Genomic DNA, 57,671 nt, shown 5'->3' on the forward strand with positions numbered 1-57,671 from the left:
GCCGCCGATCGCCCCGACCACGATCCCGGCGACCCCGGCAATCACCGCCGCCAGCGACCAGGACAACGAAAACACGCGCGGCACATTGATGCCCATCGAGTACGCGGCACCCTGGTCGGAGGCGGTCGCGCGCAACGCGACACCGCCGCGCCAGAAGCGGAACACCAGCAACACGATCACGATCAGCACCACCGCAACCCAGAAGCCGTAAAAAGTTTTCGGGGCGAGGAACGCTTCGCCGATCTGGATCGGCTTGGTCGGCATGAAGTCGGGCAAGCGGCGCTGGTCGGCTGTCCAGATCAGTTCGACCAGGCCGACCAGGATCGACGACAGGCCCACCGTCACCATGAACGAAGAGATCGGTGATTCGCCCAGCATCGGCCGGATGATGGTGCGCTCGACCAGTGCGCCGATCGCGCCCATCGACAGCAAGGCCGCCGGGATCGCGATCCATAGCGGCAAGCCCATGCCCGCAGAGAAAGCGAAGAACAGGTAGGCGCCTATCATCAGCATGTCGCCGATGGCCAGATTCACCACGCGGGTGGCTTTGTAAATGATCACGAAGGCCAGGCCAGTCAGTGCATACAGGCCGCCGGTACCGAGGCCGGCAAGCGAAATTTCGAAAAAGAACAACCAGTCGACATTCATGCAGCGCTCCTGGCCCGCAAGATCGCGGCATCCTTGTAGCGCGCCCGCAGCGCCATCACGTCGCCCGAACCGAGGTACGCCTTGATGACTTCGGGATTGGCCTGTACCTCGGCTGGTTTGCCGTCGGCAATCACCTGGCCAAAATTGAGGACGATGACGTGGTCCGACAGGTCCATTACCATGCCCATGTCATGCTCGACCATCAGGATGGTGACACCCCACTCGCGTCGGACTTCGAGAATGAAGCGCGCCATGTCTTCGGTTTCTTCGCGGTTCATGCCGGCGACCGGTTCGTCGAGTAACAGGATCTTCGGTTTCATGGCCAGTGCCCGGGCCAGCTCGACGCGCTTTTGCAAGCCATACGATAGCGATGCGACGGGAGCGTTACGGATGTGATCGATCTCGAGGAAGTCGATGATGCGTTCTTCGATTTCCTGGCGCAGCGCTTCTTCTTCGCGGCGCGCAGCGCGGGTGTAGAACAGTGCGGCTAACGGACCGGTATTGAGATGGCAATGACGACCGAGCTTGATATTGTCGAGCACGCTCATGCCGCGAAACAGCGCGATATTCTGGAAGCTGCGCGCCATGCCCAATGCGGCACGCCGGGGTGGCGCGACGCCAGCCAGACTGAAATCGTTAAAACGGATATCGCCGGAAGCCGGCTTGTAGAAGCCCGAGATGGTGTTGAAAACGGAAGTTTTTCCGGCCCCGTTGGGACCGATGATGGAAGTAATCGAGCCTTCCTGAACGGAAAAACTCACATCGTTCAACGCCTTCACGCCGCCAAACGCGAGCGTGACTGCGCTAACGTCCAGAATGGATCGCCCCATAGCCGCCACTACCGTCTCCTTCATTTTTGTAGGCAGCGCATCGAGGCGCTGTCCCTGGCGCTCACTATTTATCGTGCAGTGATACTTTCCAGTAACATCGAAAATAATTTCATTCCGACAAATATGCAAGCACTTTATTCGTGTCTTCACGACTCGACGACAATCGCGCCGGTGACAGCAGCGATTATCCGAATTAAATGTTACCAGCGGGTAGGTGGCTATTTTCAGCGCAGATGACAAGCGGGTAGTCGATTGCCAGCGTCATGCGCAGACACGACGAATCATCATTGATGAACTTCAGGAAGGGAAATGGAAGCAGTATCTGACTGGTCTGCCCTACTGGAATCGAACCAGTAACCTATGCCTTAGAAGGGCATTGCTCTATCCAGTTGAGCTAAGGGCAGAAGGTAAAAGCGGATGGGTGCGTGATGCAAGTGTTTGTCGCCAGACCGTGACCTGCTACCTGGCGGTCGCTGCACTGACTATGACTTGCTTGCGAGAATGAGCTTAACGTAAACGAAAAAAAGCGGGTTGTCGTTAAACAACCCGCTTTAAATTTCTGGTCGGAGTACAAGGATTCGAACCTTGGACCCCCTGGTCCCAAACCAGGTGCGCTACCGGGCTGCGCTACACTCCGATAGACAGAATCATAGCGGGCGAGCCTCTTTTGGTCAATGGCTGGAGGGCTTAAATTTGCATGCAGCGTTATCGCCCGTCCCTGCCAAAACAATTCAATCCGGTTTGGCGTCCATCAGGTAGCCGATACTGCGCACCGTCTTGATGTAACCAGCGGCCACCCCGAGCGATTTTCGCAAGCGCATGATGTGGACATCGACGGTACGTTCTTCGAGAAACGCCTCATCGCCCCATACCTTGTCGAGCAACTGGGAACGTGAAAATACCCGCGCCGGATGGGCAACAAGAAATTTGAGCAAACGAAATTCGGATTGATCGAGTTTGACAGGCACGTCGGCAACCGTGACCAGATGACGCTCGGTATCGATCGTGATCGTGCCGTAGATATTTCCGGGCCTGGAGGCATCAGCGCGATTGCGACGTAACAGCGAGTGAATACGAGCCACCAGCTCACGTGGAGAAAACGGTTTGGTAATGTAGTCATCGGCACCGGCATTGAGGCCGAGCACCTTGTCTTCGTCCATGCCGTTTGCCGTGAGCATAATCACCGGCAATACCGACGTTACCGCCGTATTGCGCCACTCCCTGAGCAAGGTCAGACCTGAGCCATCCGGCAACATCCAGTCCAGCAATACGATATCCGGCAGTTGTTCGGCAATAGCAAGGCGCGCCTCCTGCATGGTCATCGCATTGTGCGAAGAAAAACCGGCATCCGCGAGTGTGAACTGCAACAGCTCGGCGATACCGGGTTCGTCTTCAACGAGCAGGATTTGATAACGTGGATTTTCCATTCTTGCCTGCGTTGCACGGCCTTAGCCGAAGGGGTATCAGTGTAGTCCAGGATCGTCGACGACAATCCTGGAGAGAATCAGCCGCAGCAAAAAAGACCCGCCTTGCTTGGCGGGATCATCGTGAGCAACTTACCACGAGCCATTCAGGCCGGAACTACTTTGTCGGCAATCCGGCGTGCCATCGCATCCGCCAGGCCGGCGGTCTTTGCTTCCACCATCACGCGAATCAGCGGCTCGGTACCCGAGGCACGGATCAGCACACGGCCTGCATCACCAAGTTCAAGCTCGACAGCCTCCTTTTCGGCAACCATCGCAGCATTGTTGAGCCAGTTGAATCCTGCCGCGACACGGACGTTGATGAGAGCCTGCGGGTACATCACGATATCCTCGGTGCACTGGGCCAGTGTCTTGTTGCTGCGCTTGAGCGCCGACAGTACCTGCAATGCGGACACGATGCCGTCACCCGTAGTGTGCTTGTCAAGAAACAGCAAATGTCCCGATCCTTCGCCACCCAATGTCCAGCCGCGTTCCTGCAAGACTTCAAGCACATAGCGATCGCCCACCTTGGCACGGGCAAATCCGACGCCAAGCTCCCGGAATGCGACTTCAAGCGCCATGTTGGTCATCAAGGTACCGACCACGCCGGGCACGACCTGCGTCAGCATCCGGTCTTTGGCCATGATGTAGAGCAGCTCGTCGCCGTTATAAATCCGTCCGCTGCCATCGACCATGACCAGGCGGTCGGCATCGCCATCCAGTGCAATCCCGAGGTCCGCACGGTTGGCACGTACTGCGCGCGACAAGGCATCGGGCGCAGTTGCGCCGACCTGATCGTTAATGTTGATACCGTTGGGCTGATTGCCGATCGCGATGACCTCTGCACCGAGCTCATGCAGGACATGCGGCGCAATATGATAAGCCGCTCCGTGGGCGCAATCGACGACGATACGCATGCCGCGCAGATCGAGTGCGTTTGGAAACGTGCTTTTGCAGAATTCAATGTATCGACCCTGGGCATCATCGAGACGTTGCGCCTTGCCGAGCTTGTCGGATGACACGCAGCCGAGCGGCTCTTCCAGTTGCGCCTCGATGGCCTCCTCGACCGAATCAGGCAGCTTGTTGCCCTGTGAGGAAAAAAACTTGATGCCGTTGTCATCGTAAGGATTGTGCGATGCCGAGATCACGACACCCGCCGATAGACGCAAAGCGCGCGTCAGATAAGCCACCGCCGGCGTCGGCATCGGTCCGGCCAGCATCACGTCGACACCGGCAGCGGCAAACCCGGCTTCGAGTGCTGCCTCCAGCATGTAGCCGGAAATCCGTGTGTCCTTACCAATTAACACCGTCGGTTTGCCGCTATCGGATGCGGTCAGTACTTTGCCGGCGGCATAACCAAGTCGCATCACAAAATCAGGAGTAATCGGTGCGATGCCAACTTTGCCGCGCACTCCGTCAGTACCAAAATATTTACGTGCCATCGTTATCCTAATTGTTCATTTTTATTATGTCGCTGCCCGCCATACCTTCAAGGCATCGATAGTTTCAGCCACATCGTGCACCCGTAAAATTGCTGCGCCGTTGACCGCTGCAACTATGGCAGCAGCAAGGCTGCCGGCCAGCCGTTGCTGGACTGGCTGGCCGGTCAGATTGCCTATCATCGATTTACGGGACATCCCTGCGAGCAACGGCAGATCCAAACTGGTCGCAATGTAACGAATATGTTTCAACAGCGCCAGATTATGCTCCAGTGTTTTCCCAAAACCAAAACCGGGATCAATACTCAAGCGCTCGCGCGCAATGCCGCAGGCTTCCATTTGCCGGACGCGCTCGCTCAAGAAATCACTGACCTGCTGCACCACATCCTGATAGACCGGATCCCGCTGCATGTGTTGAGGGTCACTCGCCATGTGCATGATACAAAGTCCGCAATCGCTTTCCTTGACTGCAGTCAACGCTGCCATATCCCGAAAACCACTAATGTCATTGATCATGTCCGCGCCTGCCGCCAGCACCTCAACCATCACCGCCGGTTTGTAAGTATCGATGGACAAGGGCTTGCCGCAATCACGCAAGGCAAAGACGACCGGCAAAATGCGGCGCAGTTCTTCATCAATTGGCAGTGGTGTCGCGCCGGGGCGACTTGACTCGCCGCCGATATCAATGATGTCGACACCCTCATCGATCATTTGCTCGGCACGCGACACAACGGTGTCGAGAGACTGAAATTGACCGCCATCAGAAAACGAATCGGGCGTCACATTCAGGACGCCCATGATCAGCGGCATCGCCCCTTCCCTCAGCGGGAAGCGATAGCGCCCGCAGTGCAGCATCGATGTATTCATCATTCCAGACAAAATAAAAGGGTGAGGATTACTCCTCACCCTTGTTGACTAACAGCGAATGAATCAGGCTGGCGCGGTGGCCGTCGGTGTCACACCACCGGGACCATTCGGGCCATCAGAAGTCTGACGCCTCGGTGGCACACCTGCTTTTGGCAAGCGTGGCTCGCGGCCTTCCATGATGTCGTTGATCTGGTCTGCATCGATGGTTTCCCACTCGAGCAGCGTCTTGGCCATCAGTTCGACTTTTTCGCGGTTCTCTTCCAGCAAGCGACGCGACAAAGCGTACTGGCCATCGAGGATGCTGCGAATTTCAAGATCGACTTTTTGCTGCGTGGCTTCCGATACGGTCTTGGCTGACATCCGGCCGAAGTAAGCATCCTGCTCGGTATCTTCGTAGACCATCGTGCCCAGGCTTTCGGACATACCATAACGCGTCACCATTGCGCGCGCCAGTTTCGTGGCCCGCTCAAAGTCATTCGACGCGCCTGTCGACATCTGATGCATGAAAATTTCTTCGGCAATACGACCGCCAAACAGAATCGCGATTTCTTCGAGCATCTTGTCTTTGTACAAGTTGACGCGATCGTGTTCCGGTAACTGCCATGTCAAGCCAAGTGCAAACCCACGCGGCATGATGGTGACCTTGTGGACTGGATCAGCCTTAGGCAGCAGCTTCGCGACCACGGCGTGTCCCGATTCATGGAACGCGGTATTGCGGCGTTCTTCTTCGCGCATGACTGCCGACTTGCGCTCCGGCCCCATAACAATTTTGTCCTTGGCATCTTCGAAGTCCTGCATTTCCACCAGTCGCTTGTTGCGACGTGCCGCAAACAATGCTGCTTCGTTGACGAGGTTAGCCAGGTCAGCGCCCGAAAAACCAGGTGTACCACGAGCAAGGATGTCAGCTTTGACATCGGTTCCAATCGGAACCTTGCGCATGTGAACGTACAAGATCTGTTCGCGACCACGGATGTCCGGCAAACCGACGACAACCTGGCGGTCGAAGCGACCCGGCCGCAATAGCGCCTTATCAAGAACGTCGGCACGGTTGGTTGCTGCGATTACGATCACACCAGCGTTCGCCTCGAAACCATCCATCTCGACCAGCAACTGGTTAAGCGTCTGCTCACGTTCGTCATTACCACCGCCCATGCCGGCACCGCGATGGCGACCGACCGCATCAATTTCATCAATGAAGATGATGCAAGGAGATTGCTTTTTCGCGTTTTCGAACATGTCGCGAACACGGGATGCACCGACACCGACGAACATTTCAACAAAGTCGGAACCCGAAATGGTGAAGAAAGGTACCTTGGCTTCACCGGCGATCGCCCGTGCCAGCAAAGTCTTACCCGTACCCGGAGGACCAACCATCAGGACACCGCGGGGAATCCGGCCGCCCAGTTTTTGAAACTTGGTCGGATCGCGCAGAAAGTCGACCAACTCCTGAACTTCCTCTTTGGCCTCGTCGCAACCGGCGACATCAGCAAACGTAACGGCATTGGTGGTTTCATCCAGCATGCGCGCTTTCGATTTACCGAAAGAGAATGCGCCGCCTTTGCCGCCGCCCTGCATCTGCCGCATGAAGAATACCCAGACACCGATCAGCAGCAACATCGGGAACCACGAGATGAAGATCTGCGAAAGGAATGACTGCTCTTCAGGTTGCTTGACATCGAACTTGACGCCGTTATTGACTAGATCGCCGATCAACCCACGATCGAGATAAGTAATCGCCGTTCTGATTTTTTTGCCGTCCGTTGTCGTCGCGGTGAGTGTGCGATCTTCAATGGTGGCATCTTTGATGCGCTTGGATTTGACCTCATCCAGAAAGTCGGAGTAAGGAACAACTGTTGCACCGCTCGATGCCGTACGGCTATCGAACTGTTTGAACACCATGAAAAGTACCATGGCGATAACCACCCAAATGGCGGCCTTGGAAAACATATTATTCACTAGAACTCCTTGGACGCGCGTAGCGCCATATGCCTGAGATGCGATCTTACCCGTAATAAAGAGTGCCCGCTACGCACGACATTGGGATAAAGCCCTTCAAAATCAAGGGTCCAATGGCAACTTTTGTAATGAAACCGGATTTTTTACGCCTTTACCAAGTAAAAATATCTCTGAAGATTTATCTTTGCTCGCTTTAGGCTTCTTGGGTGAGACAGTTTTGAATTCACTGCGGAATTTTTCAACAATCTGACTATACCCTGATCCATTAAAACATTTGACGAGCAAGGCGCCCGAAGGTTTCAGGTGCGCTTGCGAGAATTCGATCGCCAAATCAATGATGTGCTCCATCCGCGCTGCATCGGCACTCGCGATGCCGGACAAATTCGGCGCCATGTCAGACAACACCACATCGACTTTGCGACCGGCCAGAATGACTTCGAGCTGGCGCAAGACCTTGTGATCGCGGAAGTCACCCAGAATGAAATGGACATCAGCAATCGGATCCATCGGCAGCATGTCGAGTCCGATGATGATGCCGTCGATACCACCCCCCGCCTTTCCGGACAATTTGTTGCGCACGTACTGCGACCAGCTGCCGGGGGTACACCCGAGGTCGACAATGATCTGACCAGCCTTGATCAGCTTGTCACCCTCATCGATCTCCTTGAGCTTGTAGACCGCCCGCGCCCGATAGCCTTCTTTCTGCGCCAGCTTGACATAGGGATCATTGATGTGATCATGCAGCCAGTTTTTGTTTAATTTGTTCTTTGCCATTCGCGTAGAATACTGTTTTTAAGGGATTTTTTTATGTTGAAACTCACACCATCGGAGCGTAGTGCGCTTCGTGCCGAAGCGCATGCGCTGAACCCGATTGTCATCATCGGTGAGGCGGGACTAACTGAACCGGTACTCAAGGAAATTGACAACGGCCTTGATGCGCATGGTCTGATCAAGGTCCGCGTTTTTGGCGATGATCGCGAAGCGCGCATCGGCATGTATGAGACGATTTGCGACAAACTCGGTGCCGCGCCCGTACAGCATATCGGGAAACTCCTGGTGGTGTATCGCGCTAAAAAAGATGCCGTCAAAGAATTACGCAATGACAGTAAAAAAGGTCGTGGCATGCGTGAAGTCACCATCGTCAAACCGAGTCCTAGTGGTACGAAACGTCCGTCAGTCACCAAGGTCATGGTCAAAGGCAATGAACGAGTCACGCAAGGCGGTTCTATCAAACGTGCCAAGCCCCGTCAGACCAGCGCCAAGAAATCATCTCTCGGCCAGTAATCATCATAGCGGACGGGATGGCCTGAAAAGTAGCCTCCCGTCGTCTGCATTACGCTCTTATCCCCACCTGGTCATTTTTCAGGATCAGGACAATTCCCAGCACGCTCTGAATCAAATACAACCCGCTTGCCACGCCATGCAGTATGCCGAACTGCATGCGTGCGTCAGGTGAAAACACGCCACCTGATGCCGCTTCGCGCAATGCCGCCATCATCGGCTGCAAGCCAAAATACCCAATCAAGGTACAAGCCAGCATCATGCCCGTCAGCCTAAGCATCCACGTGCGCGCACGTGATGTCGTAACGCTCCAGGCAATCAACCCAAACGTCAGCAACGACATCACCACAGACAACCAGGCTTCGACCCGGAACAACTTGCCGGCAATGGTGCCCGCCAGGACCCGGTCTGCCAGCGTCATGAACAGCGTCGGTGCAACGAGATAGCCAATAGTCCACAGACTACCGACCCACAGGGCAATGACCAGCAAGCGCAAGCGCGTGGCAATGATCATCGTTAGATGTAACGTACTTCCAGCACTTCGTATTCGCGCACGCCGGCCGGCGCTTGCACACCCACCACATCACCGGCAATCTTGCCGATCAGTGCGCGGGCGATCGGGGAAGTCACCGACACTTTCAATTGCTTGAGGTCAGCTTCATCGGTACCAACGATCTGGTAGGTGACCTTGTCGCCGGTCTCAAGATCTTCGAGGTAGACCGTTGAGCCGAATACAATCCGACCATCGGCTTCCAGCATTAGCGGGTCGATGATCTGCGAGGAACCGAGCTTGCCTTCGAGGTCAGAGATGCGGCCTTCGATGAAGCTCTGTCGCTCCTTGGCGGCGTCGTACTCGGCATTTTCGGACAAGTCGCCCTGGGCACGCGCTTCAGAAATCGCGTTGATGATGGAAGGACGTTCTTTCGTTTTCAGGCGATGCAATTCTTCTTTCAAAAGCTGCGCGCCAAATTTTGTGATGGGTACGGTACTCATAAGTCTCTTTATTAATCAGTTAAAAACTACAGAGGCCACAAATGGAGCCGGAAGATCCGGGCACCTTCTGTGACCTCTGCAATAGTGTTCAGGTCGGTCGTGCTTCGGCCTCAGTGTAAGGTCTTATGCAGTCCCTGTAAATCATAGACATGCAACTGATCCAGATGGGCCATGCCGGCGACGGCTGCTTCGGCACCTGCGATGGTCGTGTAAGTCGTCACCCGTGCAGCTAATGCCGACGTCCGGATGGCGCGCGAATCGGTGATCGCATTGCGCTTTTCTTCGACCGTATTGATGACCAGCGCAATCTCGTTATTCTTGATCATGTCAACCACGTGCGGGCGGCCTTCGACCACCTTGTTGACGGTCGTCACGACAATACCGGCTTCGCGGATTGCCGCTGCCGTACCCTTGGTGGCCACCACCGAAAATCCGATGTTGACCAGTGCAGCGGCGATCTTCACCGCGCGGGGCTTGTCACTACCCTTGACGCTCAGGAAAACCTGTCCCGACGAGGGCAGCTTGACACCGGCACCAAGCTGCGATTTGACGAACGCCTCACCAAAGGTCTTGCCGACACCCATGACTTCACCGGTCGACTTCATTTCGGGCCCGAGGATGGTATCGACGCCAGGGAATTTAACGAACGGGAACACGGCTTCCTTGACGCTGAAATAACCGGGCACGACTTCATCATAAATACCCTGGCTATCAAGCGACTGTCCGACCATGCAGCGCGCGGCAATCTTGGCCAGTTGCAGACCGGTTGCTTTTGAGACGAACGGCACCGTACGCGAAGCGCGCGGATTGACTTCGAGCACGAACACGACGTCTTGCGAAAGGCCATCGATAACTTGCTGCTGAATCGCGAACTGCACATTCATCAGACCAACCACATTGAGCCCCTTGGCCATCAGCGAGGTCTGGCGCTTGATCTCGTCGATCGTCGGTTGCGACAGCGAATACGGCGGCAGCGAACAGGCTGAATCGCCCGAATGCACGCCAGCCTGCTCGATGTGCTCCATCACGCCACCGATGAAGGTACGCGTTCCGTCGGAGAGGCAATCGACATCGACTTCGATCGCGTCATTAAGGAAGCGATCCAGCAGCACCGGCGAATCATGTGAGACTTTGACCGCTTCGCGCATGTAGCGCTCGAGATCGCGTTGCTCGTGAACGATTTCCATCGCGCGTCCGCCAAGTACATACGAGGGGCGCACGACCAGCGGATAACCGATTTCCTGTGCCAGTTGCAAAGCATCCGCTTCGGTGCGGGCGGTCCGGTTAGGCGGCTGGCGCAAGCCAAGGTCCTTCAGCAATTGCGAGAACCGCTCGCGGTCTTCGGCCGCATCGATCATGTCCGGCGAGGTGCCGACAATAGGCACGCCATTGGCTTCGAGGTCCAGTGCCAGCTTCAACGGGGTCTGTCCGCCGTACTGGACGATAACGCCGTAAGGCTTTTCCTTGTCGACGATTTCGAGCACGTCTTCCAGCGTCAGCGGCTCGAAATACAGCCGGTCGGACGTGTCGTAATCGGTCGATACGGTTTCGGGATTGCAGTTGACCATGATGGTTTCATAGCCGTCTTCGCGCATCGCCAGTGCCGCATGCACGCAGCAATAATCGAATTCGATACCCTGACCGATACGGTTCGGACCGCCACCCAGCACCATGATTTTTTTCTTGTTGGTCGGGGCCGATTCGCACTCTTCCTCGTACGTCGAATACATGTAGGCCGTGTCGGTCGAGAACTCGCCGGCGCAGGTATCGACGCGCTTGTAGACCGGGCGGATATTCAACGCATGACGCTTTTCACGCACGACCTTGTCGGTAGTCTTGAGCAGCTTGGCCAAACGGCGATCGGCAAAACCCTTTTGCTTGAGCTTGAACAGCGTGGCCTTGTCGAGGTCATCAAGCGACTTCGTTTCAAGCCACAGTTCGAGGTCGACGATCTCCTTAATCTGGATCAGGAACCACGGATCGATGTGCGTCAGCTGATGCACTTCTTCCATCGTGAAACCCTGTGCGAACGCATCGCCGACATACCAGATCCGGTCCGGACCCGGCTCGCCGAGTTCTTCTTCGATGGTTTCGCGATCGGTGGTTTTTTCATTCATGCCATCGACGCCGACCTCAAGTCCGCGCAAGGCTTTCTGGAACGATTCCTGAAAAGTGCGGCCGATAGCCATCACTTCGCCGACCGATTTCATCTGAGTCGTCAGGTGATTGTCGGCGGTCGGGAATTTCTCGAACGTGAAGCGCGGGATCTTGGTCACGACGTAATCGATGCTTGGCTCGAACGAGGCCGGGGTCGCGCCGCCGGTGATGTCGTTGCGCAGTTCGTCGAGCGTAAAACCGACTGCCAGCTTGGCTGCGATCTTGGCGATCGGGAAGCCGGTTGCTTTCGAGGCCAGTGCGGACGAACGCGAAACGCGCGGATTCATTTCGATGACGATCATGCGACCGTCGACCGGATTGATCGAGAACTGCACGTTCGAACCACCGGTATCGACACCGATTTCACGCAGCACCGCGAGCGACGCATTACGCATGATCTGGTATTCCTTGTCGGTCAGCGTTTGCGCCGGCGCGACCGTAATCGAGTCACCGGTATGCACGCCCATCGGGTCGAGATTTTCAATGGAGCAGACGATGATGCAGTTATCCATCTTGTCGCGCACGACTTCCATCTCGAACTCTTTCCAGCCGAGCAGCGATTCTTCGATCAGCAGTTCGGTGGTCGGCGAAGCTTCGAGGCCGCGCTTGCAGATGGTTTCGAATTCTTCGGAGTTGTAGGCGATGCCGCCGCCGCTGCCGCCCATCGTGAACGAGGGCCGGATAACGATCGGGAAGCCGAGCGTCTTTTGCACGGTCCACGCTTCATCGAGCGTGTGGGCAATGCCGGAACGGGCCGAACCAAGGCCGATGCGGGTCATTGCTTCCTTGAACTTGGAGCGGTCTTCGGCCATGTCGATGGCTTCCGGCGACGCACCGATCAGCTCGCAGTTGTACTTGGTCAGCACGCCGTTGTGATGCAGGTCGAGCGCGCAATTGAGCGCGGTCTGTCCGCCCATCGTCGGCAGGATCGCGTCAGGACGTTCCTTGGCGATGATGCTCTCGACGACTTGCCAGGTGATCGGTTCGATGTAGGTCACATCGGCCATCTCGGGGTCGGTCATGATGGTGGCCGGATTGCTGTTGACCAGGATCACGCGATAGCCTTCTTCGCGCAATGCCTTGCAGGCTTGCGCGCCGGAGTAATCGAATTCACAGGCCTGGCCGATGATGATCGGACCAGCACCGATGATCAGGATGCTTTTGATGTCAGTACGCTTTGCCATTATTGTTTTTCCATTCTTGCGGTAGCCCGGGCGCTTTTCATCAGGTCGACGAAGCGATCAAACAGGGGCGCAATGTCATGCGGGCCGGGTGATGCTTCAGGGTGACCCTGAAAGCAAAAAGCCGGTTTGTCGGTACGGGCGAATCCTTGCAGCGAACCATCGAACAGCGACACGTGTGTGACACGGCAATTGGCCGGCAGCGAATCCGGATCAACCGCAAAGCCGTGATTCTGGGACGTGATCAGCACTTGCCTGGTATCGAGATCCTGCACGGGATGGTTGGCACCGTGATGGCCGAACTTCATCTTCAGGGTCGTAGCGCCGGAGGCCAGCGCCATGATCTGGTGACCGAGGCAGATGCCGAAGGTCGGAATACCGAGTTCGATCAGTTCGCGCGAAGCCGCGATCGCGTAATCGCAAGGCTGCGGATCGCCGGGACCATTCGACAGGAAGATGCCATCCGGCTTAAGCGCCAGTGCATCGGCTGCAGTCGCCTGTGCCGGCAGCACGGTGACCTTGCAACCACGCTGCGCCAGCATCCGCAGGATGTTGAACTTGACGCCATAGTCAAACGCAACCACGTGGAATTTCGGCGTCTGTTGCTGGCCGTAGCCGACACCCAGCTGCCATTCGGTCTCAGTCCATTCGTAGGCGGCCTTGGTCGATACGACCTTGGCCAGATCCATGCCATTAATGCCGGCAAACGACTTCGCCAGCGCCAGCGCCTGCTCGACGGTCGCATCGGTACCGGCGACGATGGCGCCGCTCTGGGCACCTTTTTCGCGCAGGATACGGGTCAGTTTGCGGGTATCGATGCCGGCAATGGCGACGATGTTTTCCGCTTGCAGATAATCGGTCAGGCTTTGCGTGGAACGGAAGTTCGACGCCATCAGTGGCAAGTCCCGAATGACGAGACCGGCCGCATGGACCCGCGACGATTCGACATCTTCGGCATTGATCCCGGTGTTACCGATGTGCGGATAAGTGAGCGTGACGATTTGACGGCTATAGCTCGGGTCGGTCAGGATTTCCTGGTATCCGGTCATTGCGGTGTTGAAGACGACCTCACCGATCGTGTGGCCGGCAGCACCTATGGAAAAACCCTGGAAGATCGACCCGTCTGCAAGTGCGAGGATGGCTGGAACGGCGGGGCCAGAAAAGAATGGCGGCAAGGGGTAACTCCTGATGTGGTTACCGCCGCGCTGCATCGTGCCGGAGTGTCCGCGCGCGTCTTTCCGCGGCAGGGCGCGCGGAAAATTGGCGTGAATATTCAGGGGCGTAAAAGAGGTGTGCGCTACGGCGGAATAAAATGGGCTAAACCGCCGGAGTATAGCCTACAAGGAGGCCAGGGCAAACCGGAAAAACGCCGGCGGTAAAGATTTTCCCGCCGGGCCGGTCATGATGACCGGACAATCCCTACCGTATCAGCCCAGCAGTGCAGCAATACCTGCCTTGGCAACTTGCGCATCTTCCGACGACTTGACGCCGGAGACACCCACTGCACCGAGGCACTGGCCGTCGATCATAATCGGGACGCCGCCTTCGAGCATGCCTTCAAGCTTCGGTGCGGTGATGAACGACATGCGGCCATTGTTGATCATGTCTTCGTAGATCTTCGACTCACGACGACCGAGTGCGGCAGTGCGCGCCTTGGCAGGAGCGATGTCAGCCGAAATCGGCGCGGTGCCATCAAGACGCTGGAACGACAGCAAGTGACCGCCGTCATCGACGATCGCAATGGCCACAGCCCAGTTATTGGCGAGCGCTTCAGCTTCAGCAGCCGCAGCAATTTTTTTAACATCAACGAGGGACAATATTTGCTTGGATTGCATCACAACTCCGGAAGGAAAAAAAGAATCCCGATTGTACGATAGGCAGCTCGAGCGAATCAGATCGAAGCCGAATAACTTTTGACAGGTTTTGATGATTCGGTTACCTTGGACCTTCGCAAAAAAACCGCCTCCTATTTTGACGATAAGCCGCCCTCCCCGCCGAGTCTTCCGCCATATTGTCGCCAGTATTGTGCTGGTCGCCACGTGCGCCACGTCCGCGACCGGCTTCGCCGCCGACATTTCCGAACCGCCAAAAAATATCGCACTGGCCCGACTGCAAACCCTGAGCAACCGAGCTTCGGAGCTGGCGCTCAGTGCGCTCGGCCTGATCGGTATCCGGTACCGGATGGGTGGAAACACCGCAGAGAGCGGACTCGATTGCAGCGGCTTGGTACGCCTGGTATTTCAGGAAGCATGGGGCGAGACCCTGCCACGCACGTCCGAAGAAATCAGCCGGGTTGGCGAGAAAGTCGATAGCCATGACATGCAACCCGGCGACCTCGTGTTCTACAACACGCTGCGTCGCGGCTTCTCGCATGTCGGCATCTACCTCGGCGATAACAAGTTTATTCACTCGCCATCTTCGGGCGGGCAGGTCCGTGTCGAGAGCATGGATCTTGGTTACTGGAAAAGCCGCTTCAATGGCGCACGTCGCATCAGCGACCCCGAACATCCTTAAATCATCGCCACAATCATGATCAAGCCGCCCCGGTATCCGGGCGGCTTTTTTATTGCTCGCGCCTGGCCCGCAGCTTATCGCGCAGCTCCGGCAGCATCAAAGTCATCGCTTGCTCACCGGCCAGAATGGCCAGATTGCGCCCTGCAAAATCATTGCCTTTCATGGTGCCGAGTTTGGGGGCAATGACCAGATCGGCATCCTTGAGCTCAACCCGGTTGATGCTCTGCCCCATGATCGCAAACGTCTGCAGCACCACATCGACCGAACTCAGCGCAGCCTGCACATCCGGCTGGGTAGAAATATTGACCGCGATGACAAAGTCAGCCCCCATGTCGCGCGCGAAGCGCACCGGCACCGGCGACACCAGACCACCGTCGACATACGAGTGATCACCGATGCGTACCGGCTGGAACACGCCCGGCACGGCGGACGAAGCACGCACCGCCAGTCCGGCATTGCCTCTGCGGAACAGGATAGGTAAACCGCTATTGAGGTCGGCCGCGACCGCACCGAACGGCAGCTTGAATTTTTCGATCGGCAGGTTCCCGACCGACTTGTTGACATAGTTCTGCAGCGCCTCGCCCTTGAAGACGCCACTGGCCTTGGCAAAAAGCGGCACGCTCCAGTCGGAGATGGCGGCTTCGTCCATATCAAGCGCCATTTTTTGCAGTGCATACCCATTATTGCCGGCTGCGTAGAGCGCACCGACCAGGCTGCCGGCACTGGTGCCGACGACGATATCGGGAAAAATGCCTTGCGCTTCCAGCACCTTGATGACGCCGATATGCGCGAAGCCACGTGCCGCGCCACCGCCAAGCGCCAGCCCGATGCGCAGCGGACGCGGCGGTTTCGGCTGGGCCACCGGCGGTACGGGAGCCGAAGACATAAACGGAACGGACATGCATCCACCGAGTAGAAGGGTGGCAAGCAGGGCAAGGCGGATCGACGGAACACAAGACATGAAATGGGCGGAGGCGATGGATGGGCAGGCGCGGATCATACTGCGAAAGCAGTCCGCTTATTTCGGTGCGCAAACAATGTCACAATCTGCCTCCTCTTCATCCACCCGGAACTCCGACCATGGCACGCCTTCCCTACGCAGACCCGACCCATCCTGATCACGCAGTCCAAGCCGCACAAATTGCTGCCGAGCGCGGCGGCAAGGTCATCAACTTGTACAAGATGCTGCTGCAAAGCCCGCCGGTGGCCGACGGCTGGCGCCAGTTGCTGACTGCGATCCGCCATCAATGCCTGTTGTCGGCGCGCTATCGTGAACTGGCCATCATGCGCATCGCGGTACTCAATGAAGCCGATTACGAATTCGCCCAGCACCTGCCGTTTGCCTTGCAAGAGGGCTACACCGAAGCCCAGCTTGCCGCACTGAAAACCGCCGGCTACCGTGATCACTTCACTGGACTGGACTTGCAAGTGATCGATTACACCGATGCGATGACGACATCGATCCGCGTGCCGCAAGCGGTCTTCGATGCCGTCAAGGCCCACTTCAGCGATCGTGAAATGGTCGAACTGACGGCGACAATTGGCGCGTACAACATGGTGTCGCGCTTCCTGGAAGCGCTGCAACTCGACCACGACCAGGACGCTGCTACAACCACACCGCCGTCGCCGGGAACTTGACCTTGAACAGACTGCCCTGCCCCGGCGCTGATTCGATGGCCAGCACGGCGGCATGGCGCAGCAGCACATGCTTGACAATCGCCAGGCCCAATCCTGTGCCCTTGGTCTCGCGCGAGCGGCTCTTGTCGACCCGATAGAAGCGCTCGGTCAGGCGCGAAATATGTTCCGGCTGAATACCGATACCGCTGTCCTGCACGGCAAATACCGGACCTGCGATGCCGACACGCCAGCCGATGGCAATGGTGCCGCCGGCAGGCGTGTAGCGCACCGCATTCGACGCCAGGTTGCTGAAGGCACTACGCAATTCATCGGTACTGCCACGGATGTCCGGCCCGTCAATGTCGAGCGTAATCACATGCTTGCCTGCCGATAGTGCTTCGACTTCCTGGCGAATCTGTTCCAGCAAAGTAGGGATGTTGACGCGCTCGGGTCGCATCGGAAAATCGATCGATTCGAGTCGGGTCAGCGTCAGCATGTCCTCGACCAGATTTTGCATGCGCTGACCCTGTTCGGTCATCAGCGTCAGATGCGAACTACGGGTACGGGCATCGAGGTTGGGCTGCATCAGCGCGATTTCAAGAAAGCCGTTGATCACCGTCAGCGGCGTGCGCAGCTCATGCGAGGCATTGGCAATGAAATCGCGCCGCATCATTTCGATCCGCTCCGATTCGGTGGCATCGTGCGTCACCAGAATCTGGCGGCGGTTCTCGAACGGGATGATCTGCATGATCAGCTTGCGGTCCTTCAGCGCCAGCGTCAGCGGCTGCTCGTAGCGACCGAGGATGATGTAATCCATGAAGTCCGGATTGCGGATCAGGTTGGTCACGCGCATGCCCTTGTCGCGCTCGTTCTGCAAGCCGAGGTGGCGTTCGGCAGCCGGATTGCACCATTCGAGGAACAGCACGTCGTCCATGATCACGACGCCATCCGGCAGCAGCGTCATGGCCTGCCGGAACCGCGCCAGCCACTCGGTCAGTTCGACCTGGTGCTTTTCATCGCTGCGCCGCAGCCGGTACAAGCGCGAAAACACATCAGTCCACGCACCCCAGCCATCCGGCAGCTTGGCACTGTCGGGATGATCCAGCCAGGCATTGAGATGCTGCAGATAGCCGAGTTGGATGGTCAGGATCACGCACAAGGCGAAGATGCTGGTGACCAGTCCGGCAATGGCACCGAAAAAATAACCCAGCACCGCAGACACCAGAAACACGCCGGCGATACGCAGCAATGCCGGCACCCAGAACAACAGCTGAGGATTCATGGGGGGCTTTATTTTTCGGAAAGCATGTAGCCTACACTTCGCACGGTCCGGATCAGATGCTCGGCTTCCTTGAGCGCCTTGCGCAGCCGAAGCACATGCACATCCACGGTACGTTCCTCGATGACAGCATGGTCACCCCAGACCTTGTCGAGCAACTGGGTGCGGCTAAAGACCCGGTCCGGATGCGCCAGAAAAAATTTCAGCAGCTTGAATTCGGCATGACCGATCTCGATTTTCTGGTCCGACAAACTCACGCTGCAGCTGATCGGATCGAGGGTTACCACCCCTGCCCGCATCATGCTTTGCGCATGCTCGGGACTCTTGCGCCGCAATAGCGCCTTGATCCGTGCAGTCAGTTCGCGCGGTGAAAACGGCTTGGTCACGTAATCGTCGGCCCCGTTGTCGAGGCCGGCGATCTTGTCTTCTTCCATGGTCTTGGCCGTCAGCATGATCACCGGGATAGCTTGCAATTGACGGTCAGCGCGGATGCGCGACAACAGCCGCAATCCGCTCTGGTCCGGCAGCATCCAGTCGAGCAGGATCAGGTGCGGCGTGCGGCGCTGGATGAATTCCCAGGCCTCCGCTGTCGTGTTGACCGCCATCGTGTTCCAGCCGGCTTCGCGCAATGTGTAGCTGACCAGTTCGACGATGGAGGGTTCATCTTCGACGATCAGGATGGTGGTTTTATCGACAGCCATGGGGTTTGCTTAGTCGTCCAGTTTGACCGAAGCCACGTAATCCGTATGTCGGATGTCCTTGCCTTCGACAATGTAGATCACGTACTCGGCAATGTTCTTTGCATGGTCACCGATGCGTTCGATCGCCTTGGCTACCCACAATGTATCGAGTGCCGATGAGATCGTGCGCGGGTCTTCCATCATGAAGGTGATCAGGCTACGCATGATCGAACGGAATTCATGATCGATTACCGCATCCTGCGCGATCAGGCGCACGGCCTGCTTGGCATCAAGGCGGGCAAACGCGTCGAGGGCATCGTGCAGCATGTCGGCTGCGCTGGTGGCAATCACCCGCACGGTTTCGAAATGATTGATCGACATCGTGCCGCGCTCGTGCAAATTGGCCGCGGTACGCGCGATTTTGGTGGCTTCGTCGCCAATGCGTTCGAGGTCGGTAATGACCTTGACGGTGGCCATCACGGTACGCAAGTCGTTAGCGGTGGGCTGACGACGCACGATCAGGTGGCTGCAGGTTTCGTCGAGCTGGACTTCAAGCTTGTTGACGCTTTCATCGGACTTGATCACGGCAAAAGACAGTTCAATATTGCCAGTGCGGAAAGACACCATCGCATCGCGCAACTGGCTTTCCACCAGTCCGCCCATCAGCAGCACTTTCGAACGAATCGATTCGAGATCGAGATCGTATTGTTTGGACGAATGTTCGCCGGTCATCGGTATTCTCCTGGTCTGTTTCGCTAGGTTGTTAGTAGAGGATCAGTGCAGTGCCAGCGCACTGCACACGCATCAGCCGAAACGGCCGGTGATGTAATCCTGGGTTTCTTTTTTGGCCGGATTCATGAAAATCTGGTCCGTCTCGCCATACTCGACCAACTCGCCCAGGTACATGTAGGCGGTGAAGTCCGAGCAGCGCGCGGCTTGCTGCATGTTGTGCGTGACAATGGTAATCGTGTAATCGAGTTTGAGTTCGCTGATCAGTTCTTCGATCTTTGCAGTCGAGATCGGGTCCAGCGCCGACGTCGGTTCATCGAGCAGCAATACGTCAGGCTTGACCGCAACGCCGCGCGCAATGCACAGGCGCTGCTGCTGTCCGCCGGACAGGCTCAGGCCGCTCTTGTTGAGTTTATCTTTGACTTCGGTCCACAGCGCCGCTTTGTTCAACGCCCATTCAACCCGCTCATCCATCTCGCCCTTCGGCAGGTTTTCATAGAGACGCACACCGAAAGCGATGTTGTCGTAGATCGACATCGGGAACGGTGTCGGCTTCTGGAACACCATGCCGACCTTGGCACGCAAGGCATTGACGTCCTGGTCCGTGTCAAGGATGTTTTTGCCGCGATAAATGATCTGGCCTTCGGCACGCTGGCCGGGATACAGGTCGTACATCCGGTTGAGCGTGCGCAGCAGCGTCGATTTGCCGCAGCCGGACGGGCCGATAAAAGCCGTGACTTTTTTCTCGTGGATATTGAGGTTGATGTTTTTCAGGCCCTGAAAAGTGCCATAAAAAAAGTTCAGGTCGGAGATCGCGATGATCGGCTTCTTTTCCGCAGCGTTGATAGTGGTCATGGAAGTCAGCTCTTGATTTTTTGATTGAAGATAGTGCGCGACAGGATGTTCAGGCCAAGCACGGTGAAGGTCACCAGCAATGCCCCGCCCCATGCCAGCGAGCGCCAATTGTCATACGGGCTCATCGCAAACTGATAAATCACCACCGGCAAATTGGCCATCGGTGCATTCATGTTCGCGCTGAAAAACTGATTGTTGAGCGCGGTGAACAGCAACGGCGCGGTTTCGCCGGAGATGCGCGCCAGTGCCAGCAAGGCACCCGTCATCACGCCGGCTCTGACCGCACGCAGACGCACAAACGTGGCGACTTTCCAGCGCGGCGCGCCGAGCGCGAAGGCAGCTTCGAGCAGACTGCTCGGCACCAGCTTGAGCATGTTGTCGGTGGTCCGCACGACCACCGGTATCGCAATCAGCGAGATGGCGAATGTCCCTGCCCAACCGGAGAAATGGCGCACGTTGGCGACGTAGATTGCGTAAATGAACAGGCCGATCACGATCGATGGTGCCGACAGCATGATGTCGGTAACGAAGCGCGTGACCTGCGCAAACCAGCTGCGATCCCCGTATTCCGACAGATAGATACCGGCCAGTATGCCAATTGGCGTGCTGATCAGCGTGGCAATACCCACCATCATCAGGCTGCCGACAATCGGATTCATCAAGCCGCCACCTTCGCTGCCTGGTGCCGGCGTGGTCTGCGTAAACATCGACAAGCTCAGGGCACCGAAACCCTTGATGATCAGCGTGAACAGAATCCACATCAGGAAAAACAGACCCACCGCCATGGCCAGGAAAGACAGCGTGATGCCGATACGGTGCACCCACAGGCGCTTGCGGTAAATCGGGTTCATTGGGCTATTCATTATTTGACACCTTCCTTGCGTTCCATACTGGCCAGCATGATCTTGGCTGCACCGAGCACGAAGAACGTGATCGCAAACAGGATCAGGCCGAGCGCGTACAGCGACGACACATGCAGCGTCGATTCGGCTTCGGCGAATTCGTTGGCCAGTGTCGAGGCGATACTATTGCCTGCAGCGAACAAGGACCACGACAACTTGTGTGCATTGCCGATCACGAACGTGACCGCCATGGTTTCGCCGAGGGCGCGTCCCAGGCCCAGCATCACGCCGCCGACCACACCGGCTTTGGTGTACGGCAGCACCACCTTGCGGACGACTTCCCACTTGGTGCAACCGAGGGCATACGCCGATTCCTTCAGCACTTCCGGCACGACTTCAAACACATCGCGCATCACCGAAGCGATGAACGGAATGATCATCACCGCCAGAATAAGACCGGCGGTAAGGATACCGATACCCATTTGCGGGCCCTGGAACAACTCACCGATCACCGGCACGTTGCCAAGCGTGGCGGCGAGTGCCGGTTGCACGTAGTCAGCAAACAGCGGGGCAAAAATGAACAGGCCCCACATGCCATAAATGATGCTGGGTACACCGGCCAGCAGTTCGACTGCAGAACCGAGCGGACCGCGCAACCACGCCGGGCAGATTTCAGTGAGGAACAGCGCTATCCCGAAACTGATCGGAAAAGCGATCAGCAGTGCAATGAACGACGTCGACAGCGTGCCGACGATGGCAATCAGTGCGCCATATTTGTCATTGACCGGATCCCACTCGACAGTGGTGATAAAGCCGAGACCAAACTCGTGAAACGCCGGCCAGGCACCAATGGCCAGCGACGCGATGATACCGACCAGCACCAGCAGAACGCTGAATGCAAAGCCGAAGGTAATTTTGTGAAACAAGAAGTCTTGCAGACGTTGCATGCGCATCGTCGACGCCATTTTTTTGGCATCCAGCGCTGCTTGTGCGCTGTCCTGATCCGCCTCGGAAACCGGCAAGGACAGGGAGGGAGTGTGTACGCTCATAGGTGCAGTAGTGAATGTGCACTGCTCCCGGGAGGCAATATGCCAGCCGGGAGCAGCGCTTGTTACGCCAAAGTCAGTTGGCGGTTACCAGATTGCCTTGCCTGCGGTGTCTTTCAATTGCACTTTCCACGCATCTTCAACCAGCTTTACAACCGATGCAGGCATCGCGACGTAGTCCAGTTCAGCAGCCATTTCGCCACCGTTTTTGTAGGCCCAGTCAAAGAATTTGAGGACTTCGGCACCCTTGGCGGCGTCAGCCTGAGCCTTGTGCATCAGGATGAATGATGCACCCGTGATTGGCCAGCTGGCTTTGCCGGCCTGGTTGGTCAGCACCACGCCAAAGCCTGGTGTCTTGGCCCACTCGGCACCGGCTGCGGCGGCCTTGAAGTTGTCATCATCCGGCTGGACGAACTGGCCATCCTTGTTCTTGAGCTGGGTATGAGACATCTTGTTTTTCTTGGCATACGCGTACTCGACATAACCGATCGAGTTCTTGATGCGCTGGACGTTGGCAGCAACGCCTTCGTTACCTTTGCCGCCCACACCGACCGGCCACTTGACCGCGGTACCGGCACCGACGGTGGTCTTCCAGTCAGCATTGACTTTGGACAGGAAATCGGTGAACAGGAACGAGGTGCCCGAACCATCAGCACGATGCACGACGGTGATCTCGGCATCAGGCAACTTCACACCCGGGTTCAGTGCGACGATTTCAGCTGCGTTCCACTTGGTGATCTTACCGAGGTAAATGCCGGCGACGACATCACCGGTCATTTTCATTTGACCAGGAGTGACGCCTTCGAGGTTGACGATAGGAACCACGCCGCCCATGATTGCCGGGAACTGGACCAGTCCGGCTGCCTCGAGCTCGGCCGCATCAAGCGGCATGTCCGATGCACCGAAGTCGACGGTCTTGGCCTTGATCTGCTTGATACCACCGCCGGAACCGATGGACTGATAGTTCAATCCATTGCCTGTCGTCTTTTTGTAAGACTCGGCCCATTTCGAATAGATCGGATATGGAAACGTTGCACCGGCACCAGTCATATCGACGGCCACGGCGCTCGACATGGCCATCGCCGAACCAGCGGCAAGTAACAGCGATTTAATGATTTTATTCAATTGCATGGATCACTCCTTGGATTGGCATTGGTTGACCAGCCGAACTGTAACTACCAAATATGACAGGTTTATGACGGCACCAAAAATCATGTCATAAGAAAATTGACAGGCCATGGGCGTGTCATTAACTTGTCATGTAGCACCCCTATACTCGCGACCACTAGAAAAGCCTACCGACAAGTAACCATGACCACGCTACCCAAGCCAGAAAACAAGACGAGCACTCCGAAGTCCGCAGCCGTCGTCCCGCCGGTCGTCGTGACCGGTCCGCTCCTGCTGAACCGCGAATTATCCCAGCTGGCTTTTAACCGTCGCGTCCTGGCCCAGGCCGAAGACAAGAGCGTGCCGCTACTCGAACGGCTGCGCTATCTGTGCATCGCCAGCAGCAACCTCGATGAGTTTTTTGAAGTGCGCATTGCCAGCCTGCTGGCCAAGAGCCGGCTCGATGGCGATATCAAGGAGCCCGCCGCGCTAAGCGCCGCGCTGGCACTGACCAGCACCGAATGCCACGCCATCGTCGAGCGCCAGTACCACGTCCTCAATAACCAAGTCCTGCCTGAGCTGTCAGCGCAGGGCATCCATTTGCTGCGCGATCAGGACCGCAACGAAGCACAGCGAGCGTGGGTCAAGGCGTATTTCGACCGTGAAGTGCGGCCGCTGCTAACCCCGATCGGACTCGATCCGGCCCATCCGTTTCCGCAAGTCGTCAACAAGAGCCTCAATTTCATTGTCGAGCTATCCGGCAAGGATGCGTTTGGCCGCGGCACCGCGATCGCGATCCTGCGGGCGCCGCGCGTACTGCCGCGCGTGATCCGCCTGCCCGATGAATTGTCGACCAACGGCGGCGTGTCATTTTGCCTGCTGTCATCGGTGATCCATGCACACATCACCGACCTGTTCACCGGCCGTCAGGTGATCGCGTACTCACAGTTTCGCGTGACGCGCGACAGCGATCTGTGGGTCGATGAAGACGAAGTCAAGAACCTGCGCCAGGCCTTGCAGGGCGAATTGCAGGTGCGCCAGTTCGGTGTTGCGGTGCGGCTGGAAGTGGCGAAGAACTGTCCGGATCATCTGGCACAGCTACTACTTGACCAGTTCATGATTTCGCGCAACCGGCTGTATGCGGTCGAAGGCCCGGTCAACATGGTGCGCCTGTCGGAACTGATCAACCTGGTCGAGCGGCCCGAACTGCGCTTCCCGTCGTTCACGCCGCAATACCCGCCGCACCTGGTCAATGGCGACATCTTCGCGATCCTGAAAAAACAGGACGTGCTGCTGCATCATCCGTTCCAGTCATTCCAGCCGGTCGTCGACTTTGTTCGCAGCGCCGCGCTCGATCCGAACGTGCTGGCGATCAAGCAGACCATTTACCGGACCGGCATGAATTCCGACCTGATGGAGTCGCTGATCCTGGCAGCCCTGCGCGGCAAGGAAGTCACCGTCATTGTCGAACTGATGGCGCGCTTCGACGAAGAAGCCAATATCAACTGGGCCGACAAGCTCGAGCGCGCCGGCGCGCAAGTGGTGTATGGCATTGTCGGGCTGAAGACCCACGCCAAGCTGGCGCTGGTGCTGCGCCGTGAAGAAGGCCAGCTGCGCTATTACGCCCACCTTGGCACCGGCAACTACCATCCGACCACGACCAAGATCTATACCGATTTCGGCCTGCTGACGGCCAACACGGCGCTGGCCACCGAGGTCAATGAAATCTTCATCCACCTGACCAGCCTGACCAAACCGAAAAAACTGACGCACCTGTGGCTCGCACCGTTCGCCTTGCAAAAAGAATTCATCCGCGCGATCCGCAATGAAGCCGCGATCGCCCGCGCCGGCCGGCCCGGTCGCATCATCGCCAAGATGAATGCCCTGCTCGATGAATCCGTCATCAAGGCCCTGTATGCCGCCTCGGCCGATGGCGTGAAAATCGACCTGCTGATACGCGGAGCCTGTGCGCTGCGTCCCGGTGTCGCGGGCCTGTCCGAGAATATCCGGGTGCGCTCCATCATCGGTCGCTTCCTGGAGCACAGCCGGATCTATTATTTCCGCAACGATCTGGCCCACGACGTGTTCCTGTCGAGTGCCGACTGGATGAACCGCAACCTGTTCCGGCGCATCGAAGTAGCCTTCCCCATCCTCGACCGCGCCATGAAAAAGCGCGTCATCGCCGAAGGTCTCAATCCCTACCTGAAGGACAACACGCATAGCTGGGAACTCGATGGCGATGGCGTCTATCACAAGCGCAAGCAACGCGCGAAGCAGGCCAGGTTCGGGGCGCAGGCTTACCTGATGAATCTGGTCGCCAAACCGGAAAGCGAGTAAGCACGATGGACCTGATCCTGTGGCGCCATGCAGAAGCCGAGATCGGCGAACCGGATGATGACCGCCGGCTGACCAGCAAGGGTCACAAGCAGGCGGCGAGGATGGCCGACTGGCTCGATCACGTCTTGCCCAGCGGCTGCAAGATACTCGTCAGCCCCTCAATGCGGACGCGTCAGACTGCGCAAGCACTGGATCGCAAATTCAAGATTCATCCGGGTCTGGCGCAGGACGCGACCACCGCCAGTTTGCTGGCAGCGGCGAACTGGCCCGATAGCCGCGAACCCGTGGTGCTGGTCGGGCATCAGCCGGCGCTCGGGCAACTGGCGGCGCTGCTGGTATCCGGGACTGAACAGGACTGGACTATTCGCAAAGGCAATGTCTGGTGGATCGCTCAGCGGGAACGCGACGACATCACTACGCCTTTTTTGCGGGCGGTGATGACGCCGGATTTGCTGGTTAAATAATTGGTGCTTGAAGCGAGCATTCAGCGAAGCAAGTGCACTAGTAAACCGTTCGTCCTTAGCCTGTCGAAGGAAGCTTGTCGTAGGAACGCAAAACCTCGCGACTCCCGTTCGGCCTGAGCCTGTCGAAGGCGCGCTTGACGGTGCGCCTTCGACAAGCTTGCTTCGATAGGTTTCCTTCGACAGGCTTCCTTCGACAGGCTCAGGACGAACGGTTTTTAGTTTGTGGTGCGCCTTTGTCGAGGTCAGACCAAACAGCTGTTAATGTGGCGCGCCCTAGACAAACTCAGGCCAAACAGTTTTTTCAGTCAACAGTGTGGCCAAGGCCATTTGCACCCACCCTCCCCCATCACCGCGTACCAAAAATCCGGTCACCAGCATCGCCCAGCCCAGGCAAGATATACGCATGCTCATCAAGCCGGTCATCAAGCGAAGCGACATACAATTTCACATCCGGATGCGCCGCCTGAAACACCGCCACACCCTCGGGCGCAGCCACCAGCGCCAGAAAAATAATCTGCGCATCCGACACCCCGCGCCGCTTCAGCACATCCACGGCATGCACCGCCGAATTCCCGGTCGCCACCATCGGATCACACAGGATGAAAGTACGCTCGGCCAGATCCGGCAGGCGCACCAGATACTCGACGGGCAGGTGCGTTGCAGGGTCACGATAGACGCCGATATGCCCGACCCGCGCCGATGGAATCAGATCAAGCAAGCCATCGCTCATGCCGATGCCGGCGCGCAGTACCGGCACCACCGCCAGCTTGCGCCCGGCGATCACCGGCGCATCCATCGTCTGCATCGGCGTCTCGATGGTGCGCGTGGTCAGCGGCAGGTCGCGGGTGATTTCATAGCCCATCAGCAGCGTGATTTCGCGCAGCAGTTCGCGGAAGGTGCGGGTCGAGGTGTCCTTTTCGCGCATGTGGCTCAGCTTGTGCTGGATCAGCGGATGGGTCAGTACGAACAGGTTCGGAAAACGCGGGTCCTGGATATGCATGGTCATGCTCCGTTCAACGTACAGGTGTCATGGTGACGACAGGCGGGCTCATGCGCATCAGCACGAAATACACCACCGCAGAAATTCCCAGGCCGACAAACCAGGCATAGGTGTAGAGCGTCTCGAAGAGCGGTGCGATACCGGTAATGAAACCGGCAGCGCCCAGAAATCCCGGCAAATTCGGCAGCACGCCGACCACCAACGCGACCACTGCGCGCCAGTTCCAGCCACTCCGGTAGCTGTAGATACCCTTGGCATCGAACAGCGCATCATGGTCCAGTTCGGTCTTGCGGATCACGAAATAATCGACCAGCATGATGCCGGCCACCGGCCCCAGCAGCGCGCCATAGCCGATCAGCCAGGTGAAAATATAGCCCTTGGTGGTCTCGAGTATCTTCCACGGGAACATCGCCAGTCCGATCGCCGCCGTGATGTAGCCGCCCATCTTGAACGAGATCTTGCTCGGTGCCAGATTGGAAAAGTCATACGCCGGCGACACCACGTTGGCCGCCAGGTTGGTCGTGATGGTCGCAATGATCAGCGCGATCAGCGCCAGCACAACCGAGATGCCGCCCATCTTGCCGGTCAGGACTACCGGGTCCCAGATCGCCTCGCCATAAATCACCACGGTGGCCGATGTCACCAGCACCGCCACCAGCGCCAGCAAACCCATCGGGACCGGCAGGCCGATCGCCTGCCCGAGCGCCTGATCGCGCTGGCTGCGCGCGAAGCGCGTGAAGTCCGGAATGTTCAGCGCCAGCGTGGCCCAGTAGCCGACCATCGCCGTCAGCGACGGCCAGAACACCAGCCAGAACTGGCCGGCGCGCTTGCCGCCGTCGGCAAACTGCGACGGCGCCGACAGCATCGGCCCGAAACCGCCGGCCTTGGCATAAGCCCACCAGACCAGCGCAATACCGGACAGTAGCAGCAAGGGCGCGGCGGCGGTTTCCATCCAGCGGATCGAGTCGGTGCCCTTGGTAATGAAGTAGATATGCAGCGCCCAGAACAGCAGAAAGCAAAACAGCTGGCCGCCGCTAATGCCCAGCAGTGGCAGCGCACTGCCCTGCAAGGCATTGCCGGTGATGACATTGAGGATCGTATAAATCGCCTGCCCGCCCAGCCAGGTCTGGATCCCGAACCAGCCGCAGGCGACGATGGCCCGCAATATTGCCGGCAACTGCGCGCCGCGCACGCCGAACGCCGAGCGCGCCAGCACCGGATACGGAATCCCGTGCTTGGCACCGGCATGACCGACCAGCACCATCGGCACCAGCACGATCAGGTTACCCAGGAATACCGTCAGCACCGCCTGCCACCAGTTCATGCCCTCGCTCATCAGACCGGAAGCCAGCATGTAGGCCGGCACGGAGACCGCCATCGAGACCCACAGTGCGGCGTAATGGGTGGCCGTCCAGGTCCGCTGTGCGGTCGTGGTCGGTTCGAGATCGGCGTTCCAGAGGGGATTGGAGGTGTTGCGGTTAGACATGGAGGTAGCCGGTGAAGAGGACGGCGCTCATGGTAAGTGATAGACGCGCTTCCGTGCGGCCGGATTGCAACCCGATTACAGTCCGATCACAGCCCGATCACAGCATCAGCGCCACCGAATGCAAAATCAGCCCGACCAGCCCGCCGACCACCGTGCCATTGATGCGGATGAATTGCAGGTCCCGGCCGACGTATTGCTCGAACTTGCGCGAGACGGTCTCGCCATCCCATTGCCGGATCACGCGCTCGACCAGGCTGGCAATCGCGCCGCGGCGCTTGACCAGTGCATCGGTCGCGAACGTACGCAGCCAGCCGTTGAGCTTGTCGCGCACCGCCTGGTCGGCCACCAGCGCCGTGCTGACTGACTGCAGCGCTTGCGCCAGCCCGGCCGTAATCCGCGAATCCGATGCAGCGACGTCATCCAGCAAACGCTGCCGCAAGTCCTGCCAGACCTGATCGACATAGTCGCGAAACACCGGATGCTGCAAGCCGCTGCGCACCAGCGCCGCAATCCGCAGCTCGTACTCACCGGAGCTGCGCAGCTGCGCGACCAGGTCTTCGACCGATTCCTGGAAGCGCGCGCGCCACTGGCTGTCGGGCTGCTTCATTTCTTCGAGCACCTGTTGCAAGCCGTCGAGCAAGCGCTCGAAAAACTTGTCGTCGAAGGTGCGCGGCATCCAGCGCGGGCTGTTGTCGTGAATTTTCTGACGGATGAAATCCTGGTTCTTTTCGAGCGCGCCCGCCACCATCACCAGCAGGTGATCGAACAATTCCTGATGCCGCCGGTCCGCCACCAGTATCGTCAGCATGTCGGCCAGCAAGGGCGCAAAGCGGACGTGCTCGACCATGCGGTCAATCCGGCCATGCAGGAAGCGGCGGATATCGTCATCCTCGACCAGTCGCAACACAGTCGGCAAACCACCCGCCAATTGCCGCGCCACGACCTCGCTATTGGCCGGCACCGCCAGCCAGCGAGACGCGGCTCCGGCAAAATCGATACGGCCGAACTCCGCGCTGATGACCGCCTGCGTCATGAAATTGTTTTCAAGGAAAGCCGCAATGCTGGCCCCGATCCGGTCCTTGTTCTTCTGGATGATCGCGGTGTGCGGGATCGGCAAACCGAGCGGATGGCGGAACAGTGCCGACACCGCAAACCAGTCGGCCAGCGCGCCCACCAATGCTGCTTCGGCAAAAGCCCGCACAAAACCCAGCACCGGATGCAGTGCCTCGAACTTGCGCGCCAGCACGAACACCACCGCCATTAGCAGCAGCAAGCCGGTGGCGATACGACGGATTTTGTTGAGGGGGGCGAGTGGATCGGTTTCTGGCATGGATGGGGAACCTTGATGACGGGATAGCGGCTGACAACGCGCGCAAACCAACACGATACAACGACTGCGCCTGCATGGAACTACGTTGACGGATTCGCTACTCATCCTCCATTCGAGCTTCAGGTGGCGCAGGACTGCGTTTCTTGAAGTTTATTTCAAAACAAATTTGCAGGAGTTGACTATGCCGTTTTCTAATTTTAAAAATCCATTTCCGCCTTCTCTTTTTGATCGCTTCAAGAAGTTCACTCCTGACCTTTTAACGACACCGCTGATTGACAAGAACAGCACGGACGCCCAAAAAAAGAATTACGAAGAAAATATCAAGAACCAAAAATCATCGAGAAGTGTAGCAATAAAATATTATAAAAGTAAGAAACAGGAACTGGCAGATCACAAGAAAGCAGAATATAGAAAAAACAAGCTGACACCAGCAGCTGAAAAAAACATTTTGTACGCCATGGTTGGGGTATCGCCAACATTCGTACTTATAACCTGATTCAAAAGTCGGAAATTACCGGAAAATGGAAATTTTTTTATTTTAATTACCGCACAATCAATCAAAAAATTGGGGCAGCTGCCTCAAAAGGTAGGAATAAACTTAACTTGACAGGTGAACGAGATAACCATTCAAGGGCATTGCCAGGAAAGGATTTCAAGCAGGAACATATAAGTAGAAAGCTAGCCGACTTGCCACCATCTGTGGCAGGCAAGATCGATAAACTAAACAATAATAACGGCACAACATATCGAATAAACATACAAAAGGAATCACAGCACTATATAAGCCTCTCTACCACTTCTGGTAATGACTCCGAATTTACAAATACAATGTCTGGCATCAGTGAACAGCTGAACATAAAATTGAAAGAAATAGCCGTAACTGATGTCACTCAAAATAAAATTTCGCCCGATGTAATAGATAAACGTCCCACTTCAGATAATTACATGCTGATGTTATCCTATGCGATCCAAGGTGCCTGCCGAGATACTTTTTCTATTACGAAAAGAAATAAAAGTGACGAAATTACCGAAACGATTATTGTTGAGGCCCTGAAAAAGTTGATAACACTACCACTACTCGGATCGGTCATAGACCCGACACTGGTGGTTAATACTGGCGATGATGCAACGAATTTAGCATGGCGTATTGCCTATAAAATGGCTGAGACATCAACGGGCTTTGATCTCCTGAAAAAAATTAACACTCACGATAAAAACTCGGATTACACCAACCCGCCTGTCTTGAATAACCCCGCTACTGCCGCCGAAAAAGCCGCAGCGGCAGCCCTCAAACGCCGCAATCTCCGTCGCGATGAGCATGTGCGCTTGTTTATGCAAGGAGCAGAAAAGCTGCTAAAAGAAGAAGCGCCCGGAGTCAGGCTAAAAACCGATCCGAGGTCTCTGCTGGCCTATTGCACCGACGATGCACGAACGCAAGAAAATCGGAATAATACGCTTCTGGTGAACGCGCTTCCGGCATTGGAAGCTGCATTACTTAAAAATGAAATAGGTTCAATACCCCAGCATGTGGCCAATCGAAAAATGTGGGCTGCCAATGCACTGCGCAATGGTTTTTTTAGTAATGCACCGGGTAGCCAATTTCAAAAAGCCAATGCGCGACTAGAAAAGGTATCGCTACAAGTTACCCGTGGACTGAGAAACAGGAACATCATTGAATCCCAGGATCTCAAGAATCATGACGGATTAAGACGCGTCGCAGAAACCAGTTCACTCTGGTGGCACAAACTTAAACGCAACGGCGGAAAGACGCCTTTCAATGGCAATTTTCCCATTCAGATGTCGACAAATGGCTCGTTATTACAACGAGAAAAAATGACGATGGTATTACGCTTACTCGATAAAGCATTTCGTACAAGTCTACCAGAGGAGTATTTAGATAAGGCATCTAATGCACCAGTTTTTACAGGAGGAAGATTTTTAGACGGAGAGCTTGAAGATATCACGCCTAACCTGAAAAAAATCGCCACAATCATGTATGTCCGTGCTTGGGCATCAGTCTCTCAGGCAGAAGTACTGGATGGCAGACCACTTGCGGATGACATCATTAAAAAACTGACGGAACCTGATTATCTGCATAAGTTATTGGGATTAGAGTTTGGTAATGCTGGCGTACCAAAAAAAATTACAGACTGTCTGGAGGTAATTAAATTAAAGTTTAGTGCACTCGCAGCAGCACCATTAACTCCAGGCGTGCTTGAGGGTTTATTTAAGAAAGTAGAAGTAAATAATCCTGAACAAACCCCTCCTCCTGAAATTGCGTTCAAACAAATTCCGACCAAGGCTGATATTGACCGGATGCAACCAGATCAATATCAAGAGGTATTTGAAAAGGCAATGAATCTTCTCCAAAATGGAGAAGAGGAAGAAGCGGACCGGGTAACACTAGACCCCAACGTCAGTCGGCAAGGGATTGGTAATTATCTTGACCAGCAGGCGCAGCGGATGCGCTTGGGCTCTTCGATCAAATTCAGCGATGGCGACAGCATCGGTTTCGGGGTGCAAAACACCGTTGCCATTCTCGGCCGTACTATTTTTGGCTTCGTGGCGGGTATTCGCTTCAATTTAAGTCATCGACGCTCGCGCGTTGCGACGGCAGAATTTGGCGTGAACGCCGCCGGTGGATTCGCCCGGTTTGGCACTGAAACCAACCGCACCAATCGCATCGGCTTCGGTCGCTCGCTGGGGTGGTCGTTGGCAAAAAACAAAACCCTGTCGGCGGGTATCAGTGTCAATGCCGACAGCAAATTGTTCTACGATCCGGATAAATTTACCGGCGTCACGCTACGCATGGATCGCCTGGGCCAGGATGTTACCGGACGAGACGGCCAGATTGCCGGGGTGGCCGGCGACGCGGACATGACCGAGCGACTGGGAAAAGCGATCAACAAAGTTATCAACGGTCCGGATGGGGGGCCACAGGAAAGCGACCTGCTCTCTCAGTTACTTGAAGAACTCCCTGAACTCTCCGTCTCCTGGCTGGATGAAGGCGCCAGTACCAAGCGAGACATGGGACATATCGAGCAAGTCGGTGCCGTACTTGGTGCTTATGCGGGCAATATTGGTCTCGGCGTCAGCGCATCGCTAGCGTGGACCAAAAAATACCAGAAACAGCGCTATCAAGAAGAAACCGGGGCACTACAGTCACGCGTCATCGGCAGCGCCACACGATCGACGGTGAATGGACAGCTGGGCGCAGCCGTACTGGGAACGCTGCCATTGAGCGCCGGGCAACCTACCGCTGTCTCGGAAAATGCCGGCATTGCCGATGTCATGGGCGCTGACGCAGAAATTTATCGCAACGGCACCAGGGAAGAAATACGCACGATAGAACTTCATGGCGAATTGCAGCCGCGCACCTATAAGCTCATCATCCATGCGAACGCCGAAGCATTCGCCGGCAAGGTAGAAGGAAATATCCAGGAATGGGGACAGCGCTTCGCTGAAATCAAGGACCCTGACAACTATTTCCACCAGGATGTGGATGACACCACAAAGCTAGAAAGGAGAATGAACGCCACGATCGAACAGGCCGGAGTAGTGCGAGACTTGATTCTCAACGTGCACGAAAATGCCCATTCGAACACGGAATATATCGAGTATCTCGAACTCGCAGAAGCGACCACGGTCGAAATTAACCGCTATCGACACCTGGCGAAAATGGCTGAACTGTCGGGTCCTACCGGTAAGGAAGAACAAGAATTTTTGATAGAAGCCGCCGAAAGCTTGCTACGGAATCCGGACAGCTACGTGCCGCGCTTCCTGTTCACCATCGAGACCAAGGTGGCCGATGAGGGACACGCGATCACTCTGGTCGGCAGCTATTCGACCACCGAGAAGGTCCACGAAACCGTGATGCTAAACGGCTACGCCGGGTAATCCGGGATCTGCTGAAAAACCTGCAAACCAACAGATACCCGCGCCTTTCCGCATTGTACTTTGCCGACCGACAACCATAAGTTAATCTAACGAAACCATCTATCGTAATAGCTGACCGGGAAGTTTGATCGCGATTGTTCTTCCTGGTTGACAGCAATTACGGAATTGTTTTCGAGAGACTCCTTCATGGCGCTTTTTCATCCTTCCTTGTTGCTATGCATCGCCCCCGCCCCGCTGCGGGAACGCGTATTGCGCGCAGCCGAAATGATGTCGATACGGCTAAAACAGATCCCGATCAGTGAGATCGCACAGGAGATCGCGTTGCACCCGGGAGCCCGGATTCTGGTCTGCCAGGACGATCGGCACTTCGATAAAGTTATCGAGCAATGCCACCGGATTGGTGCATCCACGCAGGAAAGGCTGGTGCGCTTCGTCGATGGCAGCGATTACGCCACCTGTGTCGCAACTGCCTGTGTCTGCAAGGCCATCAATATTCCGGAGCTCGATAGCCGCTTACAGGAAATCCTGCAGCAATTGCTGGAGCACAAAGTCCACCCGGACGACGACAACACCGACGACCATCCCGGTCCGGAGGCAATCACTCCCGGCACACCGCTGCAGAGCAATGCCAGCCTGCCTGTCCCATCCGCAGGCGCATCCGGTGCCCCCGTCATCGCCGATGTGAACCATGAAATCTATGCCGTCGCGCGCCGCATCGCGGCCACCGATGTCGATATCGTGCTGGTCGGCGAAACCGGCACCGGCAAGGATTGGCTGGCCCATTACATTCATGACTACTCCGGTGTGCGTGGACCGTTCGTGGCGGTCAATTGTCCGGCGATTCCCGAAACCCTGGCCGAAGCGGAACTGTTCGGCGTCGACGCCGGTGCCTACACGGGTGCCACCAAGAGTCGCGCGGGACGCATCGAATCGGCCAACGGCGGCACGCTGTATCTCGATGAAATCGATAGCATGGCGCTGACCTTGCAAGCCAAATTGCTGCGGGTACTGCAGGATCGCGGCGTCGAGCGGGTCGGCTCGACGGTCTTCAGGCAGCTCAGTTTCCGGGTCATCGTATCGACCAAGGTGCCGCTGGCAAAACTGGTCGAGGAAGGCAAATTCCGCACCGACCTGTACTACCGGCTAAGCGTGGTCGAACTGGCCTTGCCGGTGCTGCGCTCCCAGCCGGCGCGCGCATTGGACTTGTTCTGGCGCTATGTCGACCACGCAGCACGGCAGTTCAAGTTGCCTCCCGGAGCCGATGTTAATCCGTTTGTCGAGGCCCAGATTCTGTCGCATGGCTGGGAAGGCAATATCCGCGAATTGCGCGCCGCCGCGCAGCGCTATGCGCTGGGATTCCCCGCCATCGGCAGTGATGCCAGCAGGCAGCACAGTGGCTCGCTCAAGGACTTGCTGCATCAGTTCGAGCGCACTTTGCTGATCGCCACGCTGGACCGCTGCAAGCGCAATGTCTCGCGCGCCGCCAAGGAGCTCGGCGTCGAACCCCATGTCCTGTACTACAAGCTGAAAACCCTCGGCATTCATAATGTCGGTCGCAACGACAGCGATAGCAGCGATGAGGTGCCCAGACAGGGCTTGCTGGCAATCGATACAGATACGGCAACGGCGACGGCAAAAGGCAAGCGCCGCGCACGCTGATCACGCACCGGTAGCGTTCATCCTTAGCGGATCGTCCACAGATCCGGTACCAGCTCTTTTTCGGGCATTCGAAAGCATCCCCGTCACGGCATCGCCAGCGCCGTATAATTTGGCGTTCCGGCTGTTGCCCGGCCGTCTCTTCCCAACACCGTTCCCATGTCCAACGACCGTGCTGCCACCGCACTGCCCCTGACTGCCTGCCGCGAATGCGATTTGCTGCAGCACGAGATCGCGCTGCCGCCGCATGCCGAAGCCTTGTGCCTGCGCTGCGGTGCGCAGCTCTACCGGCAAACGCTGCATGGCCCGGATACGACGCTGGCCTTCACGCTGGCCAGCGTGCTGCTGTTCCTGCTGGCGAATTTTTTCCCGCTGGTGCGACTGGAACTGCAAGGTAATCAAACCTCGTCGACGCTGTTCGGTGCAGTCACGACGCTGGCCTCGCAAGACCTGCTATCGGTGGCGCTGCTGGTCTTTGGCACCACGATTCTGGTGCCGGCCATCGAGATGGCGGCGATGCTGTACCTGCTACTGCCTCGACGCCTCGGCGTCACGGTCCCGGGCAGGGCCCGAACATTCCGGCTCATCGAGTGGCTGCGACCCTGGGGCATGATCGAAGTGTTCATGCTGGGCGTGCTGGTGTCGGTAGTAAAAATGGCGACCTTTGCCAGCGTGGTGCCGGGCGTTGCGCTGTGGTCGTTCGGCGCACTGATGCTGACGCTGGCAGCGGCGGCGCATTTTTTCAATCCGCGTGACCTGTGGCAAGGGCTGCCTCTCCATGAGTGAGCCACGCCCGCTCTCGCCCGTCACGGCCGCAGCACGCGGGCTGCTGCGCTGTCATGCCTGCGACCTGCTCTGCCAACCCCTCGCCGGTGCCGGTGCTGACAGCGGCGCCGGCAATTGCCCGCGCTGCGCCGCGCCGCTGCACCAGCGCATCCCGCACAGCATCCGCAAGACCTGGGCTTTCCTGCTGGCGGCGATGATCCTGTACATTCCCGCTAACTTGCTGCCGATCATGCGCAGCAGCTCGTTTTTTTCGGTCCGGGACGACACCATCCTGAGCGGCGTCGTGTACCTGTGGATTGGCGGTTCGCGCATGCTGGCGCTACTGGTCTTTGTGGCCAGCATCGTGATCCCGCTGTTCAAGTTGCTGGCGCTGGTCCTGCTGACGCTATCGGTGCAGTTGCGCGCGACCTGGCAACCGCGCCAGCGGACCCGGATGTACCGGCTGGTCGAGGCGATCGGCCGCTGGTCGATGCTCGATATTTACGTCGTCGCCTTGCTGGTGGCGCTGGTGCAAGTGCAGTCCTTCGCGCGCATCGAGGCCGGCCAGGGCGCGGCTGCTTTCGGGGCAGTGGTCGTGCTGACACTGCTGGCGGCCAATAGTTTTGATCCGCGCCTGATCTGGGATTACGCGGAAAGGCAGGATATGAACAACAAGCACACGGAGACCAATCTTGACTGACGCCACTAACAACACCGATTTGCCACAGGCCGTGCGCGCCCCGCGCTGGCACTGGGCACCGTGGCTGATCTGGCTGATCCCTATCATTGCCGCGCTGGTCGGCGGCACCATCCTGATCCAGACGCTGATGTCGCGCGGCCCGACCATCACGATCAACTTCAAAAGCGCCGAAGGACTGGAAGCCGGCAAGACACGCATCAAATACAAGGAAGTCGAAATCGGCACCGTCGATCGCATCACGCTGTCGCCGGACCGGCAACAAGTCATCGTCACGGCGCAACTGGTCAAGAGTGCCGACAGTTTTCTGCGCGACGACACGCGCTTCTGGGTGGTGCGGCCGCGCGTCGGTGCCGGCGGCATTTCGGGATTGGGTACCTTGCTGTCGGGCTCGTACATCGGCGTCGATGCCGGCAAGTCCGAAGAAAGCCGCGATGACTTCGTCGGCCTGGACACGCCGCCGTTCGTGCTGACCGGCCTGGCCGGACGCCAGTTCGTGCTGCATGCCGAACAGATCGGTTCGCTCGACATCGGCGCGCCGGTCTTTTTTCGGCATATCCAGGCCGGCCAGATCGCCGCCTACGAACTCGATCAAAACGGCACCGGCGTCATCCTGCATGTGTTCGTCAATGCGCCCTACGACAAGTACGTCACGACCAGTTCGCGCTTCTGGCAAGCCAGCGGCGTCGAGCTGAGCCTCGATGCCTCGGGCATCAAGGTCGCCACCGAATCGCTGGCCTCTATCCTGTCCGGCGGTATCAGTTTCGGTGCCCCCGACGATGCGGCGGTGGCACCCGAAGCCGCGATCAATAGCGTCTTTACGCTATATGGCAATCGCGACAACGCCATGAAGCACGCCGACACCGTGGTGCGCAAAGCCTTGCTGTACTTCGATGAATCGACACGCGGACTGGCACCCGGTGCACCGGTCGATTTCAGGGGCATCGTGATCGGCGAAGTGACCGCCATCAGCCTGGAAGTCGACCGCAAGAGCAAGGTCTTCCGCTTCCCGGTCGAGGTCAACATTTATCCGCAACGGCTGCAATCGCACTATCGGAGCGGCAGCCCGGTGGCCGACGATTCACGTGAGGTCATCGATGCGCTGGTCGCGCGCGGCATGCGGGCGCAACTGAAAACCGGCAACCTGCTGACCGGCCAGTTGTTCGTCGCGCTGGATTTTTTTCCGGAGGCTGCCAAGGCGCAGATCGACTGGAAGAAGGAACCGATCACGCTGGCCACCGTCCCCGGCACGCTCGAAGAACTGCAGGCCATCCTGAGCCGCATTGCGCGCCGGCTCGACAAAGTGCCGCTGGAGCAGATCGGTGCCGACGTCCGCGTCGCACTGAAATCACTCGACAGTACGCTCAAAAGTACCGATGCACTGGTGCGACGGGTCAATACCGAACTGGCACCGCAAGCCAGCGCGACACTGGAACAGGTGCGCAAGACCGTCGCCAGCGCCGATGCGGTCCTGGCCAGCGATGCGCCGTTGCAGCAAGACCTGCGCACCACGCTCAGCGATATCAGCCGGGCTGCGCAAGCGTTGCGCTCGCTGACCGATTATCTCGACCGCCATCCGGAAGCTCTGCTGCGCGGCAAAAAGGACGCTCCATGACATCGCCTGCCCGCCGCTCCCCCGCCACCTTCACCGCCCTGCTCGCGATGACACTGCTGTTGAGTGCCTGCGCCACCAGCCCGACGACGTATTTCTATACCCTTGAACCGCTCGCCGCTGCCGGCCTGACCACCGGTGGCGGCACCGTGCGCGTCGGTCAGGTCACCGTGCCCGAACTGGTCGACCGGCCGCAAATGGTGCTGCGCTCCGGTGCCAACCAGGTCAGCCTGGCCGAACAGCGGCGCTGGGCCGAGTCGCTGCGCAGCGCGATTGCCCGCGTCGTCGCTGCCAACCTGGCCACAGCGGACAGCGCCACGTCCGCATCCACGGTGGATATCGACGTCGTGCGTTTTGATTCGCAGCTTGGCGTGGCGGTCGATCTGGCGGCCAGCTGGCGTCTGCGCTCCGCCACCGGCATCGTCCGCAGCGGCAGCATGAGCACGCATGAACCGGCACCAGGCAAGGATTATGCCGATCTGGCTGCGGCGCATAGCAGGGCACTGGCCGAGCTGAGTCGCAACATTGCCACTGCCATAGTCGCCAAACCGTGATAACCATCAATCACATCAAGTACGACCTTGATACATCACAGCGAACGCTCGCCGGATTCCCTGCACGATGGCCGGACACCCCACAAGGAGTCGTGTGAATCCCTCCCTTTCCGACCTGAGCGGTATCGATGACAGCCTGACGCGCGAACTGAACCAGATGCAATCCGATCCGGCTACCCCGCTGGCCCTGCGGTGCCGCCGGATTGCGCTCGGCATCGCGCTGGCGGTCGCCCTCACGGGTGCCGGTGTGCTGCTGCTGTGGCGCTTGCCGCTGCCCCACCTGATGCCTGCCAATGTGGCGCTGGGTCTGCTGCTGGCGGGCATGACACTCGCGCTGCAAAGCCTGCCCCTGATCCGGCGACTGCCGGTACGCTTGCTGGCACTGGGCATCGCGGCGCTGGTTGCGGCGCTCGGGCTGGTCACGGTGGCGCATGGCTTGTCCCTGGGTGGGACGGAGCTCGATGCGTTCCTGGCCGGCCTGACGCTGCCGCTCACCGGCAGTCCGGCCATGCCGATCCATCCCGTGAGTGCGTTCGCCCTGGCACTGAGTGGCATCGCTCTGCTGCTGCAGGACATGCGCACGCGCGCGCGCCATGCGCCTACCGAATTCATGGCGCTGAGTCTGGTAGCACTGAATCTGGTACCGCTGGCGGGACTGGCTTACCAGGTCCCGGCGCTGGCGGATCTGGGCAATCCGATGCCGGTACCGGCGACGGCGGCGCTGGCTTTTTTCAGCCTGGGTGCCGGCATGCTGCTCTCGCAACCAAGCCGCAGCCTGATGGCAATCATCACCGATAACGTGCCGGGTGGCCAGATGCTGCGCCGGTCGCTGCCGCAAACCCTGCTGGTGCTGGTGCTGCTGAACTGGATCATCAGCCGGGGTGCACTGCTGGAGCTGTATGGCCAGGCGCTGGTGTCGCCGATACTGACACTGCTCAACAGCAGCGTGATCCTGGTGATTTTCTGGCGTACCGCCGCGACCGTCAACGACGCATACCGGGCGCGTCTGCAAAGCGCCAGCGACCTCGCCCAGGCCAGCTCGCTGCTCATTGCGGTGAGCGACAACACGGACGATCCGATCTTCGTCAAGAACCGCGACGGCAAGCTGATTTTTGCCAATCCGGCGATGTTGCGCAGCATCGGGAAAAGCCGCGAGGAAGCCTTATATCGCAGCAGCAGCGAGCTGCTTCCCGATCCGGACGAAGCCGCCCAGGTCGACCGCGATGACCAGCACATCATGCAAGGCAGCGTCTCGGTCACGCTGGAACAAACGCTGCATCTGCCACAGGGCGAGCGGACTTACTCCTCGACCAAGGCGCCGTGGTTCGATCCCGACGGCCAGTTGCTGGGCCTGATCGGCATCAGCACCGACATCAGCACACGCAAGGAAATGGAACGTCAGCTCAAGCAGCGCGAAGCCGAACTCGAAGCCACCGTCAGCCAGCGCACTGCTGTGCTGCGCAAGCTCGGTGATCATCTGGAATCGGTGCGCGAAGAAGAAAAACGCAGCATCGCGCGCGAACTGCACGACGACATGGGTGCCTCGCTGACCTCGCTGAACATGCACCTCGACAGCATCTACAAGGCGCTGCCCGACGAGCCGGCATGGAGCGATAAAGCAACGCGTGTCCGCGCGCTGGTTGCGTCGCTGGTAGCCACGACGCGGCGCATCCAGATCGGCTTGCGCCCGATCATGCTCGACCTGTTCGGCCTGAAAGCCGGCATCATCGAGCAACTCGAAGAATTCGAACAACGTACCGGTATCACTTGCAAGACCAGCCTGCCCGACGATGAGGTCGCGCTACCGCACAAGCTGGAAATCACGCTGTACCGGATGCTGCAGGAGGCACTCAACAATGTCGCCAAACATGCGCAGGCCACCAGGGTCGACGTCATCCTCGACGTCGACGAAGACCAGGCGGTCCTGACCGTGCGCGACGACGGCATCGGCATTCCGCCGGAGCGGATCAACAACCAGTCCACCTACGGCATCCGCGGCCTTAGCGAACGCGCGTCATTTCTCGGCGGCACGGCCAGCGTATTTGCCAATCCGGTGCGCGGAACGACAGTACGGATTGTGTTACCGGCGCAGTTGTAGGTCGGGCACAGCCCCACCGTGCCCCCGCGAGTGCCCCCGACGATGCCCGCCAATTACACCAATCGCAGCTAACCGAGCGCCCCCGCCTGTGCTTCCAGCTCGATCTTGAGCCCGTCCGGCAACCGCAACTGCCGCGCCAATTCATCCAGATACGCGCGCTCCATGAAACTGCTTTCATCGACCACCAGCACACTGGCCAGGTACATTTCGCTGGCCATCTCCGGCGTAGTCGCCGCCAGGGCCACTTCAGCCGGATCCAGCGGGCGGCTTAGCTGGTCTTCAAACCAGCGGCGCATGACCGGATCGGCATCCAGTCGCGCCAGTTCGGCCTCGACCACGCCGCGCTCGCGCTCATCCAGATGGCCATCCGACTTGGCTGCCGCGATCATCGCCAGCAGCATCGCCCGGCTATGCAGCTCGACCTCCGGTGCCGGCAAACGATCGACGGTGCGGACCTGCTCCAGCGCCGCCGGAAAACCGGCCTGCTGCGGCGACTGCGATGGTGCCGCAGCGCCCTGTTTCTGCTGCCAGACGCTGTAGGCCTTGAACGCCATCACACCGAGTGCTGCCACGCTACCGTATTGCAGCGCCTTGCCGCCAAAACTGCGGCCGCGCTTGCTACCCAGCAGTAGCCCGAGCGCTCCGCCGGTGGCGGCACCGCCACCAAACTGTCCCCAGTTCATCGACGACTTGACCGCACTCGCAGCACCGGCCGCGCCTCCGATTCCCTTGCCATCCAGCAGGGACATTCCCGATTTGAATAATTGTTCCAGCATTGATTGCGCACTCATGGTGGTTTCCTTTCCAGTCTTGTAGTGAAGTCAAATGGTGTGATGCGTTGTGAAGGCATTAGTGCCGTGCGAGCGGCCGGTAATTGACAGCTATCGTCCCCATCCGTGATCGGGCCAGCCGGATCAGTACCGTCGATCCAAGGCCGAGCGCCACCAGCAACACCGCGCCCACCGCCCAGACCAGCCAGATTGCCGGTACTAGCAAACCCGACAATGCCGGTGCAAATGCCAGCATCGATTCAAACAGCGGATTGAAGGATGTCAGTACGGCGCTCCAGGACTCCTGCGCGCCCGGCGGCAGCCACGGTGATAACCAGTCCGGTGCCGGCAGCGAACCCAACTGCGCCGGCAGACCGGACATGCCACCGGCTTGCGCGCCGGACCACTGCGCCAGCGTATGCAGCAGCCAGGCTGCAGCGGACCACAGGGCCAGCAGCAGCGCCATCAGCAACCAGATCATTGTGTAGAACATGTTCACTCCTCGTAGATTCATCGCGGGAGCAATGATCGGCGATGACTGACTTCTGAACAACCTGCGTTAAAGTGAATTTAACTTCTTTTTTTCAATGCGTTTCTCTGGTGTTGCAGTGCCGTATCCAGCCTGGTGACGGGATCCCGGTGGTTACGCACTTATCGCAGGTCCGATTATTGAAAGCCTGCCAATATCTTGATAAGCGTTGTTTCTTTTTAGAAATTTTCATCTTATTTTTTGTAACCATGAGTTGTTTGATATATTTCATTTTGGTAACTCCCGGCTTACCTTCAAGCCTCCTCCGAGAGAAAGAAAAATCAACATGACCATTGCTCAACGCATGTACTTGCTCATTGGCTGTGCCGCACTGGCCCTGACGGGTCTGGCTGGCATCAACGTCAGTCTGTCAAACACGGTTTATGAAAAAGTCAATTTTGCCAATGTCAGCACCATACCAAGCCTGAATAAACTCGACGCCATTCAGACGGCCGTCATCCAACTGCGCATTCATACCTACCAGACTGTTCTGGAAAAAAACGCTCTCAAACGTGCCGACCTGGAGAGGCAAACCAGGGCGGATATCGAGAGGATCATGGCAGCCTTCAATAACTATGAAAAAACCGGTCTCGTTACCGATAAGGACAAGAGCTTGCTGGCGGCGGACAAGGAAGCATTCGCCGACTACGAGCGTGTGCGCGCAAAAATACCTCTGCTAAAAAATCAGGGTAAGGACGATGAAGCCATTGAGGCCTTGTATGCAGGGGCTGGTGTAGCGGCAAAGCTTTGGGACGCGCTGGACAATCATGCCAAATATAATTCCAGCGTGGCCGCAAAAGGTGCCGAAGAAGGTGCGGCTGCGCACGACTTGGCCCGGACGCTATCCCTCATCGTTGCCTTGCTAGCGGTGACCGGTATCACCATCATGGGTTGGCTGCTGGCGAAAAAAATCCTCCGCGCCATCAACGAATGCATCCGCATCGCCAAAACAGTTGCCAGGGGTGATTTGACCACGCGCATCGAGGTCACCTCCAATGACGAAACCGGAATATTGATGCAGTCAATGAAAGAAATGAACGACAGTCTGGCAAGCATCGTCGGCCAGGTGCGTGCCGGAACGAACACCATCGCCACCGCCTCGGCACAGATCGCCTCGGGCAACCTGGATTTATCGTCGCGCACCGAACAGCAAGCCAGCGCGCTGGAACAAACCGCCTCCTCGCTCGAAGAACTGACCAGCACGGTCAAGCAAAACGCCGACAGTGCGCACCAGGCCAACGAACTTGCGACGTCCGCTTCGGATGTCGCGCAAAAAGGTGGCAAGGTCGTCTCGCAAGTCGTTGAGACGATGGGTTCGATTAACGAGTCGGCACGCAAGATTGTCGACATCATCAGCGTCATTGATGGCATCGCCTTCCAAACCAACATCCTGGCATTAAACGCGGCAGTCGAAGCCGCCCGCGCCGGCGAACAGGGCCGCGGTTTTGCCGTCGTCGCCAGCGAGGTACGCAATCTGGCACAGCGTTCGGCAGCTGCCGCCAAGGAAATCAAAGTATTGATCGGCGACTCGGTCGACAAAGTCGATATCGGCAGCAAGCTCGTCAACGAAGCCGGTGCGACGATGGAGCAAGTCGTTAGCAGCGTGCGCCGCGTGTCCGAGGTGATCAGTGAAATCACTGCTGCCAGTCAGGCGCAAACATCGGGCATCGCGCAGATCAGCCAGGCCGTTGGACAGATGGATGAAGCAACCCAGCAAAACGCCGCACTGGTCGAAGAAGCAGCGGCGGCGGCGCAGTCGCTACAAGATCAAACGGCAAGCCTCAGCGAGTCGGTCAGCCGCTTCCGTGTTGACGCATCCGGGGACCGCATTGTGTCGGCAATGACCACGTCCGCGCCAACGCCGGTAAAAATCCCCGTTATGGCGCCCCCGAACAGCCGGCCTGCCACCGCCCGGGTGAAGCCGGCACCCCGGATTGCCGCCGCAACAACCGGTGCCGGCGGTGACTGGGAAGAGTTCTAAAGCGCCTGTCTGAATCGTCCTTCGCGCCGGCACAAAAGCACCGGACTTGCAGGGTGGGCACAGCCCCACCCTGCCCACGCGAGCGCCCCATCCATACCCGCTTTGATCGGAACTCCCGGCCCGTTTATCCTGCACCCGCTGCCAATGTCGTGATCTGCCGGAACAGCGCATCCGGCACGACGACACCGTCGCGCGTGGCCGCCGCCAGCAACGCGCGCCTTCGCTCGCCGGGCAGGCGCACTGCCTCATCCTGCAGCATCATCGCGATCAGTGTTTCGATGCGCGAAAAATACCTGTCGGACCCCGCCAGCGCGCCGGGATCGATGACCAGGAACAGCTGACCAAGACGCGGCTGGTTGCCGGCATCGGCGAAGAACGAATCAGCTTCGAAACCGAACGCCGCGCCGGTCAGCGCGACGGCCAGCAGCTCGACCATCAGCGCCAGCATCGCGCCCTTGACGCCGCCCACCGGCAGCATGGAGCCGGCCAGTGCCGCTTTTGCATCGGTGGTTGGCTGGCCGTCCTTATCGACCGCCCAGCCCGGCGGAATCGGCCGGCCCTCTTTGGCGGCGAGCATGATCTTGCCACGCGCCGCTTCGCTCAGCGCCAGGTCGATCAGCAAGGCATCGGCATCGCGGCGCGGAAAAATTGCTGCCACCGGATTGGTCCCGAACAGCGCGGTCTTGCCGCCCCAGGCCGGCATCGCTGCCGGCGAATTGCTGAAGGCGAGACCGACCAGCCCGGCCTGGCCGATGCGCTCCAGATGCACCGCTGCCGCGCCGAAGTGATTGCTGTTAGTGACGCCGGCGCAGGCAATGCCGAATTCGCGGGCGCGGGTGATCGCGGTCTGCGTGGCCAGCGCACACGCCTCGTAGGCCATGCCGCTGTGCGCATCGACCAGGCAGCTGCCGCCTTTCGATTGCACGATGCGCGGCACGGCCGACGTGTCGGTGCGGCCGTTGCGCAGGAAGGTCGTGTATTGCGGGATGCGCGAGACGCCATGCGACGCCAGCCCCTGCGCATCGGCCGCCACCAGCGCCTGCGCCGCCGCAGTCGCCGCACTGTGACTGGCTCCCGCGTGTTGCAGCGCTTTCGTGGCAAGCCGGGTCAATTCATCGAGGGTACAGGTGGGCATGGCGGGTTCCTTGGGATGGGTGCGCGGAGTATCCGTCGCGGGTTATTTCAGTGCCGCGCTCTGCAGCTGCGCGGCCACGCGCTCGGCAATCAGCGCGCTGACACGGACGTTCGATTCCAGCGTGACGCCGGCGATGTGCGGCGTCAGGATCAGGTTCGCCAGACCGGCGAACGCGGTACCGGCAACCAGTGGTTCTTCGTCATACACATCAATCGCCGCACCGCCCAGATGGCCTGCACGCAAGGCAGCCGCCAGCGCGGCTTCATCGACGATGCCACCGCGCGCACTGTTGATCAGCAGCGCACCCGGCTTCATGCGCGCCAGCGCAGCATGGTCGATCAGATTGCGGGTCTGCGTGGTCAGCGGCACATGCAGCGAGACGATGTCGGACTGCGCCAGCAACACCGCAAGCGGCGTCGCCACCACGCCGGTGCGCTGCCAGACCGGTGACGCATCATCGATCATCGGATCATGCGCTATGACGTTCACACCGAGGCCTTGCGCCAGCCGCGCAGTGAGCTGGCCGATGCCGCCAAAACCGATCAGCCCGAGCGTCTTGCCGGCGATTTCGCGTCCGCTCGACAAGGCCGCACGCGGCCATTCGCCGGCAGCGGTTTCGGCGCTGCGCGTGTAGGCCATCCGCAGCAACGCCATTGCGGTACCGAGCACGTATTCGGCCACTGCGCCGGCATTCGCGCCGGTCGCCGGGATGACGGTAATGCCGCGCGCAGTGCAGGCCGGCACGTCGATATTATCGAGCCCGACACCAAGCCGGCCGATCACGCGCAAGCCCGGCGCCGCCTCCAGCAGCGCCACGTCGACCTGCGTGCGGTTACGCACGATCAGAGCCGAAGCACCCGCCAACAGCGGCAGCAATTCGGCACGGCGGTCGACCAACGTCGGTTCGTAGCGGGTGTCGAAGCGCGCGCGCAAAGTGGCGACGGCGACTTCGTCCATGAATTCGGCAATGACTATTTTCATTGGATCTCCTTTTGACGACTTGCACGGGCAGCGCTGTGCGGCGACTGCCCTGCAACGGGACTGCGGATCAGGCGCTTTCGTACAGGCGCGTGAGCACGAACTCGCGGTGGCCCAGCACTTCGGCATCGGTCAAGCGACCATTGGCGGTGCCCAGCATCATGTCGAGCAACTTGTCGCCGGCCTGGTCGAGCGTGATATCACGTTGCAGCAAGCCGGAACAATCGACGTCGATGTGCTCGCTCATCAAGCGCACCGTGCGCGGATTGGCGCATAACTTGATGACCGGCAGGATCGGGTTGCCGATGATGTTGCCCTGCCCGGTCGGGAAGAAATGCACGACATACCCGGAGGCCGCGCACAAGGTCACCATCTCGGCCGCAGCCGAGGACGAATCCATGAACCACAGCCCCGGATGGGTCGGCATTTCGGCCTTGTCGATGACGCCGTCGACCGTGCATTTCTTGCCGATCTTCTGGATATTGCCGAGCGCTTTTTCTTCGATCGTGGTCAGGCCGCCGGCGATGTTGCCCTTGGTCGGTTGCGAGTCGGACAGGTCGGAGGTCTTGTAGCGGTTGATCACATCCTGGTAGCGGTCGAACATGAACATGAACTGCTTGCGTACTTCATCGTTGACGCAGCGCGCCGCGACGATGTCTTCGCCGCCGGTCAGTTCGGTGGTTTCGCCGAACACCAGCGTGCTACCGATCGCGTGCAGTTTGTCGAAGGCATTGCCGACGGTCGGGTTGGCACCGCAGCCGGAGGTGGTGTCGCTTTCGCCGCACTTGGTCGAAACCCACAGTTCGCTGACGTGGCAGGTTTCGCGCTGCTTTTCGGAGGCCTTCTGCATGAACTCGCGGGCTGCCTTCGAGGCCTTCAGGATGGTTTCATGGTCGCCATAGCCTTCGATGCCAAAGCCGATGACCGGCTTGCCGGTGGCGGCGATGCCGTCGACGATCTTGCGGGTCCAACTGTCCTCGATGCCGATCACCACGACGGCGGCGACATTCGGGTTCGAGCCGGTGCCGATGAGCGTACGAAAATGCAGGTCAAGGTCGGCACCGAATTGCAACCGGCCATACGGATGCGGGATCGCCATCGTGCCCTTGATATTGTTGGCAACGGCTTCGCAGGCGGCGTTCGACAAGTCGTCAAGCGGCAGGATGATGACGTGGTTGCGGATGCCGACGCGGCCGTTTTCGCGGCGATAGCCCTGGAAGGTGGAGTCTTTGCTGATCATGGTGTGTCCTCTGGTGCGTGGATGCAGTGAAGCGGAAAGCCTGGCGTGCCGGGATGCTCGCTTACCAGCGCTTAGTCTTGATGTTGTGGACATGCGCGTGCTCGCCGGCCTTGGCCGCGACCACCACCTTGCCGATATCGATGCCGTACTTGAACACCGTGTCACCGACCGCCATGTCTTTGAGCGCGATCTTGTGACCGATCGGAATGTCCTGCAGGGCCTTGAGCGACATCATGCGGTCGTCATCCATGATCCACGCAGTCAGTTCGGAACCGGCCCGGATCCCTTCGACGACAGCGACTGCCACCGTATCTTTAGCATCGTGCAATACAACATGAATCATGGTCTGCTCCTGAAATTGAAAGGGATGTGCGGGTCGAGTACCGGATTGAAGCCGCAATGACAACTCACTCGAACGCCCTGATCTTAGTAGCACGGATTACTTAAGTCAACTATATGACCTATATCATTCATATATATTCGCACCGAGTTGCCGGACCACTGTGCAAAATAAATTCATCAATGTCAGCTATATGACACAGACCATTACTTGTGCAGCCTGATACTATTCGTCATCCGGGCTTGAGCCGGTCACGGCCCGCCACCTTTTTCACGAGTACTCGCCATGCAACCATTCGATCCGTCAGCCACTCCCGGCCTACCCCTCTACAAGGAAGTCAAACGCCGGATACTGGCGGCTCTCGCCATCGGCGAATGGAAACCGGGCGGACTGATTCCGGCGGAAAAAGAACTCTGCAAATTATTCGCGGTATCGATCGGCACGCTGCGCAAGGCCATCGACGAACTGGTCTCCGAGAACATCCTGGTGCGCCATCAGGGCCGCGGCACCTTTGTGGTGTCACACAGCCGCAATCACCATTTTTTCCACTTCTTCAACATCACCCGGCATGACGGACACAAGAGTTATCCGACGGTCGAGCTGGTGCGGTTTTCGAAGAGCAAGGCCGATGCGCTCGCGTGCGAAAAACTCGGCGTGGCCGCAGGCAGCAAGGTGTTCGTGATCGTCAACCGGCTCTCGCTGGACGGCAACAAGCCGATCATCGATGTGATCACCCTGCCCGAACATCTTTTCCCCGGCCTGACCGAGCAGCAGCTGCGCCAGCGTACCAACACGCTCTACAATTTTTATCAGGAAAATTTCGGACTCAATGTGATCCGCACCGAAGAACACATCCGCGCGATGCTGGCCGATGACGAGCTCGTCGAGTGGCTGGCGGTGCCGGCAGGCACGCCCTTGCTGCAGATCGGCCGGTCGGCCTATTCGTATGAAAACCAGCCGGTCGAATGGCGCATCACGTATGTCAATACCGGGCAGTACGAATACGCGGCCAAGCCGGCGCAGTAGTCCGGCCGGTGCGACACCGCTGATGGGCAATGCGTGGCGCGTTCCAGAGACGCCCTCTGACGTCAAGCGGCGTGTGCCGCGCCCACTCCGCCGGGAATAACGGCAACACGTATTCGGCTAACCCGGCCAGTGCGTCATGGGCCGGTCTACGCAGCGGCTTCAGATCGTAGGGTGCAATAACCGAGGGGCATTGCACCGCGTACCGAAACTCAAACTGACTTTGCCTGGTCATGACGAAGCGTATGCAGTGGATTCGGTGCAATGCCCTTCGGTTATTGCACCCTACACACTATTCAGCACCTCGAAGACAGTACAAACAACCGGCATGAAATCTGTTGGCACCCTGCCGATGCGCTTGCACTCGGACGAGAAAAACGCCCGGTGCGCCGCGCGCCAATACTGAAGTGAACCATCGCCTTCGCCCTCAATGGCTGCGTATTCTGCAGTGACCTGATTGAACGGAACAAGCTCAACGCAGGTGATGCGAGTGACGATTACGGGCTCGTTCTGATGATCCACGACGATCTCGATCTGGCCGATCCGGGGAAGCGCCTCCTTCGCTGCGTCGATTGCCCAAAGCAGACTTGTCCCGGCTCTCTTGCGACCGTCCAGGATAAGGGCAAGCAGCGCGGCAGACAGTTCCGGCGAGTCGCCGTATCGGCCTGCCCGAACCGGACCTGGCGCAATCTCGATTCCCCGGATTCGCAGCTTGGCGACCAGGTCGGCGACAAGAGGCAATGGCCTCAAATCGCCTGCGCAATCGCCCGGCCAAGCTCGCCGGTATTGGCCGTGCCACCCATGTCACGCGTCAGCGGTGCATGCTTCGGCCCGGCGGTCAGCACCGATTCGATTGCCGTGACAATCGCCGCGCCGGCCTCGGCATAGCCGAAATGTTCCAGCATCATCGCCCCGCTCCAGATCTGTCCGATCGGATTGGCCCAACCCTTGCCGGCGATGTCCGGTGCGGAGCCGTGGACCGGCTCGAACAGCGACGGGAACAGACCTTCCGGATTGATGTTGGCCGATGGCGCGATCGCGATCGTGCCGGTGCAGGCCGGACCGAGGTCCGACAGGATGTCGCCGAACAGGTTGGAGCCGACCACCACGTCGAACCAGTCCGGATGCAGCACGAAGTTCGCCGTCAGGATATCGATGTGGTACTTGTCCCAGCGCACCTCGGGATACTGGCGCGCCATCTCGACGACGCGCTCGTCCCAGTACGGCATCGTGATCGCAATGCCGTTCGATTTGGTGGCCGAGGTCAGATGCTTTTTCGGGCGGCGCTGCGCCAGGTCGAACGCGTACTTGAGGATGCGGTCAACGCCGGTGCGCGAGAATACCGCCTCCTGAAATACCACTTCGCGCGGCGTACCCTCGTACATCCGGCCACCGACTGACGAATACTCGCCCTCGGTGTTTTCGCGCACCACGTAGAAGTCGATGTCGCCCACGCTGCGGTTGGCCAGTGGCGACGGGATGCCGGGCATCAGCCGGCACGGACGCAGGTTCACGTACTGGTCGAAGTCACGCCGGAACTTGATCAGCGATCCCCATAGCGAAATGTGATCCGGCACCACGGACGGATCACCGACCGCGCCGAAGAAGATCGCATCATGTCCGCCGATCTGCTCTTTCCAGTCATCCGGCATCATCTGGCCGTGCTTGAGGTAGTAGTCGCACGAGGCGAAATCGAAATGATCGAACTGCAGGTCAATATGAAATTTGCGGGCGGCCGCCTCGACCACGCGCAAGCCTTCGGGCATCACTTCCTTGCCGATGCCGTCGCCGGCGATGACGGCAATACGATGGGTAGTCATGGTTGTTTTCTCCTGTTGAAAAGTACGGACGTCTCCTGATGCTAAAGCAGCATGCCGGCCGGTAGCGGCACCTGCAATATCGTCGTGAACAGCACGTACAGACTGCCTGTGACAACGCATGTCGCAACAACATACAGCAGCAGTAATTTGCGACTGCAACTGCCGTAATGCGCGACCACCAGCAACAGCGCGAAGGCCACCATGCTGGAGGCCAGAAAGCCGACCGGCTCCAGCAAAAAGGCCCACGCCAGCATGATCAGACCAACCGCGATCTGGCGCACCACCGAGCCCTCGACATGGCGCACCACATCACGCGGCTTGATCCACGACAGCACCAGCCACAGGCTGGAAAAAAACACGATCAGCGCGGAAACCGTTTTCGGGAATACCGCGCCCAGCATCGAGAAATCATCGGCCGCCATGAAGGCTGTCACGCCGATGACGATGAACAGAACGCAGGCCACCAGCGAGGCCCGGTTGCGGTAAGCGGGTGTCGACATTACGGTCTCCTGTCGGTGTCAGTGGTGTGCGCCTTGCGGGCGCGCCGGGCGCTAATGAGCGGATACAGCAAGCCGAGGATGATGAAAGCAATGATCCCCAGCGCGATCGGCCGGCCAAAAAACTCCTGCGCGATGTTGCCGCGTGCGCGGCCGATCAGGAAGCCCTGCACGAAGCCGCGCTCGGCTATCGCCCCCAGGATCAGGCCCAGCACGATAGGCGATGGCGTGAATCCGGCGCGGGCCAGGCCCCAGGCGATGATGCCGAGCACGACCATCTGCTGCACTTCATGCGGATTATTGTGGATCGCAAAACTGCCCAGTATCGTCAGGAAGGCGACCGACGGCACCAGCAACGCCTTCGGCACCCCGACGATGAACCTGAAGGCATAGCGACCGATGACGAGACCGACCGGCAGCATCAGCAGCGTCGCGATGATCAGGCCCCAGATGAAGGTGTAGACAATCGAACTCTGTTCGGAAAACAGCGTCGGCCCGGTGCGGATACCCTGCACCAGCAAGGCACCCAGCATGATCGCATCGGGCGGGGTGCCGGGAATGCCAAGCACCAGCGTCGGGATGAAGCCGCCGCCGACGGTGGCATTGTTGGCTGACTCGGTGGCGATGATGCCGTCCGGTTCGCCATTGCCGAAATTATCCTGACGCGGCGAGACCCGGCGTGCTTCCGAGTACGCCACCAGCGACGCGATCGATCCACCGGCACCCGGCAGGATACCGACCACGGTGCCGATCAACGAGCTGCGTACCAGGTTGACTTTGCTGCGCATCAGGGCACCGACTGCTTCAGCCAAGCGGAAGCCATTGCCCGTGCTCGCACTCTTCAGATGCGGGTCGGGATTAGCGACCAGTCCGATGATCACCGGGATACAGTAGATGCCGATCAGCGCACCGACAACATCGATACCGCCGAGCAGCGGCTGGAATTCACCGACATAGCGGATGTCGCCACCGACCTCGGCAATGCCGACCATCGACAGCAGCAGGCCCAGCCCGCCACCGATCAGGCCCTTGACCAGGCTGCCTTCACTCAAGGCGGCAATCAGCGTCAGGCCGAGGATCGCCAGCCAGAAATACTCGACCGGACCGAACTTCAGGGCAATCGTCGCCAGCGGCGGCGACAGCATCAGCAGGCAGATCGCACCGACCAGTCCGCCGAAAACCGACGCCAGGCAAGCCAGCGTCAGGGCCAGGTCACCGCGGCCCTGCTTGGCCATCGGATAGCCATCGAAGGTAGTGGCGATCGACGATGGCGTACCGGGCGTGTTGAGCAGGATCGCGGAATAAGCACCGCCGTAAATCGCGCCGGTGTAGATCGCGCCGAGCGAGATCAGCGCGGTGGCCGGTGACATCACGAACGTGAACGGCACCAGCACCGCGACAGCCATGGTCGCGCTCAGGCCCGGCAGTGCACCGATGACGGTACCGGCGATGACACCGCCGAGGGCGAGCAGCACATTGAGCGGTGTGAGCGCATCAAGCAAAAAATCGATACCGAACATGATGAGTCGCTTCCAGAAGAGCGCCGTCGACCAGCGCACCAGTGATGCCTGTGGCGATCAGCGGTGCAGACGGCATGGTCCAATCGGGCAGTGCACGTACGCACCGCGGGCCGGGTTCAGCGCTTGCGGATACCCATCTCTTTGGCAATGGCTTCATAGCGTGACTTGACGTCGGCCATGAACTTGGGCATCTCGGCCGGGCCGATGTCGAGCATCGCGAAGCCGTTGTCTTCCATGATCTTGATGAAGGCAGGATCACGATTGACCTGACCGAGCAGATCGGCCAGTCTGGCCTGCACGGGGGCCGGTGTCGAGGCCGGCACCGCTACCCCACGATAGGCACCCCCAACCAGATCGAAGCCGGCCTCCTTGAAGGTCGGGCAATCCGGCAGCTTCTTCTGGCGCTGTTCCATCGCCACGGCAAGGCAGCGGACCTGCTTGCCAAGCTGGACCTGCACGGTCGTGTAGCCCCAGCTGGCACTGACCTGCCTGCCGAGCAGGGCGGTATTGGACGGGCCGGTGCCACCGAACGGAATATAGGTGGTCTTGATGCCGGCCATCTTGTCGAAGCGCTGCTGTGCAATGTGGTTGGATGAATTGGTGCCGGAGCCCGACAGGGTCAGCGCGCCGGGGGACTTCCTGGCGGCAGCGATGTAATCGGCCAGCGTCATGATCGGACTGTCTGCCGGCACCAGCAAGGCATCCGGCGTGAAATGAAACCAGTACAGGGTATGAATATCGTCGGTCTTGTAGCCGACGTTTTTTTCGAGAGGCTGCATGACGATGTGCGGCAGATTGGTGCCCATCACGGTATAGCCATCGGCCGGCATGCCATTGAGCTGCGACCAGCTGGCTGCCCCGCCCGCGCCGGCCTTGTACTGGATCGCCAGCGACTGGCCGGTAAGCTTCTTGAACGTGGTTTCCTGGAAGCGTGCCGAAATATCGGACTCGCCGCCGGGACCGAACGGGATGATGTAGTTGATCGTCTTGTCGGGGTAGCCTGCGGCCGTTGCCGCCATCGTCGAACTTACCGCCAGTGCTGCCAGCACCACCTTCCATGCATGTCTCTTCTCCATTTTGTCTCCGCCTTGTAGTTTGTTTTAAAACAAATCATGAGTGCAGTGCGTGCCCGCCGGTTTCCGGCGCAACCGACAGCCGGTATAGGCGGGTACTTGACTGAGTGTAAATTCAAAGTTTTCATAAGTCAAATGAATGATATATATGATGTAGTTGTCTAATGGGATGCAGCAGGGTCATCACCAAGCGCACCACAACAGGCAAAAAAAAACGCTACCTGCCGGTAGCGTTTGATTCGGATCGGGGACGTCAGTCGCTACGTCAAAGCCATCCCGGCCTCAAGCGGCCTTGGCGACGACGCGTTTGCGTTTGACCGATTTTGCCTGCACCAGTGCCAGTACAAGGCCGGCGATTTTTTCTGCGGCCTCGGCCTTGGACAATCTGCCATTCGGCACGTACCACACATACGACCAGTTGACGATTCCGCCGATCGCCAGCGCAGCCACTTCGGCGTCGTCGACTGTGAACTCGCCGGACGCAACGCCTTCGTCGATCAGTGCAATGACCTTGCGGTCAAACTCGCGTCGCAAGTGATTGATGGCGTCGCGACTGTCGGCCGACAGCTGTTTTTCTTCGCGGTTGTAGATGGCGATATGGCCCTGGTTTTCCAACACGGCCAGCGTGAAGTCATTGGCTAGCGCACGCATCTTTTCGGTCGATGACGCATCCGTTGCCACTACCCGTTTCAACGCATCGAGTGAGGCACGAATGCCGCGCGAGCAAATCTCGGCCAGCAACTCGTCCTTGGACTTGAAATGGGAGTAGATAAACGGCTTGGTAAAGTTCATTTTCTCGGCGACCGCTTCGAGCGTGGTCTTGCTCAGGCCGTTCTGGTGGAATAATTCCACCGCCGTTGAAATGATGCGCTCGCGCTTGAGCTTGGAGACCGCATCACGGATGTCATCAAACGCATTGACATCAACCGCAACATCCTTGGCGCGCTTCTTGGTAGCCGCCGATGCTTTGGACCTGGCGACTTCGGGAGTAGGGATTTTTTTCATACTGTTGAGTATATACCAGCTAAATGTTGCATGAAGTTACGGCGGAGCAGCTCTGCCGCCACGTTAAAGCGTATGGCAACGAACTACAGCGCACGATCCCAAGCTGTTAAGTCAGCCCTTTTGCAACCGGAGGTCACCCAAAGTTACGGTGATTTTCGGTTGTCACGAATGATAGCAAAAACTCTCTGTAAAGGGTTGCTACTGGTTAACCAAATTATTCGTTTTATGGTTGCAGCTCCTTGCTACGCTATTTACGCCGGACAACCGGATCCATCCCGCCAGGCTGACCGCTGCCGGCGACGCACGGCCGGACAGAAAGCGAGCACCATGACGCACTGACACATCAAACTCTCACCGGGTATTTCACCGCACCGTCGCGTATCAGGCACTATGATCGGCTAGTCATCGCTGCTCCACCACTTTCGAAGGGAACACCCATGCACTATCGACGCCTTGGCAATAGCAACCTGAAAGTCTCCGCCCTGTGTCTCGGCACCATGATGTTCGGCGACCAAACCGAACTGACCGACGCGACGCGTATCGTCGCGTCGGCACGCGAGCACGGCATCAACTTCATCGACACTGCCGATATCTACAGCAAGGGCCGCTCGGAAGAAATGGTCGGCAAAATACTGGCCGGCGAGCGCCATCACTGGGTACTCGCCACCAAGGTCGGCAATGCGATGACGGTGAACAAATCAACCGTGCAAGCCAACCCGCTGCACTACTCGCGCAAGTGGATCCTGCAGGAAGTCGACAGCTGCCTCAAGCGCCTGGCCACCGACTTCATCGATATCCTGTACCTGCACCGCGATTTCCATGACCTGAACCTCGAAGAGGTAGTCCGCACCATCGGCGACCTGATCCGCAGCGGCAAGATCCAGTCCTTCGGCCTGTCCAATTTCAGTGGCTGGCGCATCGGCGAAGTGATGCGCTGGTGTGGCTTGCTCGGCGTCGCGCAACCTGTGGTCTGCCAGCCGTATTACAACCTGCTCAAGCGTGGTCCCGAAGTCGAAATCCTGCCGGTCTGTGCGTATCACGGCATCGGCGTCGTGCCCTACAGCCCGATCGCCCGCGGCGTGCTGACCGGCAAATATCCGCCCGGCCAGCAACCGGCCGCCGACAGCCGCGCCGGCCGCGGCGACAAGCGCATACTGGACACCGAATTCCACGAAGACTCCCTGCTGATCGCCCAGCACATCAAGACCCTGGCCGAAGCGCGCGGCATCACCCCAGGCCAGTTCGCCACGGCGTGGGTGCTGGCCAATCCGATTGTCTCGTCGGTCATCGCCGGCCCGCGCACGCTGGCGCAGCTGGAAGATTATTACCCGGCGGTTGATGTCGTGATTTCGAGGGAAGAAGAAGCGTTTGTCGATGGACTGGTGACGCCGGGGCATGCGTCGACGGCGGGGTATAACGATCCTAACTATCCGTTTTTCGGGCGGCCAGTGGGATAGCGCGAAGGACTGCGGGATACCCGGCGGTAGTTATTTTGACCAAATCGGATAACTGCCGCTACTTCCGGCCTGGTCAGGGCATGACGCGGCACATACAGTCTCATCAATCGTAAGCGGTCCATTCGGTGCAATGCCCGTTGGTTATTGCACTCTACGATGCCTGGCGAGTAGGTCGACAGCCGCTTGAGAGATAACCGGTAGCTGAAAGCCAGCCTACCGCGCCGCCGGCCCGCAATGCAAAGCCGCACCCAACACTGCACCGACCATCGTGACAACCGTATTGCTGGCATCGATCAGCTTACCCATCAGCAGCATGCCGTGAATCTGGTCACTCAGATGCAGCGAGGTCACGCGTACGCCGTCGTCTTCCAGCCGCTTTGCATAGGCCAAGCCTTCGTCACATAAAGGATCATGGCCGACCGTCACCACCAGCGCCGGTGGCGTGCCTGCCAGGCTCGATGCCAGCAAGGGCGACGCGCGCCAGTCGGTGCGGTCCGCCGGATCGGGCGTGTAGTGCTCGATAAAATAATGCATGGTCGCTGCCGTCAACGGCAGGCCCGATGTGACGCGCTGGTACGACTGGCTGGCGGCAGTCAGGTCGACCACCGGATAAATCAAAGCCTGAAACATCGTCCGTGGCGCGGTACCGTCGCGCCCCATCAAGGCCAGTACCGCAGCGAGGTTGCCACCGGCACTGTCGCCGCCGACCGCAATACGGTCGCGGGCAATCGACAGTGTGCCGGCATTGGCATCGATCCATTGCAATGCCGTCAGCGAATCATCCAGTGCGGCTGGAAAACGATGCCCGGGTGCCAGCCGGTAATCGGCTGCCACCACGCAGATACCGGCCAGATTGGCCAGTCGCCGGCACAGCACGTCGTGGCTGTCGAGGTCACCGATGACCCAGCCGCCACCATGCAGGA

52 protein-coding genes and 2 tRNA genes (2 of these 54 running past the window's edge) are annotated in these 57,671 nt (G+C 58.5%); 16 read left to right on the forward strand and 38 right to left on the reverse strand.

Features of this window, described 5'->3' with window-relative positions; all coding sequences use genetic code 11:
• The 9 genes from RHM62_RS14785 to RHM62_RS14825 all read right to left on the reverse strand — a co-directional run.
• Positions 1-648, reverse strand: partial view of a branched-chain amino acid ABC transporter permease gene (locus RHM62_RS14785; protein ID WP_322122836.1) — the 5' portion only. The gene continues 237 nt to the left of window position 1, outside the view; only the first 648 of its 885 coding nucleotides appear in the window; it begins with the start codon at positions 646-648; the stop codon falls past the left edge of the window.
• Complete coding sequence (locus RHM62_RS14790) at positions 645-1,478, reverse strand: ABC transporter ATP-binding protein (RefSeq protein WP_322122837.1); 834 nt, start codon at positions 1,476-1,478, stop codon at positions 645-647. The genes RHM62_RS14785 and RHM62_RS14790 overlap by 4 nt, the downstream gene beginning before the upstream one ends.
• 327 nt (positions 1,479-1,805) lie before the next feature.
• Positions 1,806-1,882: transfer RNA gene (locus RHM62_RS14795), tRNA-Arg, on the reverse strand.
• A 156-nt stretch (positions 1,883-2,038) separates the two neighbouring features.
• A tRNA-Pro gene (locus tag RHM62_RS14800) sits at positions 2,039-2,115 on the reverse strand.
• Between the two features lie 94 nt (positions 2,116-2,209).
• The gene (locus tag RHM62_RS14805) at positions 2,210-2,905 is read right to left on the reverse strand and encodes a response regulator (protein ID WP_322122838.1); all 696 of its coding nucleotides are present in this window, start codon (positions 2,903-2,905) and stop codon (positions 2,210-2,212) included.
• Between the two features lie 143 nt (positions 2,906-3,048).
• Positions 3,049-4,383: a phosphoglucosamine mutase gene (glmM, locus tag RHM62_RS14810; protein ID WP_322122839.1), complete on the reverse strand. Its 1,335-nt coding sequence runs from the start codon at positions 4,381-4,383 to the stop codon at positions 3,049-3,051.
• A gap of 24 nt (positions 4,384-4,407) precedes the next feature.
• The gene (gene folP, locus RHM62_RS14815) at positions 4,408-5,247 is read right to left on the reverse strand and encodes a dihydropteroate synthase (protein ID WP_322125419.1); all 840 of its coding nucleotides are present in this window, start codon (positions 5,245-5,247) and stop codon (positions 4,408-4,410) included.
• Between the two features lie 63 nt (positions 5,248-5,310).
• On the reverse strand, positions 5,311-7,203 hold the full coding sequence (ftsH, locus tag RHM62_RS14820; RefSeq protein ID WP_322122840.1) for an ATP-dependent zinc metalloprotease FtsH: 1,893 nt from the start codon (positions 7,201-7,203) through the stop codon (positions 5,311-5,313).
• Between the two features lie 102 nt (positions 7,204-7,305).
• Positions 7,306-7,977, reverse strand: a complete 672-nt coding sequence (locus tag RHM62_RS14825; RefSeq protein ID WP_322122841.1) for an RlmE family RNA methyltransferase — start codon at positions 7,975-7,977, stop codon at positions 7,306-7,308.
• Between the two features lie 33 nt (positions 7,978-8,010).
• Here RHM62_RS14825 and RHM62_RS14830 point away from each other — a divergent pair, with 33 nt between their 5' ends.
• The gene (locus tag RHM62_RS14830) at positions 8,011-8,487 is read left to right on the forward strand and encodes a YhbY family RNA-binding protein (RefSeq protein ID WP_322122842.1); all 477 of its coding nucleotides are present in this window, start codon (positions 8,011-8,013) and stop codon (positions 8,485-8,487) included.
• Positions 8,488-8,536: 49 nt separating this feature from the next.
• Here RHM62_RS14830 and RHM62_RS14835 read toward each other — a convergent pair whose 3' ends face one another.
• The 5 genes from RHM62_RS14835 to RHM62_RS14855 form a co-directional block, all read right to left on the reverse strand.
• Positions 8,537-8,998 carry a DUF4149 domain-containing protein gene (locus RHM62_RS14835; RefSeq protein WP_322122843.1) on the reverse strand — a complete coding sequence of 154 codons (462 nt, stop codon included), beginning with the start codon at positions 8,996-8,998 and terminating at the stop codon, positions 8,537-8,539.
• Positions 8,999-9,000: 2 nt separating this feature from the next.
• A complete protein-coding gene (greA, locus tag RHM62_RS14840; protein ID WP_322122844.1) occupies positions 9,001-9,477 on the reverse strand; it encodes a transcription elongation factor GreA in 477 nt (158 codons plus the stop codon).
• 110 nt (positions 9,478-9,587) lie between these two features.
• Positions 9,588-12,818, reverse strand: coding sequence for a carbamoyl-phosphate synthase large subunit (carB, locus tag RHM62_RS14845; protein WP_322122845.1), 3,231 nt, complete (start codon positions 12,816-12,818; stop codon positions 9,588-9,590).
• Positions 12,818-14,026, reverse strand: a complete 1,209-nt coding sequence (gene carA, locus RHM62_RS14850; RefSeq protein ID WP_416172265.1) for a glutamine-hydrolyzing carbamoyl-phosphate synthase small subunit — start codon at positions 14,024-14,026, stop codon at positions 12,818-12,820. Before carA ends, carB begins: the two co-directional genes overlap by 1 nt.
• A 216-nt stretch (positions 14,027-14,242) precedes the next feature.
• A complete protein-coding gene (locus RHM62_RS14855) occupies positions 14,243-14,650 on the reverse strand; it encodes a heme-binding protein (RefSeq protein ID WP_322122847.1) in 408 nt (135 codons plus the stop codon).
• Positions 14,651-14,786: 136 nt separating this feature from the next.
• Here RHM62_RS14855 and RHM62_RS14860 point away from each other — a divergent pair, with 136 nt between their 5' ends.
• On the forward strand, positions 14,787-15,329 hold the full coding sequence (locus RHM62_RS14860) for a C40 family peptidase (protein ID WP_416172266.1): 543 nt from the start codon (positions 14,787-14,789) through the stop codon (positions 15,327-15,329).
• A gap of 49 nt (positions 15,330-15,378) precedes the next feature.
• Here the strand turns inward: RHM62_RS14860 and RHM62_RS14865 are convergent, their stop codons facing one another.
• Positions 15,379-16,230: a patatin-like phospholipase family protein gene (locus RHM62_RS14865; protein ID WP_322122848.1), complete on the reverse strand. Its 852-nt coding sequence runs from the start codon at positions 16,228-16,230 to the stop codon at positions 15,379-15,381.
• A gap of 179 nt (positions 16,231-16,409) precedes the next feature.
• Between RHM62_RS14865 and RHM62_RS14870 the strand changes: the two genes are divergently transcribed.
• Positions 16,410-16,967 (forward strand): carboxymuconolactone decarboxylase family protein, encoded by a 558-nt coding sequence (locus RHM62_RS14870; RefSeq protein ID WP_322122849.1) that lies wholly within the window; start codon positions 16,410-16,412, stop codon positions 16,965-16,967.
• Here RHM62_RS14870 and phoR read toward each other — a convergent pair.
• From phoR to pstS, 7 genes are all read right to left on the reverse strand, one after another.
• On the reverse strand, positions 16,936-18,228 hold the full coding sequence (gene phoR, locus RHM62_RS14875; RefSeq protein WP_322122850.1) for a phosphate regulon sensor histidine kinase PhoR: 1,293 nt from the start codon (positions 18,226-18,228) through the stop codon (positions 16,936-16,938). The genes RHM62_RS14870 and phoR overlap by 32 nt on opposite strands.
• An 8-nt stretch (positions 18,229-18,236) precedes the next feature.
• On the reverse strand, positions 18,237-18,926 hold the full coding sequence (locus RHM62_RS14880; protein ID WP_322122851.1) for a response regulator: 690 nt from the start codon (positions 18,924-18,926) through the stop codon (positions 18,237-18,239).
• A gap of 9 nt (positions 18,927-18,935) precedes the next feature.
• Positions 18,936-19,637, reverse strand: coding sequence for a phosphate signaling complex protein PhoU (phoU, locus tag RHM62_RS14885; RefSeq protein WP_322122852.1), 702 nt, complete (start codon positions 19,635-19,637; stop codon positions 18,936-18,938).
• A gap of 72 nt (positions 19,638-19,709) precedes the next feature.
• Entirely contained in the window at positions 19,710-20,489 is a 780-nt protein-coding gene (pstB, locus tag RHM62_RS14890; protein ID WP_322122853.1) for a phosphate ABC transporter ATP-binding protein PstB, read from the reverse strand.
• Between the two features lie 5 nt (positions 20,490-20,494).
• Entirely contained in the window at positions 20,495-21,352 is an 858-nt protein-coding gene (gene pstA / locus RHM62_RS14895) for a phosphate ABC transporter permease PstA (RefSeq protein ID WP_322122854.1), read from the reverse strand.
• A complete protein-coding gene (pstC, locus tag RHM62_RS14900; protein ID WP_416172332.1) occupies positions 21,352-22,296 on the reverse strand; it encodes a phosphate ABC transporter permease subunit PstC in 945 nt (314 codons plus the stop codon). The genes pstA and pstC overlap by 1 nt, the downstream gene beginning before the upstream one ends.
• 168 nt (positions 22,297-22,464) lie before the next feature.
• Positions 22,465-23,508 carry a phosphate ABC transporter substrate-binding protein PstS gene (gene pstS, locus RHM62_RS14905; protein WP_322122856.1) on the reverse strand — a complete coding sequence of 348 codons (1,044 nt, stop codon included), beginning with the start codon at positions 23,506-23,508 and terminating at the stop codon, positions 22,465-22,467.
• A gap of 180 nt (positions 23,509-23,688) precedes the next feature.
• Between pstS and ppk1 the strand changes: the two genes are divergently transcribed.
• Complete coding sequence (gene ppk1 / locus RHM62_RS14910) at positions 23,689-25,821, forward strand: polyphosphate kinase 1 (protein ID WP_322122857.1); 2,133 nt, start codon at positions 23,689-23,691, stop codon at positions 25,819-25,821.
• 5 nt (positions 25,822-25,826) lie between these two features.
• On the forward strand, positions 25,827-26,285 hold the full coding sequence (locus RHM62_RS14915) for a SixA phosphatase family protein (RefSeq protein ID WP_322122858.1): 459 nt from the start codon (positions 25,827-25,829) through the stop codon (positions 26,283-26,285).
• Positions 26,286-26,631: 346 nt separating this feature from the next.
• Here RHM62_RS14915 and upp read toward each other — a convergent pair whose 3' ends face one another.
• The 3 genes from upp to RHM62_RS14930 form a co-directional block, all read right to left on the reverse strand.
• Positions 26,632-27,285 (reverse strand): uracil phosphoribosyltransferase, encoded by a 654-nt coding sequence (upp, locus tag RHM62_RS14920; RefSeq protein ID WP_322122859.1) that lies wholly within the window; start codon positions 27,283-27,285, stop codon positions 26,632-26,634.
• Positions 27,286-27,298: 13 nt separating this feature from the next.
• Positions 27,299-28,771, reverse strand: a complete 1,473-nt coding sequence (locus tag RHM62_RS14925) for an NCS1 family nucleobase:cation symporter-1 (protein WP_322122860.1) — start codon at positions 28,769-28,771, stop codon at positions 27,299-27,301.
• A gap of 97 nt (positions 28,772-28,868) precedes the next feature.
• On the reverse strand, positions 28,869-30,101 hold the full coding sequence (locus tag RHM62_RS14930; RefSeq protein ID WP_322122861.1) for a DUF445 domain-containing protein: 1,233 nt from the start codon (positions 30,099-30,101) through the stop codon (positions 28,869-28,871).
• A gap of 181 nt (positions 30,102-30,282) precedes the next feature.
• Here RHM62_RS14930 and RHM62_RS14935 point away from each other — a divergent pair, with 181 nt between their 5' ends.
• From RHM62_RS14935 to RHM62_RS14970, 8 genes are all read left to right on the forward strand, one after another.
• On the forward strand, positions 30,283-30,597 hold the full coding sequence (locus RHM62_RS14935; RefSeq protein WP_322122862.1) for a hypothetical protein: 315 nt from the start codon (positions 30,283-30,285) through the stop codon (positions 30,595-30,597).
• A gap of 107 nt (positions 30,598-30,704) precedes the next feature.
• Positions 30,705-33,998 carry a hypothetical protein gene (locus tag RHM62_RS14940; protein ID WP_322122863.1) on the forward strand — a complete coding sequence of 1,098 codons (3,294 nt, stop codon included), beginning with the start codon at positions 30,705-30,707 and terminating at the stop codon, positions 33,996-33,998.
• Between the two features lie 249 nt (positions 33,999-34,247).
• Complete coding sequence (locus RHM62_RS14945; RefSeq protein WP_322122864.1) at positions 34,248-35,657, forward strand: sigma-54 dependent transcriptional regulator; 1,410 nt, start codon at positions 34,248-34,250, stop codon at positions 35,655-35,657.
• A 156-nt stretch (positions 35,658-35,813) separates the two neighbouring features.
• Entirely contained in the window at positions 35,814-36,440 is a 627-nt protein-coding gene (locus tag RHM62_RS14950; protein ID WP_322122865.1) for a paraquat-inducible protein A, read from the forward strand.
• Positions 36,433-37,119 (forward strand): paraquat-inducible protein A, encoded by a 687-nt coding sequence (locus RHM62_RS14955; RefSeq protein WP_322122866.1) that lies wholly within the window; start codon positions 36,433-36,435, stop codon positions 37,117-37,119. The genes RHM62_RS14950 and RHM62_RS14955 overlap by 8 nt, the downstream gene beginning before the upstream one ends.
• Positions 37,112-38,731 (forward strand): intermembrane transport protein PqiB, encoded by a 1,620-nt coding sequence (locus tag RHM62_RS14960; protein WP_322122867.1) that lies wholly within the window; start codon positions 37,112-37,114, stop codon positions 38,729-38,731. The genes RHM62_RS14955 and RHM62_RS14960 overlap by 8 nt, the downstream gene beginning before the upstream one ends.
• Positions 38,728-39,282 carry a PqiC family protein gene (locus RHM62_RS14965; RefSeq protein WP_322122868.1) on the forward strand — a complete coding sequence of 185 codons (555 nt, stop codon included), beginning with the start codon at positions 38,728-38,730 and terminating at the stop codon, positions 39,280-39,282. The genes RHM62_RS14960 and RHM62_RS14965 overlap by 4 nt, the downstream gene beginning before the upstream one ends.
• A 94-nt stretch (positions 39,283-39,376) precedes the next feature.
• The gene (locus tag RHM62_RS14970) at positions 39,377-41,380 is read left to right on the forward strand and encodes a PAS domain-containing protein (RefSeq protein ID WP_322122869.1); all 2,004 of its coding nucleotides are present in this window, start codon (positions 39,377-39,379) and stop codon (positions 41,378-41,380) included.
• Positions 41,381-41,448: 68 nt separating this feature from the next.
• On the opposite strand, the gene RHM62_RS14975 is transcribed toward RHM62_RS14970, so the two are convergent.
• The gene (locus tag RHM62_RS14975; RefSeq protein WP_322122870.1) at positions 41,449-42,171 is read right to left on the reverse strand and encodes a tellurite resistance TerB family protein; all 723 of its coding nucleotides are present in this window, start codon (positions 42,169-42,171) and stop codon (positions 41,449-41,451) included.
• A gap of 58 nt (positions 42,172-42,229) precedes the next feature.
• Positions 42,230-42,643: a hypothetical protein gene (locus tag RHM62_RS14980; RefSeq protein ID WP_322122871.1), complete on the reverse strand. Its 414-nt coding sequence runs from the start codon at positions 42,641-42,643 to the stop codon at positions 42,230-42,232.
• 322 nt (positions 42,644-42,965) lie between these two features.
• Between RHM62_RS14980 and RHM62_RS14985 the strand changes: the two genes are divergently transcribed.
• Positions 42,966-44,660, forward strand: a complete 1,695-nt coding sequence (locus RHM62_RS14985) for a methyl-accepting chemotaxis protein (protein WP_322122872.1) — start codon at positions 42,966-42,968, stop codon at positions 44,658-44,660.
• Positions 44,661-44,784: 124 nt separating this feature from the next.
• On the opposite strand, the gene RHM62_RS14990 is transcribed toward RHM62_RS14985, so the two are convergent.
• From RHM62_RS14990 to RHM62_RS15005, 4 genes are all read right to left on the reverse strand, one after another.
• Entirely contained in the window at positions 44,785-45,795 is a 1,011-nt protein-coding gene (locus RHM62_RS14990; protein ID WP_322122873.1) for an Ldh family oxidoreductase, read from the reverse strand.
• Positions 45,796-45,837: 42 nt separating this feature from the next.
• The gene (locus tag RHM62_RS14995) at positions 45,838-46,776 is read right to left on the reverse strand and encodes a hydroxyacid dehydrogenase (RefSeq protein WP_322122874.1); all 939 of its coding nucleotides are present in this window, start codon (positions 46,774-46,776) and stop codon (positions 45,838-45,840) included.
• Positions 46,777-46,843: 67 nt separating this feature from the next.
• Positions 46,844-48,013, reverse strand: coding sequence for a UxaA family hydrolase (locus RHM62_RS15000; protein WP_322122875.1), 1,170 nt, complete (start codon positions 48,011-48,013; stop codon positions 46,844-46,846).
• A gap of 61 nt (positions 48,014-48,074) precedes the next feature.
• Complete coding sequence (locus RHM62_RS15005; protein ID WP_322122876.1) at positions 48,075-48,356, reverse strand: UxaA family hydrolase; 282 nt, start codon at positions 48,354-48,356, stop codon at positions 48,075-48,077.
• A 282-nt stretch (positions 48,357-48,638) separates the two neighbouring features.
• Here RHM62_RS15005 and RHM62_RS15010 point away from each other — a divergent pair, with 282 nt between their 5' ends.
• Entirely contained in the window at positions 48,639-49,379 is a 741-nt protein-coding gene (locus RHM62_RS15010) for a GntR family transcriptional regulator (protein ID WP_322122877.1), read from the forward strand.
• Positions 49,380-49,661: 282 nt separating this feature from the next.
• On the opposite strand, the gene RHM62_RS15015 is transcribed toward RHM62_RS15010, so the two are convergent.
• The 6 genes from RHM62_RS15015 to RHM62_RS15040 form a co-directional block, all read right to left on the reverse strand.
• Complete coding sequence (locus RHM62_RS15015) at positions 49,662-50,117, reverse strand: ASCH domain-containing protein (protein WP_322122878.1); 456 nt, start codon at positions 50,115-50,117, stop codon at positions 49,662-49,664.
• A 5-nt stretch (positions 50,118-50,122) separates the two neighbouring features.
• Positions 50,123-51,196, reverse strand: a complete 1,074-nt coding sequence (locus RHM62_RS15020; RefSeq protein WP_322122879.1) for a tartrate dehydrogenase — start codon at positions 51,194-51,196, stop codon at positions 50,123-50,125.
• A 41-nt stretch (positions 51,197-51,237) separates the two neighbouring features.
• The gene (locus RHM62_RS15025) at positions 51,238-51,696 is read right to left on the reverse strand and encodes a tripartite tricarboxylate transporter TctB family protein (protein WP_322122880.1); all 459 of its coding nucleotides are present in this window, start codon (positions 51,694-51,696) and stop codon (positions 51,238-51,240) included.
• Complete coding sequence (locus tag RHM62_RS15030) at positions 51,696-53,252, reverse strand: tripartite tricarboxylate transporter permease (protein WP_322122881.1); 1,557 nt, start codon at positions 53,250-53,252, stop codon at positions 51,696-51,698. Before RHM62_RS15030 ends, RHM62_RS15025 begins: the two co-directional genes overlap by 1 nt.
• Positions 53,253-53,329: 77 nt before the next feature.
• Complete coding sequence (locus tag RHM62_RS15035) at positions 53,330-54,289, reverse strand: tripartite tricarboxylate transporter substrate binding protein (RefSeq protein WP_322122882.1); 960 nt, start codon at positions 54,287-54,289, stop codon at positions 53,330-53,332.
• Between the two features lie 279 nt (positions 54,290-54,568).
• Positions 54,569-55,291, reverse strand: coding sequence for a TetR/AcrR family transcriptional regulator (locus tag RHM62_RS15040; protein WP_322122883.1), 723 nt, complete (start codon positions 55,289-55,291; stop codon positions 54,569-54,571).
• Between the two features lie 437 nt (positions 55,292-55,728).
• On the opposite strand from RHM62_RS15040, the gene RHM62_RS15045 reads away from it, so the two are divergent.
• Positions 55,729-56,748, forward strand: a complete 1,020-nt coding sequence (locus RHM62_RS15045; protein ID WP_322122884.1) for an aldo/keto reductase — start codon at positions 55,729-55,731, stop codon at positions 56,746-56,748.
• A gap of 213 nt (positions 56,749-56,961) precedes the next feature.
• On the opposite strand, the gene RHM62_RS15050 is transcribed toward RHM62_RS15045, so the two are convergent.
• On the reverse strand, positions 56,962-57,671 hold the 3' portion of the coding sequence (locus RHM62_RS15050; protein ID WP_322122885.1) for an alpha/beta hydrolase. The gene runs 244 nt beyond the window's last position; only the last 710 of its 954 coding nucleotides appear in the window; its start codon lies off the right edge, out of view — the gene reads right to left on this strand; it ends in the stop codon at positions 56,962-56,964.

Origin of the sequence: Actimicrobium sp. CCC2.4 (assembly GCF_034347385.1) — a bacterium.
In the GTDB taxonomy this organism is placed as follows: domain Bacteria; phylum Pseudomonadota; class Gammaproteobacteria; order Burkholderiales; family Burkholderiaceae_D; genus Actimicrobium.

What these genes read in the sequence shown, in the direction of transcription:
- pstA (WP_322122854.1), bottom strand. Translation starts at nt 21,352, where the DNA reads ATGAATAGCCCAATGAACCCGATTTACCGCAAGCGCCTGTGGGTGCAC.
- RHM62_RS14830 (WP_322122842.1), top strand. Translation starts at nt 8,011, where the DNA reads ATGTTGAAACTCACACCATCGGAGCGTAGTGCGCTTCGTGCCGAAGCG.
- pstS (WP_322122856.1), bottom strand. Translation starts at nt 23,508, where the DNA reads ATGCAATTGAATAAAATCATTAAATCGCTGTTACTTGCCGCTGGTTCG.
- RHM62_RS14995 (WP_322122874.1), bottom strand. Translation starts at nt 46,776, where the DNA reads ATGAAAATAGTCATTGCCGAATTCATGGACGAAGTCGCCGTCGCCACT.
- RHM62_RS14855 (WP_322122847.1), bottom strand. Translation starts at nt 14,650, where the DNA reads ATGCAATCCAAGCAAATATTGTCCCTCGTTGATGTTAAAAAAATTGCT.
- RHM62_RS14925 (WP_322122860.1), bottom strand. Translation starts at nt 28,771, where the DNA reads ATGTCTAACCGCAACACCTCCAATCCCCTCTGGAACGCCGATCTCGAA.
- RHM62_RS15045 (WP_322122884.1), top strand. Translation starts at nt 55,729, where the DNA reads ATGCACTATCGACGCCTTGGCAATAGCAACCTGAAAGTCTCCGCCCTG.
- RHM62_RS14865 (WP_322122848.1), bottom strand. Translation starts at nt 16,230, where the DNA reads ATGTCCGTTCCGTTTATGTCTTCGGCTCCCGTACCGCCGGTGGCCCAG.
- RHM62_RS14790 (WP_322122837.1), bottom strand. Translation starts at nt 1,478, where the DNA reads ATGGGGCGATCCATTCTGGACGTTAGCGCAGTCACGCTCGCGTTTGGC.
- RHM62_RS14880 (WP_322122851.1), bottom strand. Translation starts at nt 18,926, where the DNA reads ATGGCTGTCGATAAAACCACCATCCTGATCGTCGAAGATGAACCCTCC.
- RHM62_RS14930 (WP_322122861.1), bottom strand. Translation starts at nt 30,101, where the DNA reads ATGCCAGAAACCGATCCACTCGCCCCCCTCAACAAAATCCGTCGTATC.
- greA (WP_322122844.1), bottom strand. Translation starts at nt 9,477, where the DNA reads ATGAGTACCGTACCCATCACAAAATTTGGCGCGCAGCTTTTGAAAGAA.
- phoR (WP_322122850.1), bottom strand. Translation starts at nt 18,228, where the DNA reads ATGAATCCTCAGCTGTTGTTCTGGGTGCCGGCATTGCTGCGTATCGCC.
- RHM62_RS15000 (WP_322122875.1), bottom strand. Translation starts at nt 48,013, where the DNA reads ATGATCAGCAAAGACTCCACCTTCCAGGGCTATCGCCGCGAAAACGGC.
- folP (WP_322125419.1), bottom strand. Translation starts at nt 5,247, where the DNA reads ATGAATACATCGATGCTGCACTGCGGGCGCTATCGCTTCCCGCTGAGG.
- RHM62_RS14870 (WP_322122849.1), top strand. Translation starts at nt 16,410, where the DNA reads ATGGCACGCCTTCCCTACGCAGACCCGACCCATCCTGATCACGCAGTC.
- RHM62_RS14835 (WP_322122843.1), bottom strand. Translation starts at nt 8,998, where the DNA reads ATGATCATTGCCACGCGCTTGCGCTTGCTGGTCATTGCCCTGTGGGTC.
- RHM62_RS14805 (WP_322122838.1), bottom strand. Translation starts at nt 2,905, where the DNA reads ATGGAAAATCCACGTTATCAAATCCTGCTCGTTGAAGACGAACCCGGT.
- ppk1 (WP_322122857.1), top strand. Translation starts at nt 23,689, where the DNA reads ATGACCACGCTACCCAAGCCAGAAAACAAGACGAGCACTCCGAAGTCC.
- RHM62_RS14965 (WP_322122868.1), top strand. Translation starts at nt 38,728, where the DNA reads ATGACATCGCCTGCCCGCCGCTCCCCCGCCACCTTCACCGCCCTGCTC.
- carB (WP_322122845.1), bottom strand. Translation starts at nt 12,818, where the DNA reads ATGGCAAAGCGTACTGACATCAAAAGCATCCTGATCATCGGTGCTGGT.
- RHM62_RS15025 (WP_322122880.1), bottom strand. Translation starts at nt 51,696, where the DNA reads ATGTCGACACCCGCTTACCGCAACCGGGCCTCGCTGGTGGCCTGCGTT.
- RHM62_RS14975 (WP_322122870.1), bottom strand. Translation starts at nt 42,171, where the DNA reads ATGAGTGCGCAATCAATGCTGGAACAATTATTCAAATCGGGAATGTCC.
- RHM62_RS15005 (WP_322122876.1), bottom strand. Translation starts at nt 48,356, where the DNA reads ATGATTCATGTTGTATTGCACGATGCTAAAGATACGGTGGCAGTCGCT.
- pstC (WP_416172332.1), bottom strand. Translation starts at nt 22,296, where the DNA reads ATGGCGTCGACGATGCGCATGCAACGTCTGCAAGACTTCTTGTTTCAC.
- RHM62_RS15040 (WP_322122883.1), bottom strand. Translation starts at nt 55,291, where the DNA reads ATGAAAAAAATCCCTACTCCCGAAGTCGCCAGGTCCAAAGCATCGGCG.
- upp (WP_322122859.1), bottom strand. Translation starts at nt 27,285, where the DNA reads ATGCATATCCAGGACCCGCGTTTTCCGAACCTGTTCGTACTGACCCAT.
- RHM62_RS15035 (WP_322122882.1), bottom strand. Translation starts at nt 54,289, where the DNA reads ATGGAGAAGAGACATGCATGGAAGGTGGTGCTGGCAGCACTGGCGGTA.
- RHM62_RS14955 (WP_322122866.1), top strand. Translation starts at nt 36,433, where the DNA reads ATGAGTGAGCCACGCCCGCTCTCGCCCGTCACGGCCGCAGCACGCGGG.
- RHM62_RS14950 (WP_322122865.1), top strand. Translation starts at nt 35,814, where the DNA reads ATGTCCAACGACCGTGCTGCCACCGCACTGCCCCTGACTGCCTGCCGC.
- RHM62_RS14935 (WP_322122862.1), top strand. Translation starts at nt 30,283, where the DNA reads ATGCCGTTTTCTAATTTTAAAAATCCATTTCCGCCTTCTCTTTTTGAT.
- phoU (WP_322122852.1), bottom strand. Translation starts at nt 19,637, where the DNA reads ATGACCGGCGAACATTCGTCCAAACAATACGATCTCGATCTCGAATCG.
- RHM62_RS14915 (WP_322122858.1), top strand. Translation starts at nt 25,827, where the DNA reads ATGGACCTGATCCTGTGGCGCCATGCAGAAGCCGAGATCGGCGAACCG.
- RHM62_RS15010 (WP_322122877.1), top strand. Translation starts at nt 48,639, where the DNA reads ATGCAACCATTCGATCCGTCAGCCACTCCCGGCCTACCCCTCTACAAG.
- pstB (WP_322122853.1), bottom strand. Translation starts at nt 20,489, where the DNA reads ATGACCACTATCAACGCTGCGGAAAAGAAGCCGATCATCGCGATCTCC.
- RHM62_RS14985 (WP_322122872.1), top strand. Translation starts at nt 42,966, where the DNA reads ATGACCATTGCTCAACGCATGTACTTGCTCATTGGCTGTGCCGCACTG.
- RHM62_RS15020 (WP_322122879.1), bottom strand. Translation starts at nt 51,196, where the DNA reads ATGACTACCCATCGTATTGCCGTCATCGCCGGCGACGGCATCGGCAAG.
- RHM62_RS14825 (WP_322122841.1), bottom strand. Translation starts at nt 7,977, where the DNA reads ATGGCAAAGAACAAATTAAACAAAAACTGGCTGCATGATCACATCAAT.
- RHM62_RS14980 (WP_322122871.1), bottom strand. Translation starts at nt 42,643, where the DNA reads ATGTTCTACACAATGATCTGGTTGCTGATGGCGCTGCTGCTGGCCCTG.
- glmM (WP_322122839.1), bottom strand. Translation starts at nt 4,383, where the DNA reads ATGGCACGTAAATATTTTGGTACTGACGGAGTGCGCGGCAAAGTTGGC.
- carA (WP_416172265.1), bottom strand. Translation starts at nt 14,026, where the DNA reads ATGCAGCGCGGCGGTAACCACATCAGGAGTTACCCCTTGCCGCCATTC.
- RHM62_RS14990 (WP_322122873.1), bottom strand. Translation starts at nt 45,795, where the DNA reads ATGCCCACCTGTACCCTCGATGAATTGACCCGGCTTGCCACGAAAGCG.